Below are 54846 nucleotides of genomic sequence, written 5' to 3'. Positions count from 1 at the left end.
GTCGTAAGGAGAGGGTTCGATTTTGTGGCCCTCCAGATCGATCTTGAGCAGGTTGGCGGGGGTGACTTCGGTGTAGTTCAAGCCGAAAGGGTTAACCAAATAATGGTGTGCCGGCCCCGGCAGACGCGCCGAAATATGATTGAAAATGGTTTCAGTCCACCCCATGTAATCAATCAAGTGATAACAGTGAGCCAAGTCGCAACGCAGCGCCCATTCTTCTTCGCTGCAATGTGCGGGGCGCGTGCAGGCTTGCTGCAAGTGTGTGTCTGGGGAGTTCATGAGGGCTCCTGATACAGTGGGTTAGCGGCGCTGAGAGGTGCCGCGATAATGGGCCATGGCAATGACGTCGCGCGCCGTGGGCATGGGTAAATGAATGGCATCGGCTAATTCAAGGACGGCATCGCCGATAGCGGCAAGTTCCAGGGGATTTCCGTGCTCGTAGTCTTGCAGCATGGAGGTGCGCACGGCCCCCATGGCAATGGTTTCCTTGATGATGGTGTCAGGGTCAAGCGGAATCCGCGCGCCATGCGCGGCGGCCAAGGTCAGGCCCTCAAATAGTATCTTGCGCGTAATGGGCAGCAGGCGCGGATCACCGTACATGGTGTTCAGGGTGGCGCCGGTAATCACGGACAGCGGGTTGGTAGTAAGGTTGGCGATGATTTTCATCCAGAGCGGATCACGAATCTGTGCGCTGTGGCGGCTTTCGATACCCGAGGCGTTCAGCACGTCGACAATGTCTTGCACCCGTTGTGACTCGGTGTGGTCGATTTCACCCAAGATGAGCAGTGCCGGAGTATTGGAGACCACGCTGCCTGGGCCCACGCGTTCCGCCGTCATGAATTGCACGACGCCTACCACTTGTGCCGAAGGCAGCAAGGCACGTAGCCGACCTTCTGGGTCTACGGATTTGACCCGCCTGCCGTCTTGGCCCGGCAGGCGCTCAAAATACCACCACGGCACACCGTTAACCATGGGCACGATGAGTGTTTCCGGCCCTATCAAGGGGGTGGCGGCTTGGGCTAACCCCACCAAGTCGTGCGACTTGGCACACAGAAATACGATGTCTTGGGAGCCCAGGGTGTGGGCGTCATCGCTGACCGTAACGGGAACTTGATAGGTTTCTGCTTGACGCCGTAATTCGATACCTTGACTTTGAATGGCCTGCAGGGTGGAGCCTCGCGCGAGTAGGCTGACTGCTTGGCCGGCATGCGCCAATATGGCGGCCAGGGTGCAACCTATGGCACCCGCGCCCGCTACGGCTATGCGTGGGGAACTTTGCTTGTTTGAAAGGGGATCTTTGGACATGCTTACAATGGCTCATAAGGGTTAGCGACATTGCCATTTGCGACGCTAACATAGGGTGAAAAGGCGTGGTGTCGCTTGAATCAGACACTGGCGCTCAAGCACAATGCTGCGCGCTCACGCAAGGGCCGGGCCGATTGTGCCGGCCGCATTTGCATCCAGGCTGGGGTGCGCGCACAATAAAGACGGCCTATGTGTTTTAGAATTAAGCTAAGTTACTCAGCTTGCTGAGCAAATATTCTTAGGTGGGCGACGTCGCCAGACGACCATGCCCAGGAGACGAAATGGACAATCTTGATCTCGTCGTATTGCGTACTTTGCGCGATTGGCGCTCATCGGGAAAACGAGCCATCTTGACCACCATTGTGCGTACTTGGGGCTCTTCCCCCAGGCCGGTGGGGTCCATCATGGCCTTATGTGAAGACGGCTCCGTCGTGGGCTCCGTCTCGGGTGGTTGTATCGAAGACGACCTTATCCATCGTTACACGCAGGCCTACGCCAGCGGCGACGAAACCCGCATGCCTGCGGGGGCACCCCAATTACTCAAGTACGGCATAGAGGCCGATGATGCGCATCGTTTCGGCCTGCCTTGTGGCGGCACTTTACAGTTGCTGCTTGAGTTCGATCCTGATGCCGAATCCCTTGCCAACATCGTGACGCGTCTTGAGCAGGGGCAGTTGGTACGGCGTGTGGTGTCGCTTTCCGATGGCGAGGTGTGCCTAGAGCAAGCCGACAAGCCCGACGAGCTCGTCCTCAGCGAAGTGCAGTTGACCAACACCTTTGGGCCTGAATACCGCATGTTGCTGATTGGTGCAGGGCAACTGGCCGAGTATTTGGCCAGTATGGCGTTGTCTACGGGCTTCTCGGTGGTGGTTTGCGACCCTCGTGTCGAGTATCGCGGTGCATGGTCCGTTCCAGGAGCCAAGGTAGTGTCCGAAATGCCCGACGACGTTGTGCGTGAATTTCGCCCCGACCTTCGCACTTGCATTATTACGCTCACGCATGACCCCAAGCTAGACGACCTGGCGCTGCTGGAGGCCTTGGATACTCCAGCCTTTTACATAGGGGCCATTGGCTCCCGTTTGAACAATACTTTAAGGCGCGAGCGCCTTATCGAGCATTTCGAAGTCAAGGAAACTGCTTTGGCGCGTCTGCGTGCACCCGTAGGCATCTACATAGGCAGTAAAACCCCTGCCGAAATTGCCGTCAGCATCATGGCGGAAGTATTGGCCGTGAAAAACGGCGTGCCCTTGCCCGCCGACCTTGCCGTTGCCGCGGCCAAAGATCTACATGGCGTGCCGCCTGATGGCGGCAGTGTGAGTTGTGCGATATGACGACAGGTGAGTGGCTGGTGGCCGTGCTTTTTGGTGTCGGGCTGGTTTGCTCGTTGACGCTGTTGGTATGGCTGATGCGCTTGGTGCGCCGAGAGGGCGGCATTAGGCGCTCTCGGCAAAAGTAAGCACGGTTCTTAAAACAACAGAAACATGCCTGCTGACACCAAAGTAGGCACCGCCGCCGCGCCCAGCAGCTTGAGCGGCGAAATCGAACCGTCGGGGAATTGGCTTTTCAGGATGGCGAAGCCGGCTGGGTTGGGGGCGTTGGCAATCACCGTCAGGCCGCCGCCGGTAACCGCACCCGCCACCAACATATAGCGCCAGGCTTCGCTGGTGCCCTCTACCAAAGAGCCCAGATAGGTCAGGGCGGCATTGTCGGTAAGAGCAGTCAAGGCCGTGGCACCCCAAAATAGTACAGTGGGTGGCAGACCGCCCAGCAAGTCTTGCAACCACCATTGCTGCATGCCGCCCAGCACCACCAAGCCCGCCAGAAAGAATCCCACCATCAGGCCTTCTTTGATAAGCAGGCGGTTCTGGTAGTGCTTGTACGATTCTGCATAGCCTATGAACATCATGAGCGTGGCCAAAAAGACTACCGGGTGGTGTGCGGCCAGCACAATGGTTACAAGAAAGATCAGGTGTATGGCCATCACGCTAAGCGGTACCCGCGTTTGGGTGGTGTCCGCTTGAGCGTCTTCCTGGCTTAGCCCTACTTCGCCGCGCAACAGCAACTTACGGCAGATCAGTGTAACCAGTGCAGCATTGATGCAAACCGCCACGGCTGCACGCCAGCCAAAGTGCGTGAGCATGTAGGTGCTGTCCCAGCCAAATGTGTTCGCAACCATCAGCACGGGTGGTGCGGCATAGGCCGTCAGGACGCCGCCTATCGACACATTCACGAACAGTACGCCTAGCGTTAGGTACTTGAACCCGGCTTGGCCGCTACGTTGAAAATATTGTTTGCGCAGCATCAGTGCTGCGAGTGTCATCGCTGCAGGCTCAGTGATCAGTGAGCCTACAAGAGGAATCAGGGCCAGCGTCAGAAAATAGAGGGATAAGGCACGTGGTAGCGGGAGCAAGCGTGCCACGTGGCTGACCAAAGCTTGTACCAGCTCAAGAATGGGGCGGCTGGCCGCCACCACCATGATGGCAAAGACAAAGGCGGGTTCAGTGAAATTGCGCGTATCCAGGTACGAAATTGCTTTGTCCAGCCCGGTCAGCAAAGCCATACTGACGATAAGCACGAAGGCCCAGACGCCGAAGACGGCTTCGACCTCGGCCAACATATGCCACAGGCCAGCATGCGGGCCATGGCGATTGGCCAGGCGGGCAAAGAAAGGGACGGAAAAAGTATGAATAATGGCCAGCGCGAACAGCAGCGTGGCAACTAGCGAAACGGCATCAGGCATAGGAGTTTTAGACGAGTAAAGTGCCGACCAGGCAGGCGGCAATGAGCATGACGCCGGCGGCCATATTGGCACGGAATAACTGAAAATTCCGGTCGGGGCGCTGCAGGTTGAAGACGCTTACCTGCCAGATGAAATGCAGGCCGATCAGGATAAGCACAGCGTAGTAAGACCAGTGTAAACCCAGCAGCACGCCGGCCCAGACCCACAAAGCCCAAGTGGCGACGTAAAAGCCGCCTATCCACTGCTTGCCCTTGTCGCCAAACAGAATGGCGGTGGATTTCATGCCCATCTTGATGTCGTCGCGGATGTCGGCATAGGCATACAAAGAGTCATACCCGACTTGCCAGCACACGGCACCCAGCCAGAATAGCACCGCAGCCAGCGGCACAATATTCTGGGTGTCTGACCATGCCATCAACATTCCCCAATTGAAACCTATGCCCAGCACCACTTGAGGCCAGTGGGTAAAGCGTTTGCACAAGGGGTATATGGCCACGATGGGCAGCAAGGCCACCGCCAGCCAGCGGCTGTATTCGTTGATGGCAAACAGCAGCACGGCGCACAGCAGTAATTGACCTAGCAGAAAATATAAGGCGTTTTTCAGTGTTAGCTGACCGCTGGTCAAGGGACGAAAGCGGGTGCGCTCGACTTGGCTGTCAAGGTCGCGATCCCAAATGTCGTTGATGGTGCAGCCCACGCCGCGCATCAGCAGCGCACCCAGCGAAAAAATGAACAGACGCCAAAGCGTGGGCCATCCATCAGCCGCCAGTGCCAGTGCGGCCAGGCAAGGAAGCAGGGTGAGCCAAGTGCCCACCGGGCGATCAAGCCGGCATAAGCGTGCGTAGGGTTGCCACGCGCGCGGGAGCCAGCGATTCACCCAATCGTCGTGAGAAATGTCAGAAAGGTCGGGGTGGGAAGGCGTTTGCATGGCGCAAGAATACCGCAAGATGCGAGGACACTGCCATGTTTCCCCCTGTAAAAAACGCTAAAATGCCGGGTTGTTCAAGAAATAACCCGGGCTGAGCCCGGCGCTCGGCTTGGGGGTTGTGCCTGCCCCGGGGCGGTTTGGAAGGATTCGTACCATGCCTATCTACGCTTATCGTTGCAACGCATGCGGTCATGCGCAGGATGTACTTCAAAAGATGTCCGATCCCGTTTTGACGGACTGTCCCGAATGCGGGAAAAGTACCTTCGCCAAGCAGGTCACTGCTGCAGGCTTTCAACTGAAGGGTTCGGGATGGTATGTCACAGACTTCCGTAACGGCGGTGGTAGCGCCGGCGCATCGGGTGGTTCGGGTGAAAGTGCCTCAAGCACTGCCGCCCCGGCCGGCACGGCCAGTACTTCCAGCAGCGCCGGCACCGACGCTTGAACTTTTCACAAATATTGATACGGAGTATTCCTACATGCGTACCTGCTACACCGGTGAGGTTGGCCGCGAATATCTGGACCAGACCGTCACCCTGTTCGGCTGGGTGCATCGTCGTCGCGACCATGGCGGTGTGATTTTCATCGACCTGCGCGACCGTGCTGGTCTGGCCCAGGTCGTTGTCGACCCCGACAACGTCGAAGCCTTTGCCACCGCCGAGCGCATTCGTAACGAATACTGCTTGCGTATCACCGGCTTGGTGCGTTTGCGCCCCGAAGGCACGAATAATTCCGAGCTGGCTTCCGGTGAAATAGAAATCCTGTGCCGCGAGATCGAAATCCTGAATGCGTCGGTCACGCCGCCGTTCCAGCTCGATGACGACAATCTGTCCGAGACCACGCGCCTGACGCATCGTGTTCTCGACCTGCGTCGTCCGCAGATGCAGCGCAATCTTATGCTGCGCTATCGGGTTTCCATCGAAGTGCGCAAATACCTTGATAGCCTGGGCTTTATCGATATTGAAACGCCCATGCTGACCAAGAGCACGCCCGAAGGCGCACGCGACTACCTCGTGCCCTCGCGCGTCAACCCCGGCCAGTTCTTTGCGCTGCCCCAGTCGCCGCAGCTGTTCAAGCAGATGCTGATGGTGGCTGGCTTTGACCGCTACTATCAAATCACCAAGTGCTTCCGCGACGAAGACTTGCGCGCTGATCGCCAGCCTGAATTCACCCAGATCGACTGCGAAACCTCCTTCCTCAACGAAGAGCAGATTCGCGAGATCTTCGAAAACATGATGCGCCACGTGTTCCGCGAAGTGCAGGGTGTCGAACTGCCGGCGGCCTTCCCCGTCATGAGCTGGGACGAAGCCATGCGCCGTTTCGGTTCCGATAAACCCGATATGCGCGTCAACCTTGAGTTCATCGATGTAGACGATCTCATGAAAGACGTGGATTTCAAGGTGTTCTCGGCACCGGCCAACGACCCGGCTTGCCGTGTGGTGGCACTGCGCATACCGGGCGGCGGCAGCCTGCCGCGCAGCGAGATCGACGCCTACACCAAGTTCGTCGGTATCTACGGCGCCAAGGGCCTGGCCTATATCAAGGTCAATGATGCGGCCTCGGTGCCCGAAGGCTTGCAATCGCCCATCGTCAAAAATATTCACGAGCAGGCGCTTAAGCAATTGCTCGAACGCACCGGTGCGCAAAATGGCGACCTGATCTTCTTTGGCGCGGACAAAACCAAAGTGGTCAACGATGCCATGGGTGCTTTGCGCGTCAAGATCGGTCATAGCGATTTCGGTAAAGCCAATGGCTTGTTCGTTGCCGGCTGGCAACCTTTGTGGGTCATCGACTTCCCCATGTTCGAATACGACGAACAGGAAGGCCGTTATTTTGCTGCCCACCATCCCTTTACCAGCCCCAAAGACGGCCACGAGGAATTGCTCGAGAGCGATCCTTCCAAGGCTCAGGCCAAGGCCTACGACATTGTGCTCAACGGCTGGGAAGTCGGTGGCGGTTCGGTACGTATCCACCGTGCCGACGTGCAAAGCAAGGTGTTCCAGGCGCTCAATATCGGCGAAGAAGAAGCCCGCGAGAAATTCGGCTTTCTGCTTGATGCCTTGCAGTATGGCGCACCGCCCCATGGCGGTGTGGCGTTCGGCCTCGACCGTCTGGTAACCCTGATGGCCGGTGCAGATTCCATCCGCGATGTGATCGCCTTCCCCAAAACGCAGCGCGCGCAAGACTTGCTTACGCATGCTCCGTCGCCGGTAGACGAGAAACAGCTGCGTGAACTGCATATTCGTTTGCGTGCCATCGAAGGCCAGCAGTAAACACCGGAGGGTGGCGGCATGTCAGTGATTCGAGTCGTCAGCTACAACATCCACAAAGGGCGCTCAGCCATGGGCGCTCGAGAGTCACTGTCTGAGCTGCGCTTGGGCTTGTACGGATTGCGTCCCGACCTTCTGCTGCTGCAAGAGGTGCAGGGGCGCAACGAGCGCCAGAGCATGTTGCACGAGCAGCCCGCCTCTTTGGCGGCAGCGCTAGGCATGCAGTTTTGCTATGGACGCAATGCCGTGCACGACCTCACCGATCACGGCAATGCGCTGTTGTCGCGGTATACCATACTCGACTTCGAAAACGAAGACATCTCCGACCATAAGCTAGAGCAACGCGGCTTGCTGCACGCCACGCTGGATGTCAACGGCACTGCGGTGCATTGTTTGGTGGTGCATCTGGGGCTGTTTGCCGGTGGGCGCACACGCCAGATCTCGGCGCTGGTCGAGCGCATACGCCGGCTGGTGCCCGATGGTGCACCCATGATCATAGGAGGTGACTTCAACGACTGGACCAACCGCCTGGCACCCTTGTTCGTGCAGCAATTGGGGCTCTACGAGGTTTTCGCCGTGTCGCCTCAAGGGCTTAGCGCGCGCCAGTTGCCGCTGCGTCAAGGCATGCGTCATTTGCGTTACCGCCTCGAACGTTGGGCGCAGTCGCCCCAGCGTACGCCTCACCACCGTCCTGCCCACGAGTTAGGCATAGATGGTCTGGCTCGCTTAACGCCACCACCACGCACCTTTCCTGCCTCCTTCCCGTGGCTGCGTCTAGACCGCATCTACCAGCGGGGGTTTGCCGTGCGCAAGGCGCAAGTGTTGCACGGCATGCCTTGGCGGCAATTGTCGGATCACGCGCCTATCTTTGCCGAGCTGGAGCTACCCTGAATGCCCATGTTGTCCACCCGTCTTCCTTGGCGGGAAGGCAACCGGATCAGGCTGCTGCAAAACGGGGAAGCGTTCTTTCCCGCACTCTGTGAAGCCATAGACGGCGCCCTGCGCTACGTGCATCTGGAAACTTATATTTTCAACCTCGATGTGACCGGCCTCAAAGTGCTGGATCACCTGCACAGAGCCTGTGAGCGTGGAGTCAAGGTCAGGGTGGCATTGGACGGCTTTGGCTGCTTAGAGACGCAGGGAGTACTGCGCGAGCGCCTGGAGTACATGGGGGCTCAGGTGCGTGTATATAGGCCCGAACCCACAGGATGGCGCTGGTACCGATTCAGCCTGGGGCGCTTGCGCCGCCTGCATCGCAAGATGACCGTTGTGGACGGCAATATAGGCTTTGTGGGCGGCATCAACATACTTGATGATCACGTGGATGTGCCTAACGATGGCGGCGAACTTTCACCTCGCTTCGACTATGCGCTACGCATTGAGGGCCCGCTTTTGCAAGACCTGATCCGTACCCAAGACGAGCTGTGGATACGTATGGCCTGGCACCACAGCGTGCATTGGCGGCAGTGGTATGAACGCTTCAAGCAGTGGCAGAAAACGCGGGTGCAGCGCTTGGCCGAGCGCCTGCCGCGCTTTGTGCCCGGCGTGCGCGCCACGCTGCTGTTGCGTGACAACTTACGTTATCGGAAATCCATAGAAGACGTGTACGTAAAGGCACTGGCTAGCGCTCGCGAGCACGCAATTGTGGCCAACTCTTATTTCTTTCCCGGGCATCGCTTGCGGCAGGCCTTGAGGCAGGCGGCTCAGCGCGGTGTAAAGGTGCAACTGCTGCTACAGGGCAGAGCGGAATACCGTCTGCAGCATTGCGCCAGCCGTAGCTTGTACGGCGCCATACTGGCTGGTGGCATGGAGATCTACGAGTACATGCCCAGCTACTTGCATGCCAAGGTGGCCGTTATTGATGGATGCGCGATGGTGGGTTCTTCGAACATGGATCCCTTCAGCCTGCTGCTGGCACGCGAAGCAAACGTCTGGATTCAAGACGAGGCCTTCGCCGCCCAGTTGCGGACTTCACTGCAGTACGAGATGACGCACCATTGCCGGCATGTGACGCTGGATGAGCTGAAGCGGGTATCGAAGATGGTGCGTGCTTGGGACTGGATGGCGTATTGCCTGCTTCGCGTGGGCGTAGCGCTGACGGGTAAGGGCTCGGAGTACTAAAAAAACGGGGCGCCCAAATGAGGGCGCCCCGTTTACTAAGCTAAGTGCTTAGCGGGTCATATTAGGTAGACCCACCGCCAGCCAAGGTACCAGCAGAATAAAGCCCAGCATCGCGATTTCGATAATGATGAAAGGGATGACCGAAGCATAGATTTGCGTGAGCCGGATACTGGGTGGCGCCACACTTTGCATGACCATGCACAGTAAGCCGAATGGCGGTGTCAACAAGCCGATTTCCATGGCCAGCAGCATCATCACACCCAGCCAGATGGGGTCTACGCCGGCAGCGTTGGCCAAAGGCATGAAGAACGGCAGGGTGATCATCATCATGCTGATTTGGTCAATGACAGCGCCCAAAATCAGCAGAATCACCAACATGCCGATCACCAGCAACATGGGCGACAGATCGTACTGGCCAATGATGCGCAGCAAGCCCGTAGTAGCGCCCGAGAAGCTGAGCAGTTGCGAGAAGGTCGTCGATGCGATCAACACGAACAGGATGATGACGGATACCCGTGCCGTTGCCATCAATGACTGGTATAGCGCTGCCCAGGTGAATGAGCGATAGCAGATAGTGGCAATGACGGAGGCGACCGCACCGATAGCGGCGGATTCTGTAGGCGAAGCCAACCCGGCCAGCATACTGCCCACTACGGCAACGAAGATGCCGAACAAAGGCAAGACGTCGACGACGAAGGGGCGCCAGCGCTCCCAGCCCGAAGCAAACTGGCCTTCTTCATCTTGAGGGATGAGTTCGGGCGACAGCTTGCAGCGTATGACCACATAGGCCAAGAACAATACGGCTAGCAAGAAGCCGGGAATGACCCCACCGATAAGGAGCTGAGAGATGGAAATGCCGGCCAGGCTGCCCAGCATGACGGCCAGAGCCGACGGTGGTACCAGCATGGCAATGCCGCCAACGGCCATAATGGGACCCATGGCGATGCCGGGCGCGTAACCCCGCTTGAGCATCTCGGGCATTAGGGTACCGCCCATCATCGCCGTGTTGGCGATAGTAGAGCCGGACAGTGTGGCGAACACTGTGCCCCCCAGCACCGACACGATGGAAAGGCGACCGGGAACCTTGGCAATCATTTGTTCGACAGCAGCAATGGCCCGATAGGCCACGCCGGTGAAGAACAGAACTTCGCCCATCAATACGAACAGCGGAATTGGCGTCAGTGAAAAGCTGCTGACTGATTGGATGGAGTTGCGCACCAATTGGCCCAGGCCGGCTTCACCGCCCATGAAGAGCCAGGCGCCGACCAGGTTGACGCCCAGAAAAGCGAATGCAACCGGTACGCTTAACAGCATGAGTACAAACAGCGTGCCTAGCAGCACGCCAAAAGCCATATACCATTCCATCACGCGGCTCCTTCAGCGGTGGGGCTGCTGACAAATAGCCGGCGTATGAACTCGACCGACAGCAGAATGAAACTGATGGTGATGGGGATGGCTAGCCACCACTCAGGGAAGATCAAGACCTTGAACACCATGCTGCCTTGCTCGGCATTGCTGATCAGGCTTTTGATGCTTTCGTAGGCCAATATCAAACTGATGACCAGACAGATCAGATTGCCGATGACGTCTGCCGCCTTGCGACCGCAGGGGGGCAAGCCACGCACCAGAACGTCCACGCGGATGTGGTCGTTGGTGTAGGCCAGCCAAGGCGCTGCCAGGAATGCCGCGACCATAAGCATGTATTCGGTCATTTCAACCGACCAAGGAATGGAATGGTTGCTGAGGTTGCGCATGACGACGTCTAGACAGACGAGTAATGCCATAAGCCCGAACAGTACTGCGGCGACTACGCCGCAGGCTGTCACCAGGCAGTAATAAGCGCGGGCAGCAGGCGTTTTGGGCCGCTGAGCGCTTTCGGTTTCTTGTTGAGGAAGAGGTTCCATGCAAGTTCCTGCAAGGTTTGTGAAGATACCCGCTAAGCCACGTCAGGCAACGGTGTGCCCCGGATTTTAGTACGGAAAACTCATCTTCCGCAGATGTGTCTGACTAGCCCGGATCAGCCTTGCCTGCAAAATCGCCCGACGCAGAAAGTCTAGGGAAAACCCCGTCAATAAATGCCTTGTGCAGCCCGATTTCATTCCTTAGTATGGATATATATGCAAGTGCATATAAAAAATTGCGGTCCAGCGCTCTCCTGCGCTGAGCAGGTGTGAGCTTGCCTGAGCAATACGGCGCAGGCGGCTGGCGGGACAGGTCACCAGGTGGGCCGAATCTCGGTTTCCCAGGTGCAAATCACGGAGACGACACATGGAAATTGCAGTTTTGGGGGGTGGCCACGGGTGCTACGCAGCGGCAGCTGATTTGTCCGAACAAGGGCACAGCGTTAGGCTTTGGCGGCGCGATGCCCAAGCTTTCCTGCCAGTGCTGGAATCTTCCACCATCACCATCAAAGATGAAAAGGGTGAGCGCGCCATTCGCATTGCCCGACCCACCACTGATATCGGTGAAGCCGTGCGCGGCGCCGAACTCATCCTCATTCCTTCCCCCGCTACTGCTCAAGCCGATATCGCCCGTGCGATGGCACCGCATCTGCAAGACGGGCAGGTCGTGTTTCTGCCGCCCGGCACATTCGGTTCGTATGTGATGAGCGAAATTGTGCGCGAGCAGGGCAACCACGCCAAGGTCAGCTGGGCTGAAACCGGCACCTTGCCTTGGCTGACGCGCAAGCACGGCGCCAATACCATCGCCATCACCATGCGCGCCACGCGTTTGCCCACTGGGGTTTATCCCGCTTCTAATGCACAGCATGCCTATAAGGTCATATTGCAGGCCTTCCCCGTCATCGAGCCTTGCGAAGATGCCTTGTCGGGTGCTTTGATGAATGCCGGCCCCATCATTCACCCCCCGCTCATCCTCATGAATGCGGCGCCTTTGCAGCATTTCCCCGAATGGGATATTCACAACGAAGGCACCCAGCCGGCAGTGCGTGCCGTTACGTCCAAACTCGACAACGAGCGCATCGCCATCCGTGAAGCCATAGGTTATTCGGCGCCTCACTTCCCGCTGTCCGATCACTACGAGAACGACCAATGGATGTACGGCGATTCCCACAAAAAGCTGGTAGATAGCGGCGACTGGCGTGAGCATATCGATTTGCATACGCACCGCTACATGATGGAAGACACGGTAATGGGTCTGGCCTTCCTGGCTTCGGTAGCCGACTGGGCGCGATGCGATGCGCCCGTTGCCAAAGGCCTGTTGGCCATAGCCGGGGCCATTTTGGGGCGTGATCTACGCGAATCCGAGCGCACGCTGGGTGGCTTGGGGCTGGCGCAATTGTCGCCCGACGCCATGCAGGCGCTCATGCATAACGGGCGGCAGTCATGAATGCGGTGACGGCTAAGGTTGCCGCCTTAGGGGCGGGCCGTATGGGGCGCGGCATCGCCCTGGCCTATGCGCTCAGCGGGCAGGCAGTGACTGTCATTGATTTCAAAGCCAGAACCGACGAGGCTTGGCAAAAGCTGCAACAAGAAGCGCAGGCCGAGATGCTGCTTACGCTGCGGCAGCTGGCCGACCTGGACGCCTTGCCTGCCGAAGATGTGCAAGCCTGCCTGGAAAATATCCAGCTTTGTCGTTTGCAAGAGGCCGAACCGGTTCTGGCGGCAGCGCGACTCATATACGAAGCCGTGCCCGAAACGCTGGAAGCCAAGCGCGACGCATTGGGCCGTTTGGGGCAGTTGGCGGCGCCGGATGCCTTGGTGGCATCTACCACCTCCACCATGTTGGCTTCCGACTTGTCACCCATGATCACGCATCCCGAGCGGTTCATGAATGCGCATTGGTTGAACCCCGCCTACCTGATCCCCCTCGTGGAAATCAGCGCGCATCCGGGTACCAGCCCTGATGCCGTCAAGCGTTTGCGTGACGACCTGACCAGCATAGGCAAGGTGCCGGTAGAGTGTGCTTGCAGCCCGGGCTATATCGTGCCTCGACTGCAAACCCTGGTCATGAACGAGGCGGCGCGCATGGTGGAAGAGGGCGTCGCAACAGCCGAGCAAATAGACTTGGCAACGCGCTACGGACTGGGCTTTCGCTTCGCTGCCATAGGCGTACTGGAATTCATAGATTTCGGTGGCAACGATATCTTGTTCTACGCCAGCCGATACCTGGCCGACACGCTTGATCCGGCGCGGTTTTCCGCCCCCGAGATCGTTGAACGCTATATGCACGACGGGCGTAACGGCTTGCGCTCCCAGCAAGGGTTTCACTCATACGAAAACAAGGATTTGGAAGCTTATCGGCGCGACGTCCTGGCACGGGTTCTGGCGATGTCCAGACACTTTGGCCTGAGCCGCCGCGTTTCTGCCAACGCAGCACAAGGAGTCTAACAATGAAGACATGCAAGATGTGGTTGGTTGTGGCGGGAATGACAAGTCTGGCAGCGGTTGCCCAGGCGCAAGAAGTACCCACTTTGCGGGTAGGCTGGACGATACCCGCTGAAGAGGCGAAGTACCTCATGATGAAACGTCCCGAGCTCTTCCCTGATTTGGGTAAGACGTATCAGATCAAATGGACGCAGTTTCAAGGCACGTCGCCCATGGTTCAGGCCATGCGCGCCAATGTGCTCGATTGCGCCACCATGGCGCCGCTTTCCATGGCCCAGGGTTTCATCGAAAGCGGGCTCAAAAGCTACATCATTGCGCAGCACGCCCACGAAGAGCCGGGTTACTTTTCCCCCTATTGGGCAGTCAAGGCCGACAGCCCCATCAAGTCTGCGCAAGACCTGAAAGGCAAGGTCATAGGCACCAACGCCTATGGCTCGGGCGTGTACTTCCAGATGATACTTTGGCTGAAAAAGAACGGTCTTGACCCCGAAAAGGACGTCAAAATCGTAGAAACCGGCTTCCCGGCATCGGCTGATGCCATACGTTCGGGACGGGTCGATGCAGGCCCATTGGTGCAGCCGTTTGCGCTGTTGGCTGAAGAAAAAGGAGACGTGCGCAAGCTGTTTGCCCTCTCCGAGGTGCAGTCGCCCACGGTACAGATTTTCGATGCTTGCAACCAAAGCTATGCAGAGGAGCATCCGGAAGTCGTCAAGGCTTATGTCCGAGACCTCGAGCGCGCGATGGACTATCTGCTGAAAGATCCCAAGCTGGCTGTAACCGTTGCCTCCGAAGTGACCAAGGCGCCCGAAGCCTTGTTGGGACGCTATCTGTTTACCAAGGCTGACTTCGCTCACCCAGCCGGCATGAAACCCGATCTGGACGCCATTCAGAAGACGCTGGATTTACAACACGAAGGCGGGTTTCTTTCCAAACGCGTGGATGTCAAAGATTTTGTTCGAACCGACCTGATGGCACCGTTACCATGATCGTTATAGAGCAACTTGGAAAGACCTTCCTCACGGCGCGTGGCACCAGCCACACCGCTATAGAGAACGTTAGGCTGGAAGTCCCGGATGGGCAGTTCGTTTCCATTCTTGGTCCCAGCGGCTGCGGCAAGAGCACGCTGCTGTATATCGTCGGCGGTTTCGAGCAGGCGACGCAGGGCCAGGTCATTGTTGACGGCAAACCCATTGCCGGGCCCGGGCCAGACCGGGGCCCGGTTTTTCAGGAGTATGCGCTGTTTCCCTGGAAGACCGTGCTCAGCAACGTTGCCTATGGCTTACGCCAGCAGGGGATGGCCAAGAAGCCGGCCGAAGAAAAAGCTCGTGGTTGGCTTGAGAAAGTCAATCTGGGCAAATACGCCGACTTCTATCCCAAGGAGCTCTCAGGCGGTATGCGCCAGCGTGCGGCGATTGCTCGCACGCTGGCTTACGAGCCGCGTATATTGTTGATGGACGAACCTTTCGGTGCGCTGGATGCGCATACACGCCTGACGCTGCAGTCCGAATTGCTGTCTTTGTGGGAGCAACTGGGCAATACCGTGTTGTTCGTGACGCATGGTGTGGAAGAGGCGGTTTATCTTTCCGACCGTGTGGTGGTCATGGGAGGGACGCCCGGTACCGTCAAGCAGATCGTAGACATCGATTTGCCACGGCCCCGGGTGCGTGCCGACTTGCTGCGTAACCCTGTCTACCAGGATCTCATCATCCAGCTGGAAGACTCTCTTGTGGCGGAGCGAGTATGAGTCGCCCATCCTCATATCGAGTGGCCGTGCAAGTCTGTTGCGAGGCCTTTCAGCGGCCCCTCGCTGCGCTGGCCGCGGTCGTGGTGTTGCTGGGTGCGGCGTGGTCACTCGCCTCCAGTTGGTTGGGGTTCAGCTCTTTCCCAGGGCCCTGGGAGGCAATTCGCGAGCTGCCCGCCATTGTGTTGGACCCCTCCGCCTTGTGGGCCATTTTGCAGTCTTTGGCACGTATGTTTGCGGGCTATGCCTGGGCCTTGGTGTGTGCGGTGCCGCTGGGTTTGGCCATGGCGCGTAGTCGGCTTATTTACGATATTTTTTATCCGCTGGTGACGCTGGCTTACCCCATGCCCAAAGCCGCTCTCATGCCCATACTGATGTTGTGGTTCGGGCTGGGCAGCTTCTCCAAAATTCTGGTGATTGCCTTGGGTGTCAGTTTGCCGCTGCTGTATCACAGCTACCAAGGCGCGCATCGTGTCGAAGAAAAACTGGTGTGGGCGGCGCGTGCCATGGGTATGGGGCCTGTCGCCAGGCTGTTCAAGGTGGTATTGCCGGCCGCCTTGCCCGAGATTCTGATCGGTTGCCGCGTAGGCATCGTCATGGCCCTCATCATCATGGTGTCGTCCGAGATGATTGCTCGCCAAGAGGGGGTGGGCAATCTGCTCTTCACCTCTATGGACATGGCGCAGTACGCCACCGTCTATACGGTCATCCTGGTGCTGGCTGTGCTGGGTTTTGTACTGGATTGGCTGTTCGAGATCATCCGTCGTCTGCTGACGCATTGGTCTGATTCCGCAACGGCTTCTGATAAAGCGCTGGAGTAAGGCATGAGCCAAAATGCAAGCATAGTGACCCGGGCTCCGGGTGGGACCAGCCCGCTTCTGGGGGCAGGCTTTATCACCGGCATGCGTCGCTGTCTTTCCCCCATCATCGTGGTGTTGTGTTGGGAGCTGGTGTGCCGCCTGGGCTGGGTAGAGCCGCAGCTTCTGCCGGCCCCCAGCGCCATTGCGGCGCGCATGGTCGAACTGGCGCGCCAAAAAGAGTTCTGGTTTAACTTCGGTATCACGCTTTATCGTCTTCTGGCAGGGCTGGTCATAGCCGTCATTGCCGGCGTGGTGCTGGGGCTGTGCGCGCGCTTGTCTCGCGTAGCGGCCTCTTTGCTTAATGCTGCCGTGCGTTTGCTGGCGCCTATTCCCAAGATCGCTTTGTATCCCGCGCTCTTGCTGGTGCTGGGTTTTGAAAATGCCTCTAAAATCGCGCTCGTCGTGGCCGACGCCTTGTTTCCGGTGCTGATGGCGACCTGGGCGGCTACCTGCGCGGTTGATCGCAAACTGATCTGGTCTGCCCGCGCAGCGGGAACCAGCCGGACGGCTTGCTTGTGGAAAGTCGTGCTGCCTGCCAGTCTGCCTACTATCTTGGCGGGTGTGCGCGTGGCGGGGGTGATTGCCTGCGTCGTCGTGTTCCTGGCCGAAATGATAGGTTCCACAGACGGCCTGGGCCATATGCTGACGGTTGCGGCGCGGGCCTATCGTACACTCGACATGTTTGTGCCATTGGTATGGATATGTTTGCTCGGTTTGATGCTGAACTGTGCCGTCGGCTACGTGCAGCGCCTAACGGATCGGGCTGGCAGATAGTCTGTTGCACGCGGTACGTATGTCGTCACTGAAAGGTAAATCAAAAATGGGGAAGTCCTCCGCGCAGAAGCAGCCTTGGCTGCCAGACGCGCCGCCACCGTATCTGGGGCATGAAACCTTCATGCCGTACGTGCTGAATCAGGCAACGGCGGCGCTCAATGCCGACTTCCTGCCTGTGTTGCGCGATCACGGCATGACCTTGCTGCACTGGCGTGTGCTGGCCTTCCTATGTGAAAAAACGGATGGCCTTGGCGTCAGTGCATTGGCACGCATGACCGGTGCTGAGCAGGCCACACTGTCTCGTGCCCTGATGGTCATGGAAAAAGCCGGTTTTATCGTCAGGCAGCCGGGTCAGCACGACCAGCGTATGGTGGTGATTCATTTGCTAGAGGCCGGCAAGCGGCAGTTCCAAGCCGTATTGCCCCTGGCCTGGGGCATCTATGTGCGAGCCGTTGGTGGCCTGAGCCAAGAAGAGCAGCAAACGCTGCACTATATGCTTAACCGCATCAGGGATAATATGGAAAGCTCGGCCTGAAGCCGAGGGTCATTGCCTTTCCAACATGCTTCCCAATCTGATAGACACCCGTCTTCCCGACGTTAAACTCTTGGCGCCGCGTGTGTATGCCGATGCACGCGGCCATTTCATGGAGTCCGCCCGTCAAGCCTGGGGCGCCTTGCTGCCTGGCTTTAGCGGCGCCTTTGTGCAGTCCAATGTTTCCTTGTCGCACCAGCATGTACTGCGCGGCCTGCACTTTCAGCGTGCTCCCGCGCAGGGCAAGTTGCTGCATGTTCTGCAGGGCGAAATTTTCGATGTGGTGGTCGATGTGCGCCGCGCATCACCGCGTTTTGGGCAAATGGCCAGTTTTCAGCTATCCGCAAGCAAGCACGAGTTGCTTTGGGTGCCTCCTGGCTACGCACACGGGTTTCTGGTGCTTTCCGAGCAGGCTTTGGTCAGCTATCAATGTACGGCCTACTACTCCCCTGAAAGTGAAGTCTGCCTGCACTGGAACGATGCTGCGCTTGCTATCGCTTGGCCTGTTGCCACGCCCCTTGTTTCTGAGCGCGATGCCTGCGGCCAGAGTCTACAAGCCTTGCAAAAGGCCGGGCTATGCCTATGACACCCTGCCGTGTGCTGTTGACTGGCGCCCAAGGTCAGCTAGGGCGTAGCCTGCAAGCGCGGGCGCCTCGGCATTGGCATCTGCATGCCTGTGCTCATCACGAACTTGATGTGGGGGATGAGGCTGCGGTACAGGCTTATGTACTTAGGGTGCAGCCGAACCTTATCATTAATGCCGCTGCCTATAACGCCGTAGATGCGGCCCAAACGGATGAGGAGTGCTGGCGCGTCAATGCCTTGGGCCCTGGATATCTGGCGCGGGCTGCCAACTCGGTGGGGGCGCGGCTGCTGCATGTTTCCAGCGACTATGTCTTTGACGGTCTAGGCGAGCAGCCGTTTGATGAAGGCCATACCCCAAATCCTTTGAATCGTTACGGCGCATCCAAATTAGCGGGGGAGCTGGCGGTACTCGAACATGCACCCCAGGCCTTGGTTTTGCGCACTTCGTGGGTGTTCAGCGAGTTTGATGGAAACTTTGTCAGTGGCGTGTTGACGCGTGCTTGGCGAGGAGGTGAACTGCGCATGGCGGATTACCAATTTGGCGCACCTACCTATGCCGGCCATTTGGCCGCGGCAATCATCCGCTTGCTGCAGTTGCCTCAAGCACCGGGCGGCGTTTATCACTATCGTGACAGTCCGGCCATCAGTCGCTACGACTATGCGCACACTATCCTTGAGCTGGCTGCGCAGCCCCTGGAGGGTGTGCAAGTCAGTGGCCTGGCCGCTTTAATCCCAGCATCGGAAGCCGAGCAGCCTTCAGACGCGGCGCCTAGGCCACGATATACCGTGCTTGGGTGCGCGCGCCTGACGGCCTTGGGCATCGCCAGCCAATCATGGCTGCCCGCTTTACGGAGCGTGGTCCAGGCTCGTTATCGGCAGCGGTCGTCTGAAGGCCTGAGTGGTAGTCCATCATGAAGCTCTTGGTTACCGGGGGGGCCGGTTTTATTGGCTCTGCCTTTATTCAATATGTGCTTCAAACCCAGGCACAGGTTCATATCGTTAACGTCGATAAGCTCACCTACGCAGCCAATCACGCTTGGCTGTGCGAACTCGAACACGAGCCGCGTCATCAGCTAGAGAGGGTGGACGTCAGTGATGCCCCGGCGCTGGAGCGCGTGTTTGCCAGGCACCAGCCCGACGTGGTGCTGCATTTGGCGGCGGAATCCCACGTGGACCGTTCTATAGAGGGCCCTGCCGCCTTTGTGCAGACCAACCTGGTGGGAACGCATGTGCTGCTGGAAACCGTGCGTCATTATTGGATGCAGCTGCCACTGGCACGCAAGGCGGCATTCCGCTTGCATCATGTTTCTACCGACGAGGTGTATGGCGACTTGATGGATGCCGGTACGCCGGAGCCGGTACGGGAGGGGGCGGCGTACGCGCCCAGCTCGCCTTATTCCGCCAGCAAGGCGGGTGCGGATCATCTGGTGCTGGCGTGGCATCGCACCTATGGTTTGCCCGTGGTGCTCAGCCATGCCTGCAACAACTATGGGCCCAGGCAGTATCCCGAAAAACTGATCCCGGTCATGATTCAACAGGCCTTGCAAGGCTTGAAACTGCCGGTATATGGTGCAGGTACGCAAGTGCGCGATTGGCTGCATGTGGATGACCATGCTTGCGCCTTATGGGCCATACTGCAGCGTGGCCAAATCGGGCGCAGCTACCATGTCAGCGCGGGCCACAGGCTGGAAAACATCGCGCTGGTCAGACAGCTTTGCGCGCTGCTCGATGAGCTGCATCCGCAGGGCCGTCCCCTGGGTTTGGGCGGCAGGCCCGAATCGTATGCCAGTTTGATTCGCCACACGCCCGATAGGCCTGGGCATGACCGCTATTATGCTTTGGATGCCTCACGCCTGATGGCAGAACTGGCTTGGGTAGCGCAGCACAGTTTTGAACAAGGCCTGCGCGATACCGTGAAATGGTATTTGGCCAACCCTTGATGCCATGCGTGGCGGCCTGGATTAATACCTAACCGCCCAGCGCTGGCAAAGCTTGCGCAGGGCGTAATCCAGCAAGAAGCCCAGTATGCCTATCACGATCACCAGCGCCATCAGCTCTGAATACGCCATGCGGTCGCGGGTATCAAGAATGAAGTAACCCAGGCCGGCGGATACCCCCAGCATTTCGCAGGGTACCAGCACGATCCAGACTATGCCCACCGCCAGACGCGTACCGGTGAGTACATGGCCGACGATGCCGGGCAAGGTGACCCGCCACAGGGTTTCCCAGCGGGTGGCGGCCAGGCTGCTGGCCAGTTGTAGCCAAGCAGGGTCCAGCTGTCTTACACCGGCGCTGGTGTTAAGCACGATGGGCCAAACTGCGGCAAAGGTCAGCAGAAAATACACCGGTGCGTCGCCTACGCCCAGCACCATGACGGCAATGGGCATCCATGACAGCGGCGAAATCATGCGCAGAAACTGGAAGGACGGGCTGAGCGTGGCCTCGGCCTTGCGCCACAGCCCGATCAGCAAGCCCAGCGGCACGCCGATAAGCAGTGCCAGCACCAGGCCCACCAATACCCGTTTAAGACTGACGGCCACATGCCAGAACAGTTCGGGGTCGCGCACCATTTGCACCAGGCTTTGCAGGGCCTGTACGGGCGAGAACTGGCGCGCCAGGCTGTCGGGCGCAGGTAGCACCGCAGTTGCCAGCCACCACAGAACGAACAGGCCCGCCAAGCCTACCAGCCCCGCCAGAACGGCGCTTAAAGAGCCGGCTGGCTTGGCTGTCTGTACAGCGGAGGGTGGGCCGCTGACAGCGAGCTGCGCGCCTGACGTGCCGTGGGTGACTTCACTGCTCATGCGACGATCGTCTCCTGACGCGTATAACCGGCTGGAACACCAAATTGCTCTATGCCGCCTATCTTCTCGATGGCGCGCTTGACGAAGCGATCGTCAACCAAGTCACCGGCCACAAAGTCTGGGTCAAGCTGAGCCAGGAAGTTGTGATCGGCTTCGATGAGCGTGTCTTTGAGCATCTTGACGAGCTCGACGGTGTAGCTGGGGTAAGGATAGGGCTGGAAGTCGATACGCGCATCGTTCCATTCAGGGTGATGGATGATGCCCGATTGGGTGTAGGCTTCGCGATCTGAGGCGGGGGGTGCCAGCACTTTATCCAGGGCTTCAATGGTGTGAGGCGTATAGCGGTTTTTACCTTCACGCGACAGCAGCTGAGCCGTTTCGGCGCGATGGCCCAAAGACCACTGCTGCGCCTTGACGATGGCATCCACTACGCCCTGCGACCACTCCGGCCTTTGTTGTAAATCGCGCTCGTGCATGAAGATCACACAGCAAGCATGCTGACGCCAGACATCGCCGGTGAAGCGCAATATTTTGCCTATGCCACGTGTTTCCGCTGCGGCATTAAAGGGCTCGGCGACGATGAAACCGGAAATCTGTTTGCCGGCCAAAGCGGGCGGCATGTCGGAGGGGGCCAGCACGATAAGGTTGACCTCATCGGCGGCCGGCTTACCTTGCTTCAGCGAGACGGGTTTTAGGCCGTTGGCGCGCAGCAAGTACTGCAATACGGTGTTGTGTATGGAATACCAGAAGGGGATGGCAACAGTTGTGCCGCCCAGCTGACGGATATCGTTGATGTCGTTGGCAACCGTCAGCGCGGAGCCGCTCATGTGGTTCCAGGCCACCACCTTGGCGGGCGCGCGGCTGCCATAACGGCCCCAGATGGTCATTGGACTAAGCAGATGGACGACGTTGACCTGGCCCGAAATAAACGCTTCGATGATCTGTGCCCAGCTACGCAGTAGTACGGGTTTTTCCACTTTCAGGCCGGCTTCTTCAAAGTAGCCGTTGTTGTGTGCAACCAAAAGCGGGGTGGCATCGGTAATGGGAAGATAACCAATGCGTACGGGGTCGTCGGGGGCGGCGGTTTGCGCCTGAGCATTAAAGGCCGATAGCAGCGGTAGCGCGCCGCCTGCGGTGAACAGCGAGGCGAGCTTGAGTAACTCGCGTCGGGAAACGGAGAAATCTTCAGGCGACATAATGCGTACCTTATAAAGAGGGGATGGGTTGGCCGGTAAGCTGCGCTTGGCGCAGGGCACTGAGAATCTGGATGCGAATGGCGCCTTGTTCTGCGATGAAATCATCACGAGGATGGGGCAGGTCGATCAGCCACTCACCTAGGGTGTTGGCGGGCCGGCCCCCCAGCAGAATGATGCGATCGGCCACACGCAAAGCCTCATCGATATCGTGCGTGATCAAGAGCGCAGCGGCCTGGTAGTCGCGCACGACTTTCAGCAGCAGGTCTTGCATGGATTCGCGGGTGATTTCGTCGAGCGCGCCAAAAGGCTCATCCAAGAAAAGAATCTTGGGTTGGCGCGCCAGGCATCGCGCCAGCGCCGCGCGCTGTGCCATGCCACCCGAGAGCTCATGGGGCATCAGCCTGCGAGCCGCTCCCAAACCGACTTCTTCAATCGCTTGGTCGATACGCGCTTGGCGTTCGGTGCGGCTAAGTTCGGGCTGATGTTTGAAATCCAGACCGAAAGCCACATTCTTTTCCAGTGTTAGCCAGGGCAGCAAGGCAGGTGCTTGAAAAGCGACCGCCAATTGCGGGTGCGGGCGGCTAAGCGCCACCCCTTCGAGCTCGATTTGCCCCCTTGCGGGTTTGCGCAAGCCCGCCAGTACACGCAGCAAACTGGATTTACCCACGCCGCTAGGGCCAAGTACCGCCACGATTTCGCCACTGCGCAAGCTGATGTCGACATCCTGCAGTATGGCCAAACCGCTTTCGTAGGCCAAAGCCAAGCCTCGCGCCGCCAACAAGGGCTGAGCGTAAGGCTCGTTGGCGAGCGTTGCGGTTGAGGAATGTCGGAAGTCGCTTGCGCGATGGCTTGGGCTCATGCGGCGGGGGTCCTTGATGCGCGTTTGGACAGCTCGGTTTTGAGCTGAACCAGGCTGGGGGTAACAACGGGTATGAAGGCCGCTTCACCCCAACGGCGTGCGACGTCGGGCTGCATATTGCGCAGATAACCTGCACCACCCTTGGCCTGAACCTCCAGCGCCACGGCTTGCAGCGCAATGTCGCTTAGGGCAATGCGAGTCTCGAACATGGCGGCAGGCGACTGCAAGAACTCGCCGTCCCGGATGCCATTGATCAAGGCCAGCCAGCGCTGGGAAAGCTCGTCGCGCAAGGCCAGTGCTTCTTCTTCAAGAATGGCCCGTGCGGCGCCCCGGCAAGCCAGTGTTTCTTCTATGGCGCGTGCGGCCAGACCCAAGGCCATGCCACATTGGATGCCCAGGAACGCCGGACGCAAGGCAGGCAGAAATACATTGGCCTGCTTATGAATGAGCCATTCTTCGCCGATGGCGCAGTTTTCAAGACGCAATGCCGCTGTTTGGGTGCCTTGCATACCGACCAGGGAAAGGTCTTCGGTGCGAGTCAAGCCTTGGACCTGACTAGGCAGCGCCATGACGGCGGCACCGCCATCGGGCATCTGTACAGCAGATGCAACGTAGTATTCAGGCGCACGAAGATTGGTGACCCAAGGCAATATGCCGCTAACGCTCCAACCTTGAGGGGCTGGGCTGGCCTGCACTTGCAGCGCCTCGATACCCCCCAGAAACTTCATGGCGTTAGAGAGGCCGGAGGCCCCGGCAAACTGGCCTTCTAGCAGCCCGGGCAGCAGGCGCTGGGCCAAACCCTGGTTGGGGCTTTGGATCAGGTATTCGATGAAGGTGCGCTGGCTCCAGACGACGAAGGCGGCAGCCATGGAATAGCGGGCGACGCCCGCCACTGCGGCAATGGCATCAGCGATGTCGGTACCTTCGTGGCCACCTATGCCGGCATCGACGCCGTGACGGTAAATGCCGGCTTGGCCCATGCGGGGCATGAGCTCTTCGGCAACGACGGCGTCACCGGCATCAAGGGCCAATGCCGAGTCGGTGAGCCAAGAAGCCAGCGACTCGGGTAACGGCAAAGGCTGAGCGAGGGGGTGAGCCTGGGCTTGGCTCATTGTGCGTCCCATGCGTAGGCTTGCAGCTCGGGGTTTACAGGCGTTTGGGCCAGGTTGTTGGCGAAGTTGCAGATGGTTGCCAGGCCGACACCCGTGATGACTTCCATGACTTGGCCTTCGGTAAAGCCGGCATCAATAAAGTTGCGCAGTTGGGCTTCAGGCACGCGTGCGCGGGTGGCGATGACTTGGCTGGTGAAACGGGCCAAGGCCAACAGGCGTGGGTCTTCGATAACGTCGATGTTGCGGTCGCGCAGGGCTTGCAGCACAGGTTCGGCCATCTTGACCTTGTTGCGCGACAGAGCGGTGTGGCCGGCTACGCAGAAGGTGCAGCCATGGGTGGTGGCAGCTACCAATTGCACGACTTCGCGCTCTAGCGGCGTCAATGTGCCGCGCGCGGTAATGGCGCTGAGCGTTTGGTAGGCTTCGAGGGCGACCGGAGCGTTGGCCAGCACGGCCAGCAGATTAGGCAGAAAGCCAGAGTTCTTCTGGGCGGTTTCCAGGCCAGGACGGGACTCGACGGGTGCGGATTCCAGCGTTTGCAAGGTAATGCGGGCCATGAGGCTTTACTCCTGTTAAATGGATGGGCTATGGCTTTTATTGTCGGTCGCCTGGGCCTATGGGACAATGCGCGAGGCTCCACCATTTTGCCTTGGAAGTATCAACTTTGAGCTATGAGCAAATAAGCAATTGTTTGGATGCTTCGGCTGAGCAGCGCCTGGCACAGGACTTTCTGCTGGGCAGCCTAGAGGTGCGCGCCAGCCTTTTTCACCTGGGGCAGTATTGCGGCACCTGGGAGGCCAGTCTCAATGGTCATTTCCGACCGGGCTTTCACCTTTTGCTGGACGGCAGTTGCTGGTTGCATATGCCAGACCGGCCTTCCATGCAGTTGAAGGCCGGCGATGCGGTGTTTTTTCTCAGCGACCAACCCCATGTGCTAACACCGCGCCCGCAGGCGCCTGATTTCAATCGGCCCATACAGCGCCAAGATATGCTGCCGCTGACCGACGACGAAGCCGATGGCACCGCATTAGCCTGCGGTTTCTTCGATTTCCGGCCAGGTCTCAGTACGCTATTGCTGCAAAACCTGCCTGAAACCTTGCTGATGCGTTCCGGTGACCCGCGCTTCGAGTCTGCCCACATGCTGTTTCGCTTGTTGGTCGACGAGGCCCGTCAAAACGGCGGCGGCTCGTCTCCATTACTCTCCAGGTTGGTGGAGTTATTACTGTTTTACGCCATGCGCAGCGTCACGCTGGACGAGCCGCAGTTGCATGGCGTGCTGACCTTGGTGCGCGAGCCTGTCATGGCACGTGTGGTAGCGGCCATTGTTGAAGCACCCCAGCAGGCCTGGAGCACGGACGACATGGCGGCGGTGGCGCATATGTCGCGCGCGAATTTTCATCGCCGCTTTACCCTGTTGTCGGGCATGACACCGGCATCGCTTTTGCTGAACTTGCGGGTGCGCCTTGCCTGCGAACGCCTGCGGCAGGGCGAAAGCGTCGAGCAGGTGGCCGATGCCGTGGGTTATCAGTCTATCTCGGCTTTTACACGCGCCTTCAGTCGGGTCACCGGCTTGTCGCCGGCTGCTTGGAAGCGCGGTGCAGCCTAGCTTTATTGCCTGCTCGCGAATACGGCGCCGGCTTCCTCTGCTGCTTTGGCCTGCGAAACACGCATACGCCATTCCATGATGTTCTTGAGCAATACCGTAATCATGGCGATGGCCGCCAGCAGGGCTGCCGCTGTGAAGGCCGCGGCGGTCTTGTAATCGTTGTTCAGCTGATCTACCAGCAGTGAAAGCGTCAGGGTCTGGTTCATGATGGTGCCGGACACCACTGACACGGCACCGAACTCGCCCACGGCCCGAGCATTGGTGAGCACGACGCCATATAGCAAGCCCCACTTGATATTCGGTAGCGTGACATGGCGGAAGATTTGAAAGCCGCTGGCACCCAGACATAGGGCCGCTGCTTCTTCGTCGCTACCTTGTGCCTGCATAAGCGGGATCAGCACGCGCGCCACGTAGGGAACGGTGACAAAGATGGTCACCATTAGAATGCCGGGCCAGGCAAACATCAGCTGCAGGTTATGGGCAGAGAGCCACTGGCCGAAGCTGCTTTCCACCCCGTAAACCACCAAGTAGCATAAACCCGCCACGACGGGTGAAACCGCAAAGGGAATGTCGACGATAGTGGTCAGAAGGCGTTTGCCGCGAAAATCGTAATGCGTCACGCACCACGCCAGCAAAATGCCGAAAATCATGTTTATCGGCACGGTGAGCACGGCCACGAATAGCGTCAGGCCGATGGCGTGCAGCATGTAGTCTTCCTGCAGGTTCTGCACCAGCAGGCTCCACCCACCCTCTATCACTTTCGAAAAAATGAGCGCGAGCGGAATGACCAGCAGCAGGGTCGTCAGGAAGAGTGCCAGGGCGATAATTAGCCACTGGTGCCAGGAAGTAGGGCGGCGGGCGATCATTTCTTATTGCGTTGCCAACCCAACAGGTGGCTTTGGGCAAGTTGCAGCAGGAATAACAGGACAAGAGATGCCAAGAGTATCACTGAGGCGATGGCGGCGGCGGCGGGATAGTTGAACTCCTGCAGGCGCACAAAGATCATCAGTGAGGTGACTTCGGTTTTAAAGGGGATGTTGCCGGCGATCATGATAACCGCACCGAACTCGCCCAGGCTACGAATAAAGGCTTGCGAGGCCCCGGTTACCGTAGCGGGTATCAGTGAGGGCAGAATGACGCGCCAGAAAATCTGCCATTTGTTGGCGCCCAGGGTTTGCGCCGCCTCTTCGTATTCGGCGCCCAGGTCTTCCATGACGGGCTGCACAATACGAACCACAAAAGGCAGGCTGGTGAAGGTCATGGCCAGCACGATGCCAGGGTAGGCGTAGGAAATCTTCAGGCCTTCCGGGCCGAACCATTGGCCTATGAAGCCATCGCCGGCGAACCATTGCCCCAACCAGCCCCCCGGCACGAACAGCGTGGCCAGCGTAAGACCTGCCACCGAGGTGGGCAGGGCGAAGGGCAGGTCGACCAAGGCGTCAATGAGACGACGCCCCGGGAATTCGTAACGCGTAATGACCCAGGCCAACACAAAGCCCACGAAAGTGGCGGCGACCGTAGAGTAAAAAGCACCGCTGGCCGTCACCCAGTAACTTTGCACCACGCGTCTATCGGAGATGGCCTGCCAATATTGCGCCCAGCTCATGTCGCTGACATACAGCCACAAGGCTGAAATAGGCAACAGTATGATCAGCGACAGATAGAAGGTGCTGAACCCGAAACTCAGGCTGAAGCCTGGAATGACGGGTGTCTCGTTGAAGAAACGCAGAGTTTTGGTAGCCACGGTAAAACGCAGGGTAAAGAAGCGTATGAAGCCCGCCTTGATTACAGGCGGGCTCTTGAAATATGCCGGAGCTTAGCGGGCCAGCAGTTGATCCAGAACGCCGTTGGAGGCGAAGTGTTTCTCTTGGATGTCTTTCCAGCTACCCAGGACTTCGTTGGGGTTGATCAGACGCACATCCTTGAGTTTGCCCTTGTTGGCTTCGATCACTTCGGGGTGATGGACGCGATAGTTGAAGTTTGCCAGCAGCTCTTGGATTTCCTTGGAGTACAGATAGTTCAGGTAGGCCGTGGCTTCTTCACGGGTACCTTTCTGGTCGACGACTTTATCGACGACAGCCACGGGGAACTCGGCCAGTATGCTGACGGGGGGCACAACGACTTCCAGACCCAGATCTTTGAAGTCGCCGGTGTTGGCGATATTGATGACTTCAGTTTCGAAAGTCAGCAGCGCGTCGCCCTGATTGTTTTGTGCGAAAGCTACCGTAGCGCCGCGACCACCCGTGGGGAAGCTTTCTACGTTAGAGAGCAGTTTGCCTACGAATTTCTTGATTTTTTCTTCGTCGCCATTGAATTTTTCGTTGGCGTACAACCAGGCGGCCAGGTAGGTGTAGCGCGCGTTGCCGGAGGTCTTGGGGTTGGGGAACACCAGCTTCACGTCATCGCGTATCAGGTCGTCCCAGTTCTGGATGTTCTTGGGGTTGCCCTTGCGCACCAGGAAGCCCATGGTGCTGTAGTAAGGCGAGCTGTTGTTAGGGAACTGGCTTGCCCAATCTTTGCTCACCGCACCACGGTCGGCCAGGAACTCAATGTCGCTGACTTGGTTGAAGGTGACGGTATCGGCTTTTTTGCCTTGGATGATGTCTTGCGCCTGACGCGAGCTGCCGGCAAAGGACTGATCTATCTTGATGTCCTTGCCCGTGGTTTTTTTCCAGTGCTCGACGAACACGGGGTTGATGGCCGTGAAGGTTTCACGGGCAATATCGTACGAAGCATTGAGCAGCGAGCTTTGGGCTTGGGCCTGAGCACCGAAAAGAGTTGCCAGAACTGCGGCAGAGGCGAGAAGTTTCTTCAGCATGATGGTTCCTGCATAGCGGGCTGTCAGCCCAGAGACATGAGAATCGCAGTGTTGCGGATACGTCATTATCTCTAAGCGTCATAAGCATGCGAAGTAATATTTAACTATTCACTTATAACTAAAATGAATAATATGGTGTGTCAGCGCCTGAACCAATAGACCAGCCGGGCAAGTAGAAGACCCGCCAGCAGCAGGCCGTAGACCCAGACATCGGTAAAGTTGTTTTTGCCGGCGCGCATCCACCAGAAATGCAGCATGACCAACACCGCCCCGGCATAGACGGCCTTGTGCAGCGTTTGCCAGCGCTTGCCGCCCAGGCGGCGGATAAGGGCAGGAATCGAGCTGACTGCCAGTACCAGCAGGATCAGCCAAGCTAGCGTGCCGACCAGGATAAAAGGACGGGCGGGAATGTCTTGGATGATGGCTGACCAGTCGGCCCCCATGTCAAACACCACATAGGCCAGCCAGTGCAAGCTGGCGTAGAAAAAAACATATAAACCCAGCATGCGCCGATAACCGGCCAGCCAACGCCAGCCCAGCCAGGTGCGCAGCGGCGTGACGGCCAATGCCAGACACAGAAAGCGGATGGACCAATCACCCAGCGAGCGTAGCAGCGCCTCGGCTGGATTCGGCCCCAGGCCGTCAATGACGGCTAAATAGAACAGCCACAAGGCAGGCGCGCAGCACAGTAGATGCCAGGCCAGGCGTTGCAGCCTACGGCCAGTCAAGGGGGACACGGTCAATCAGTAATCCTTGCGCAGGTCCATGCCTGCGTATAGCTGACCGACTTGTTCTTCGTAGCCATTGAACAGCAGTGTCTTGCGGCGTTTGGCAAACAAACCGCCTTCGCCGATGCGGCGTTCGGTGGCCTGGCTCCAGCGAGGATGCGGCACGTCGGGGTTCACGTTGGAATAAAAGCCGTATTCGTTGCGGGCCGCCTTATTCCAGGCAGTGCCCGGCATGTTCTCGACCAAGCGGATGGTGACCAGGCTTTTAGCACTCTTGAAACCGTATTTCCAGGGTACGACGATGCGCACCGGGGCGCCGTTCTGTTTGGGCAGTTCGTGTCCGTACATACCCAGTGTCAACAGGGTCAGCGGATGCATGGCTTCGTCCAGGCGCAGCCCCTCGGTATAAGGCCAGTCCAACACGCCGCTACGCAGGCCTGGCATGACTTTGGCGTCAGCCAGCGTGACGAACTCCACGTATTTGGCGCTACCTAAAGGCTCGACTTGCGCCAGCAGCTTAGAGAGCGAATAGCCCAGCCAGGGGATCACCATGGACCAGCCCTCGACGCAGCGCAGGCGATAAATGCGCTCTTCAAGCGGGCTGAGCTTGAGTAGTTGCTCGATGTCGAAGGTGGCGGGCTTATTGACCAAGCCCTCTACCCTGATGGTCCACGGGTGTGTGGGCAGGCTGTGCGCATGGCGGGCCGGGTCGGCCTTATCCAGACCGAATTCGTAGAAATTGTTGTAGTGGGTGGCGTCTTCTTCGGGGGTGAGGGCTTCGCTACTGCGGGCGCCGGATACCTTGGAAGGGGAAAAGGCCAGGCCAGTGGCGGCTTTAGTGTCGCCTAGGGCCATGGCTGCGCCAAAGGGGCCGGCAAGTGACACCAGGCCGCTGGCGGCTGCCCATTTCAGGATTTCCCGGCGCTGTCGATAATGCGTTTCAGAGGTGATGTCGCTGCTATGCGGATGGACGAAACCTGAACGGCGGGTACGGACGAGCATGGCGGCTCCTGTCGCAAAATGAGGCAAAGTGCATCGGCGTGATGCGTGCTCTTTAAATAAGAGCTAAGTTGCCGAACAAAGTTTCATATTGCTCGGCGTAAGTGCGATCGGCAATAAGAGTAAAAAAACCCCGCAGTGCACACACACGGCGGGGTTTGGCGCTACAGCAGCAAAACGGGCAACAGCTTAGTTTTGGCCGCCCAACAGCTTGCGCAGTTCAGCACCATACTTGGGGCTGCCCTGGTCAATAGCCTGCCAAGCGCTTTCGGTCGCTTTAGCGGTGAAATCGGCAGCTTGCTCTGGGGTCAGCTCGATAAGCTCGATACCGCCGTCAATGACTTGCTTGAGCTCTTTTTCGGCCAGCGCCGCATCTTCAGCCATGGCAGCATCCTCCAGCAGGCGCACGCGCTCTTGCAAGAAATTGCGCTGCTCGTCGTTAAGTTTGTTCCAAGTGTTTTGGTTAACAAACAGGCTGACTTCTACGTTGTAAAAGCCGGGGTCAATGAGGTATTTGGTTTTTTCTTGCCAGCCCAAATCAAAAATCCCCACGCTGGGCCAGCCATAGCCGTCAACCACGCCGCGTTCCAGCGCCGTATAGACTTCGCCGGGAGGCACTTGCAGGGGGTTGGCGCCCAAGGATTGGAAGAAGGCGCGGTAAATTGGCACGCTGCGCAGCTTCATACCCGAGAAGGAGCCGTCCGTTGGCTTCTTGGTCGTCCAGATATGGTATTTGAGGCCTTCGGTCGTGCGGCCCAGCCAGACCATATTGCCTTTCTCGCGCAGAATCTTGTCCATGAGCTCGAAGCCGCCGTTGTCGCGGAGTTCTTTCATGCTCAGGGGCGTGAAGCTCAGTGCCAGGGCTTCGGGAACCATATTGGCGAAGAAAACGCCCGTGGTGTTGGCCATGTCGATGACGCCGGCGCGCACGGCGTTACCGACCTCGAACGGGGGCATGGATTCCGGGCCGCCCACAAAGTTGATTTGTACGATGCCTTTGCCGTTTTCGTTAACGTCTTTGACGAAGCGCTCGAATTTGCGATCAAAGAAAGAGTCTTTGGAGAAAGCGCTAGCGGCTTTCAGCGTGACTTCTTGAGCCTGTGCGGTGAGAGCAGCCAAGCCCAGAGCCAAGCCGAGGCCCAGTTTGGTAAGGTTGAACTTCATGAGGGGGGGACTCCTGGTTTGCAGCAAAGTGCATGGGTTGTAGCGACATATGCAAGTTTATGCATTGCGCACTATTTTACACTTCAAGCATATGTGGGGGATGGGGGTAAACCTTAGCAATATTAAGGCTGCCTTAGATGTTGTACCCAATACGTCGTCGAGGCGTCATGGGTGTCGCTGGCAGTGCTTTCTCCGCGTAGTGCCGCAGCGATGCCGTGAGCAAGGACTTTGCCGTATTCCACACCCCACTGATCAAAGGGGTTGATGCCCCACACTACGCCCTGAACAAAGACTTTATGTTCGTAAAGCGCAAGCAGGGCTCCCAAGGCATAAGGGGAAAGGCGCGGCAGGACAATAAGGGTGGAAGGCCGCCCGCCCGGATGCACACGATGATGGGCCTGTTCTTGGGCCTGCTCCAAAGATAGGCCTGCTTGCAGGCATTCGTTCAGGGCGGTCTCGTAGTCTTTACCCTGCATCAGGGCTTCACGCTGTGCCAGGCAGTTGGCTATCAGCATCAAATGGTGATCCGGCCAACGGTGGTGGGCGGTCTGGCAGATGATGAAGTCGACGGGCGCGCCGTCGCTACCTTGATGCAACCATTGAAAGAAAGTGTGCTGGGCATCGGTGCCGGGCATGCCCCACACCGCCGGGCCGGTGGGCACTTGCACCGGCCTACCGCTGTCGTCCACGGATTTCCCCAACGACTCCATTTCCAATTGCTGCAGATAGGGCACTAGGTTGGTGAGGCGAAAGTCGTAGGGGGCGATGTTCAGTGAGCCATAGCCCAGGACGCTGCGGTTGACCACGCCGGACAAGGCCATTTGTATGGGGACGTTGCGCTCGAAAGGCGTCTGCGCAAAATGCGTGTCCATGGCCGAAGCCCCCATTTGCATGCCGGCGACAATGTCGCTGCCCACCGTGAGAGCGGTGGTCAGGCTAACGGATGACCATAACGAGAAGCGCCCTCCGACCCAGTCCCAGAGCTTGAAGATTTGAGTGTCTGGCACCCCCCATTGGGCGGCCAGATCGGGGCGTGCCGTGACGGCAGCCACATTGGAGTAAGGGTCTTCTACGCCCGCACTGCGCAACCATTCAAGAGCGCGCTGGCCGTTTTCCAGGGTTTCTGCGGTAGTAAAAGACTTACTGGCCAACACGATCAGCGTGTCGTGGGGGTTCAAGCCCGAAAGCGCGCCCTCGATGGCGTGGCCGTCTATATTGGCGGCAAAGCGCACTTGGCGCCAGCTGCGGGCATAACCAAAACCTGCGACTGCCAGCCGCACCCCCCAGTCGCTGCCGCCTATCCCAATATGAACGATGTCGCGCCAGCGGCGCTCGGAGTCGGCTTTGCGCACGAAATCATTCACGCGCTGACGTTCCAGGGCAACCTCTTGCGAGGGTGCTACCGCACGCAGCATGGTGTGCCAGGCTGCGCGATTCTCGGTATGGTTGACGGCGGCGCCTGAAAACAGCTGTGCGCGTTTGTTGTCAAAGTCGCGCGCTTCAAGCAAGGCCTGCCCGGCTGCCTGCAGCTCGGCGGAATACACCTGCCCCGTAAGGTCTACGCTAAGCCCTGCAGCGGGAAGGATATGCGTTTCCGAGGCGTCCACCTTCGCGGCCTTGGCCGCTAGGACAAACTGCTGCCATTCGGATAACTGCTGTAGGGGGGGATTGGCAGAGTGCGTCATACGTGGTTGGGGCAGCTGGCGCGGCAGAAGTGAATTTGGCGGATTGTAGCGCTCTCGCAAGTCTAACGGCGTCCCCACAAGCTCTGGCGATCCAGCAGTTCGTGCACGATGTGCTGATTGGCATCTAGGCAGCGACGCAGTGCCTTGGGCAGGCTGCTGCGGGTTTTCTTACACAAGCCCGGTTGAGGCAGCATTTCGATATGCAGGCCGCGCACGGTGCGTACTTCGCCATCGCCGGCGCTGACCACTAGCCTGACGCCCAGTTGCTGGTAAATAAGATCAAGCACGCGCATCAAGTCTTCGTAAGAGTGGATGCGTTCGATACGCGCGATCAAGGCTTTTTCTTGCTGGGCGGTCAGCAGGCGTACGCGTGCGTCGGCCTCGGGCGCGTCCAGCAGTTCAAACTGGCAGTCGCAGGCGCCTGTGGGGCAAGGGGTACGAAAAGGTTGTCCGGGCAACAGCGTCATGGTTAACGAGCGACGGGTTGAAGAGCGATGATGGCCATGCCAGTCAGGGCGATAAGCGCGCCGGCGGCGTCCCAGCGTGTTAAGGCAATACCTTCTACAAAACGAAGCCACAGCAAGGCGACCGCAATATACATACCGCCGTAAGCAGCATAGGTGCGTGCCGCCGCCGATGGGTGTAGGGTTAGCAGCCAGGCAAACAAAGCCAGCGATGCCGCAGCCGGCAGCAGCAGCCATGGACTTTTGCCTTGGCGCAAGACCAGCCAGGGAAGATAGCAGCCGATAATTTCGGCGACAGCCGTTACGGCAAACAGTAAGAAGATGCGCAAGGCTTCCATGGGGGCATTCGGCATTTTTAAGAGCGTCAGCCCTAATCATATCGCGCCGCGATGGCCGCTTGCTTGGCAAGCCTGTATTAAGCAGGGTAGGCGAGCGTAGAATGCCAACGGTCTGCTAATAATGAAGAAGGAGAGAGCTGTGACTTATGACGCGGTCGTGATTGGGGCCGGCCACAATGGCTTGGCTGCAGCGGTGCATTTGGTCCACAAAGGTTGGAAAGTGGCCGTGGTCGAGGCAAATGAAGCACCGGGCGGGGCGGTCAAGACCCGCGAGCTGACGCTGCCGGGTTACCGTCACGATCTGTGCGCCATGAACTTGTCCATGTTCGCCGGCTCTGCATTTTTCAACCACTACAAGCAAGAACTGACGGCGCACGGCTTGGATTTCGTGCCTGCGCCACACTGCTTCGCCAGTGTTTTTCGCGACGATACTTTCTTGGGTGTAGGCACCGATGTAGAGCAAACGGTGGCGGGTATTGCGGCTTTGTCTCCGGCTGACGCCCAGGCCTGGCGCGAAATGCTTGCCGATTTTTCCCGGGTCGCACCGCACTTGTTTGGCGTTTTGGGGGCGCCTATGCCTTCACGCGCTTTGGCGCCTGTGCTTTGGCGCGCCTGGCGGCAGTTGGGCACCCAGGGCGTGTACGGCATGCTGCGACTGGTGCTGTCTTCGCCCCGTGATTTTCTAGATGCGCATTTCGAAAACGATAAGCTCAAGGCGATGATGGCGGCCTGGGGCCTGCACCTGGACTTTGCGCCCGATACCGCAGGCGGCGCCATGTTCCCTTACCTGGAATCCATGTCCAATCAAGCCTTCGGCATGGTCATAGGCAAAGGGGGCGCTGACACCATCATCAATGCCATGACGGGGCTGCTACGGGCCAAGGGGGGCGAGCTTATGCTCGGCACGCCGGTATCCGAAGTGAAGCTGCAGAACAAACATGCGCAAGGGGTGGTGCTGGCGGATGGTCGTTTTCTGGCAGCCAAGCGGGCCGTGATTGCCAACGTGAACCCACAATTGGTTTTTGGCAAGCTGGTGCCGCCCGGCACATGCCCACCTGTGTTCGAAAAAAATGTCCGCAAATTCCGGCCTGGTCCGGGCGCCATGATGATGCATTTGGCGCTCTCTGGCTTACCCGATTGGAAGGCTGGTGAGGCACTTAAGCAATATGCCTATGTGCACATAGCACCGGATATGGCCATGATGTCCAAGGTGATGACGCAGGCTTTGGATGGCCAACTGCCCGAAGAGCCGGCTTTGGTGGTGGGGCAACCCACGGCGATAGACCCTGGTCGTGCGCCCGACGGCCACCACGTGTTGTGGGTGCAGGTGCGGGTGGTGCCGGGTGAAATTCGTGGCGATGCGTTAGGCCAGATCACCGAGCGCGACTGGGCATCGGCCAAGCATGCTTACGCAGAGCGCGTGCTGGACATCATCGAACGCTATGCCCCCGGTCTGCGCGGCAAGATACTGGGGCAGGCTGTTTATTCGCCTGCCGACCTGGAAGCCGAGAACCCCAATTTGATCGGTGGCGACAGCTTGTCGGGCAGCCATCACCTGGATCAGAACTTCCTGTTCCGGCCCGTTGCAGGATATTCGCGCTACCAAACGCCGCTTAGCGCGCTTTATCTGTGCGGAGCATCAACCTGGCCTGGCGCCGGCACCGGCGCCGGTTCGGGCTTCATGCTGGCGAATATGCTGGCCAAGCGCTAGGCAGCAGCGGCGTCCAGCTTAGGCCAGCACGCGACGCAGGAAATCCGCAATGTCCTGGATTTCCTGCGCGCATACGGAGTGAGGCATGGGGTAGGTTTTCCAGGAAACGTCGTAACCGTTGTCTATTAGCTGCTTGCAGGAATCCAGGGCGCGTTGCAGCGGAACCACGGGGTCGTGCGTACCGTGCGCCAGAAAAATAGGGGTTTTCTGATTGGCGTGGTGTGCTTCGTCGGTAAGCGTTTCGGGCATGGGAAGGTAGCCCGATAGCCCCACCAGACCGGCCAGCGGCTCTTCCAGGCGCAGGCCCGATTGCAAGGTCATGGCGCAGCCCTGAGAAAACCCCGCCAGTACGATGTGGCGCGTTGCGATACCGCGAGCGTTCTCGCGTGCGATCAGGGCTTGAATCGCTTGTTGGGATTTGCGTATGCCTTGTGCGTCTTCGCGCTGAGCCAGGTCGGCGTTGCGAATGTCGTACCAGGCGCGCATGGCCATGCCGCCATTGATGGTGACAGGTTGAATCGGGGCGTGCGGGAACACAAAACGTATGGCGGGGCTGGCCGGCAGGCGCAGTTCGGGCACGATGGGGGCGAAATCATTGCCGTCGGCCCCTAAGCCATGCAGCCAGATGACGGCGCGCGTGGGATTGGGGGCGGTTTCCCTTTCCAGGGTCTCCAGCAATTGGGTCGTCATGTTGACTCCGGTTCGTCTATCAAAGTTTTCAAGGCTTGGAATAGGGCGCGATAGTGCTTGCGTTGTGGGCTTTGGCCTTGCAGCAACTGCGTGTTGGCTTTGGCTTCTTTGCGTGCTTCGCGTATCAGCGTGCGCAGGCGCGTAATGTCTGTGCTCGGGTAGTCGTTGAGCAGCTTGGTCAGCATCTCGTCATCGTCGATCAGGCGATCACGTATGGCTTCCAGGCGATGCATATGCGCGGTTTGCTGGCGCGAACCATGTGCCCAGGTTTCCAATTGCTGACGGATGGCCTCGGCATCGACGTCGCGCATCAGTTTGCCCACGTAATGCACCTGTCGGCGGCGCCCCTCGCGAGCGTTGGTACGCTGCGCCAATAAAATGGCGTCGTAGAGCCTGTCGCTAAGCGGTAGGCGCTTAAGCTGGTCGGTCGACAGGTCTATCAATTGCTTGCCCAAATCCAGCAGGGCATGCATGTCGCGCTTAAGCTGGGATTTACTGGGCGGCCGGGGCAGGTCGTCGTCGGGCGCGTCGTCGAAGTTGGGGTCGGACATCGGAGTCAAGGTGTGTCGGCACGGTGGTGCGGGTGGCAGTCAAACCCAAGCATTGCAACAATACAGCCGTGCTGGCTAGGGTAGGCTTTAATTTAGCGATATGATAACCGCCTCTACTATTACGATGTTCCCATGAACAAAACTGCACGCCCCTCTTATCTGCGCATCGAAGAAAACCAGCCGCTGTTTTGCGATTTGGCGCAACAGACCCTCAAGTATGCGAGCTCTCTGGGCGCATCCGATGCGGTCGCCGAAGTGTCGGAAAGCCGAGGCCTTTCAGTGTCCGTGCGTAATCTGGATGTCGAAACCGTCGAGCAAACCAATGATCGCGGCCTGACCGTCACGGTGTTCTCCGGTCTTAAGCGTGGCTCGGCCTCCACCTCTGATTTTTCCACCCAGGCTTTGCGCGACACTGTTGATGCGGCTTGGCACATTGCGCGTTACACCGCCGAAGATCCCTGCGCCGGTTTGCCCGACGCCGATACTCTGGCAACGGAATTTCCCGACCTGCAGTTGCATTGCCCCTGGGGTGTAAGCGCCGACGAAGCTGCCCGTATTGCCATGCAGACCGAACACGCAGCGCGCGCGGTCAGCCCTTTGATTACCAATACTGAGGGCGCCTCGGTCAGCTCCTTCGAGGGCCAGTTTATATTGGCCAATACCCGCGGTTTCATGGCGGGTTTTCCATATTCGCGCCACTCGGTATCGGTGGCGCCCATTGCCGGCAAAGGCGATGGCATGCAGCGTGACTACTGGTACACAGCCGAACGTGACCCTGCCAATCTGTCGCGCCCCGCTGCGGTAGGTCGTTACGCTTCCCAGCGTGCCTTGTCGCGTCTTAGCGCGCGCCGCATTAAAACAGGCCGCTACCCGGTGTTGTTCGAGGCGCCGCTGGCGGTAGGTTTGTTGGGGGCCTTGGTGCAGGCCACCAGCGGGGGCGCCCTGTATCGTAAATCCAGCTTCCTGGTCGACTCCTTGGGCAAGCCTGTCATGGCCGACCACATCGATGTGCTCGAAGACCCTTTCGTGCCTGGCGCCATGGGCAGCAGTTATTTCGACGACGAAGGCGTGCGCACCCAGCGTCGTCAGGTAGTGCACGGCGGAACCCTGCAAGGGTATTTTCTTTCCACTTACACCGGACGCAAGCTGGGCATGCCTACCACGGGCAATGCCGGCGGTTCGCACAATCTGTTTTTGAGCTCGCGGCTAACTCGCAAAAGCGACAACCTGCGCGCCATGCTCAAAAAAATGGGTACAGGCTTGCTGGTCACCGAGCTGATAGGTCAAGGCGTCAACTATTTAACGGGCGACTATTCTCGCGGAGCCTTTGGCTATTGGGTCGAAAATGGTGAAATCCAGCACGCTGTCGAAGAAATCACCATCGCTGGAAACCTGCAAGAGATGTTTCGCCAAATCGTGGCCGTGGGCAGCGATGCTATTACACGCGGCGCCAAAACCAGTGGTTCGGTGCTGATAGAGCAGATGGCGGTGGCCGGTCAGTAAAAGGGCTTGCCACAAAACGGGGGCGTCGGCCCCCGCCGCTTGCTTGCAGCTTGGCTGCGCCTGCCCCTTTGTGCTAAGATGGTGGGCTTTTCGTGGGTTTGGGGGCTTTACGCCTATTTTGGTCTAGCTGGTTTTTGGCGTACGCCAAGCCAAATACACCACCTAAAACACCTGCAAAAAGCTGTTCGGGTGTGCTTTAACGCTAGTCGTACAAAAGCAGCCTGCCAGGCCGAAGGCGTACGGGCGAAACATAACGCCCTGGCAAATCGGCAACTCATTTCATTCAATTTAGGAACACCATCATGAAGACCTTTGTGGCCAAGCCGCATGAAGTCAAGCGTGACTGGTACGTGATCGATGCCAAGGGCAAAGTGTTGGGTCGTGTGGCCAGCGAAGTCGCACGTCGCCTGCGTGGCAAGCACAAACCAGAATTCACGCCCCACGTTGATACCGGTGACTACATCGTCATCATCAACGCTGCAGAGATCGCCGTTACCGGCAACAAGGCTGAAGACAAACGTTACTACCGTCACTCGGGCTATCCCGGCGGTATTACGGAAACCAACTTCCTGAAGATGCAGCAACGCTTCCCCGGTCGTGCCTTGCAGAAGGCCGTCAAGGGTATGTTGCCCAAAGGCCCCCTGGGTTATGCCATGGCCAAGAAACTCAAGATTTACGCTGGCGCCGAGCATCCCCATGCCGCCCAACAGCCTAAATCGCTGGACATCTAAGGACAGGTCATGATCGGTAACTGGAATTACGGAACCGGCCGCCGCAAAACCTCGGTAGCGCGTGTGTTCCTGAAAAAAGGCTCTGGCAGCATCGTGGTCAACGGCAAGCCCGTTGATGAGTACTTCGCTCGCGAAACCGGCCGCATGGTCGTGCGCCAGCCTCTGGTGCTCACCAACCACCTCGAATCGTTTGATTTTCACATCAACGTGCACGGCGGCGGCGAAAGCGGCCAAGCCGGTGCGGTCCGCCACGGCATTACCCGTGCGCTGATCGACTACGACGAGACCCTCAAGCCCGCACTCAAGCAGGCTGGTCTGGTCACGCGCGATGCCCGTGAAGTCGAACGTAAGAAAGTCGGTTTCCACAAAGCACGTCGTCGCAAACAGTTCAGCAAGCGTTAATCCGCTTACTGCGTCTGCGCCAAGCGCACGCGTTACCTTTTTGGGGCGCGTGCGCTTTTGCTTTGGTGCGCTGAAATTGTCACGCCTTTTACCCGCTCGAAGCCCATTCGAGGGGCAGGTGTTGCATAATTCCATTTTTGGCCTTTTTGTTTTCAGGTGATGTCATGGCTGCTGCTTCGGCTCCTTTGATTCGTGTGGGTATTGTGGGCGGTACCGGTTATACCGGTGTCGAACTGCTGCGCCTGCTGTCGCGCCACCCCAACGTGAAGTTGCACGCCATCACTTCACGCAAAGAAGACGGCTTGCCTGTCGCCGAGATGTTCCCCAATCTGCGCGGCGCGGTCGACTTATGTTTTCAAACGCCCGAAAAAGCGGCCCTGGATCAATGCGATGTGGTGTTCTTTGCCACCCCCCACGGCGTGGCCATGGCGCAAGCGCGCGAACTCATCGCCCAAGGCGTGCGTGTCATCGACCTGGCGGCTGATTTCCGCCTGCAAGACATCGCCCAGTTCGAGCAGTGGTACAAAATGCCGCATGCCTGCCCCGATGTGCTGGCCAGCTCTGTGTATGGGCTGGTCGAACTGAATCGCGAACAGATCCCCGGCGCCAAAGTAATAGGCAACCCCGGTTGCTATCCCACAACGGTGATTCTGGGCTTGCTGCCCTTGCTGCAAGCCAAAAAACCCCTCATCGACCTGAGCGATATCGTTGCCGACGCCAAGTCGGGTGTGTCGGGTGCCGGGCGCAAGGCCGAAGTGGGTACTTTGTTTTCCGAAGCCAGCGACAGTTTCCGAGCTTACGGTGTGTCCGGCCATCGCCATCATCCCGAAATCGTCGAGCAATTGGACCGCATCGCTGGTCAGCCGGTGGGCCTGACCTTCGTGCCTCATTTGGTACCCATGATTCGAGGCATGTTCACCACGTTGCATCTGCGCATTCTGCCCGAAGCCCTCGATACCGACTTCCAAACCCTGTACGAACGGCACTACGCCACCGAGCCTTTCGTTGATGTCATGCCGCCCGGCAGCCTGCCCGATACGCGTTCCGTGCGTGCCTCGAATACGCTGCGTATTTCGGTGCATCGTCCCCAGGGCGGGCGTAAGCTGGTTGTGCTGGTGGTGCAAGACAATCTGGTCAAGGGCGCATCGGGTCAAGCCATTCAGAACATGAATCTCATGTTTGGCCTGCCCGAGGCCACCGGGCTAGAGCAAGTCGCCGTTTTGCCATAGTGCATTACGGAACTTGTTTACGTTTCAACGATCCAAGTTCCTATGGCAACTGAAGACGACGAACCCCTTCGCAGTGGGCCGCCTTCGCAGGGTGGCTCAACACCCCCAACTGTCTTGAGTTCGCCCGGGCGGGGGTGGTTGGCCCGGCATTGGGCGGCGCTGCTGTTGGGGCTTATAGTAGGGGCGGTAGCGGCTTATGTTTGGGGGCAGCAAGATCTCAGTGCGCGTGTCGAACTGGCTTTGGCTGACGCCAAACAAACCAGGCAAGTGCTGGAATCCGAGCTGCAGGCACAGCGCAACCGGACTGAAAACCTGCAAAGCCAGCTTTTGCTGGAACAGGGCACGCGTCAGGGGCTGGAAACCGCCCTTAAAACCGCGCAGGCCGAGTTGGGGCAAGCACGCGAAAAAGTCGCTTTCTTCGATCAGTTGCTGCCGTCTGGGCCCGGAGGTGCTGTCAGCGTTCGAGGTCTTGATATTGTGCCGCAAGGCGCCATATTGTCTTATAGGGTCTTGCTGACACGGCAGGCCCCATCCAGTGGTACGGTTTTCGAAGGTCGTTTGATGTTCGAAGCCAAAGGCAAACAAGGCGGCAAAGAGGTAGAGCTGCCACTAGAGTTCCTCGCTGATGCCAAGGCCACAGAAGGTTCTACCGAGCGGCCCGTATCTTTTGAATGGTTTTTACGCCAAGAAGGTTTCCTGAAACTGCCCCCTAACTTCGAACTCACCGGCTTGGTGCTGCGGGTGTACGAAGGTAAGGCACTCAGGTTGTCTCACACCCTCGATTTACCCTTGGCGTCGTAGTCCCGTAAAATAGGGGTGTATTTCTTTTTTGCCATGCAGCGCTGTGCTGCCGGAGTATTCATATGTCACTTGCTGAATCTGTCGATCTGCAAACGCCGCCTCCCGCATTGGTGTTCACCGATGCCGCCGCCGAGAAGGTCAAAGATCTTCTTGCCGAAGAAGGTAACCCCGACCTCAAACTGCGCGTTTTCGTTCAAGGGGGCGGGTGTTCCGGCTTTCAGTACGGTTTCACGTTCGATGAAAGCATCAACGAAGACGACACTACCGTCGACAAAGGTGGCGTTCAGTTGCTGATCGACCCCATGAGCTACCAGTATTTGTTCGGTGCCGAAATCGACTACAAAGACGATCTCGAAGGGGCTCAGTTCGTTATCCGTAACCCCAACGCAACGTCTACCTGCGGTTGCGGTTCGTCCTTCGCACCTTAAACAGTTTGGGCTGCGGGCCTAATGGGCCTGTAGCGCCATTGCTTAGGTAGTTAAAAAAGCCACCCCGGCTAGGCTTGGGTGGCTTTTGTTATATGCATACCCACAAAAAAATTGGGGCTTTGTGGGCGATTCAGGAAGGCATCAAGCGGGGTACAAGCAGCCCAATATGCGTGCGCCTTTTGCGCCTGTCACCGAAGGTAGGCTTGCCGCCAGCCCTTGCAGGTAGGCATGCGCCAGCCAAGCAAAGGCTGTGGCTTCCACCCATTGCGCAGGTAGGCCGCGCTCGTCAGTAGAGATGACTGGGCATGGCAAATGCATAGCCAGTGCAGCCATCAAACTGCTGTTGTAGGCGCCGCCGCCGCATACCAATACCTCGGATGCTTGCGGTGCATATTGCCGCACGGCCTGGGCAATAGTGCTTGCCGTAAGTGCCTGAAGCGTGGCTTGGATGTCTTGGGGGCGCAGACTATTTGCCTGGGCGGGGGCGCTAGGCAGGCGCTCCTCCAGCCAGGCCAGGCTGAAAAGATCCCGACCGGTGGATTTTGGAGGGGGTAGGTCAAACCAGGGCTCGGTACTTAGCAGGTGTGAAAGCAGATCTTTGCTGACCTGACCGCTCGCGGCCCAACAGCCATCTGTGTCGTAAGCCTGACCAGTGTGTTGCTGGCACCAAGCATCCATCAGCATATTGGCGGGGCCGGTGTCAAAACCGCAGGGAGGGCTATTGGCCGTCAGTATCGTGATATTGGCGATACCGCCCAGATTCAGCACTACGCGGCTGTCATCATCATGCTGAAACATGGCCTGGTGAAAAGGGGGCACCAAAGGTGCGCCTTGGCCGCCCGCTGCCACATCGCGTGAACGAAAATCGGCCACTACGGCAATGCCGGTAAGCTCTGCCAGCAAGGCCGGGGCATTCAACTGCAGGGTGTAACCCGCCTCGGGGCAATGCCGTATGGTCTGGCCGTGGGCGCCGATAGCGCGTACCGATTCTGCCGCTATGTTTGCGCAAGCCAGTGCCTGCTTGCTGGCTGTGGCGTACAGTCGCGCAAGTGCTTGGCTGGCCAGGGCGGAAAGATGAAGCTCGTTATGACTGGGAAGATGCAGGGCAAGCAAAGTCTGGCGCAGCGCAGTCGGGATATCGACGCTGGCGTGGGCCAGCAGCGCTGGGGCTTGCCCTGGGCGAAATTGAGCCAATACGGCATCCACAGCATCCAGGCTGGTGCCGCTCATGATTCCTATGAAGAAATCTGCCGGCGCTGCGGGGTTCGACGAAACGACCGGCATGCAATACCGCTTAAGCTTGGTTTAGCGCTGGGCCAGCAGGCTGCGGTTATCCTGCAAAGCCGCCAACATCTGAATGTGTTGCTGGTGGCCGCCTAAGGCAACCATGAAGGCTTGGCGTTCCTTGCCTTCCAGGGTTCGGGCCAGCGGCACATCCACCGACAAGGGATTGATGGGGGCGTTGTTGACGCGCACTTCGTAGTGCAAGTGCGGCCCTGTGGCCCAGCCCGTAGAGCCCACATAACCTATCAATTGGCCTTGCTGAACGCGGCTGCCTTTTCTAAGGCCGGCGGCAAAACGGCTTTGATGGGCGTAAACGCTGGAGTAACGGTTGTCGTGTTTGATATAGATGACATTGCCGTAGCCGCGTTGCTGGCCGATAAAAGTCACTTCGCCCTCGGCGGTGGCATGAATGGGCGTGCCATTGGGGGCAGCGTAATCCACGCCCTTATGGCCGCCCCAGTAACCATGTACCGGGTGCTTGCGCATGCCAAAGGTGGAGCTGACGCGACTGAATTTCAAAGCGCTGCGTAGGAACATGCCGCGCAAGCTTCGACCTTCAAAATCGAAATAGCCGCTGCTGCCATCGGGTGAGTCGAACCAGATGGCATTATGGACTTCGCCACTATTCTCGAACTCGACGGCCAGCACGCGGCCAGAGCTGACTGTTTGGCCCTGATGAGTATAGGTTTCGTAAACCACACGAAAACGGTCGCCCTTGCGCAGATCGCGACCGAAATCCACGCGGCTACCGAGAATATCTGCCATTTGCATGGTGATGTTGTCGGGAATGCCGGCTGCGTCGGTGGCGCCGAATAGCGAATTTTGAATGACGCCCTCGGCCAATTGGGTGTGGGTGCCTACGGCCTGGCTGTCTTCGACGGCCTTAAAGCCGTCTTCGGTAGGAGTGATTTCAAGCCAGCGCGAGAGTACCTGCCCACCCTGGCGATCGGCGGGGGTGTGGTGATAGCGCAGCCAAGCCAGTTTGCCTTCCGCATCGTGCGCGGCCTGTACCGAACGCCCTGGGTAAAGCTTATATATCGTGCGCGCAGAAGGGTCACGGGTTAAAAAGCCAAGTAAGCCTTTTTGTTCGATGCCCAGGCGCTGCAGGATGGCTGCCAGCGTGTCGCCGGGCTTAACGCGAGTCTCTTCTATATAGAAGCCGTTTTGTGCGGGTGGCGCTGTTGGGGTAAGGGCCGAAAGGGCTAAAGGCACCGAGGTTTCGGTTTGGCGCGGCAGAGCGCTGGCGTCGGGTTGCAGCAAAGCCAGTAAACCCGCAGTGGCTAACAAGCCGGCACTCAAGGTCAGCAAGCTGCGGCGAAGCAGCCGACGATGCCGGGGGCGGCCAGTATCTAGGGGGGTGTAGCGGGGGGTGGCGCGCGTATCCTCGGAAATCGGCATTGTCTTCGTACGTGGCTTGCGTATTAGGCGAAATAAGAGAGTCGAGGCGCTAGAACCGCCTGGCGGGCAGCGGGGACTCTGATAATATGGCTGCTGCGCAGCCCGTTTTAGAAGGGCGCGCGTCATGGGTATGCAGGTAACCTGTGGGGGTACCGCAACACTGCCGAGTATCCTAGTGCATTTCCCGTGACTTTTCTAGTTTTTTTACTACTTTATTTGATATAACGGTTCGTTCATGAAGTCGTCGCCCGAAGTTACCCTCAGCCCTGAAGTGCAAGCCGACCTGAGCGTCGCCAAACGGGGTAGCGACGAACTGCTCGTCGAATCCGAATTTGCTGCCAAATTGGCGCGTAGCCGCGCTACCGGCGTACCCCTGCGCATCAAGCTGGGCTTGGATCCCACCGCACCCGATATTCATTTGGGGCACACGGTGGTGCTCAATAAAATGCGCCAGCTGCAAGATCTCGGGCATACGGTCATTTTCCTGATCGGTGACTTTACCTCCCTGATCGGCGACCCTAGCGGGCGTAACGCTACGCGTCCCCCCTTAAGCGCCGAGCAAATCCGCGCCAACGCCGAAACCTACTACGCGCAAGCCAGCATGGTGCTCGACCCCGAGCGCACCGAAATACGCTACAACTCAGAATGGTGCGACCAGTTGGGTGCCCGAGGCATGATTCAATTGGCCTCGCGCTATACCGTGGCGCGCATGATGGAACGCGAAGACTTTACGCGACGCTTCAAGGGCGGTATCCCCATCTCGGTACACGAGTTTCTCTACCCGCTTATGCAGGGTTATGACTCCGTGGCGCTCAAGGCCGATCTCGAACTGGGCGGCACCGACCAAAAATTCAACCTGCTGGTGGGCCGCGAGCTGCAAAAAGAATACGGTCAAGAGCCCCAGTGCATTCTGACCATGCCCTTGCTGGAAGGCACGGACGGCGTCGAAAAGATGTCCAAGTCCAAAGGTAATTACATAGGCATCTCCGAACAGCCCGACTCTATGTTTGGTAAGTTGATGTCTATCTCCGATACCCTGATGTGGCGCTATTTTGAGTTGCTGTCCTTCCGGCCAGTAGCCGATATTCAAGCCATGCAAGCCCAGGTAGAGCAAGGCGCGAACCCGCGCGACATGAAAGTCGCGCTTGCGCAGGAAATCGTCGCGCGCTTTCATACCCAGCAAGACGCCCACGATGCGCTGGCGCGCTTCGAAGCGCGTTTCCGCGACGGCGCCATGCCCGAAGACATGCCCGAAGTGCAGCTCGCTGGTGCGCCGCTGGGTATCCTGAAAGTATTACGCGAGGCAGGTCTGGCGGCTTCGGCCTCCGAGGCGCAGCGTAACGTCGAGCAAGGCGGGGTGCGAATCGATGGTTCGCGCGTCGAAGACAAGTCTCTGCTGATGCAGCCCGGTACCTACGTGCTGCAAGTAGGTAAGCGCAAGTTTGCCAGGGTGACGCTCAACGCGGCGCCCTAAGCTTCATTCAAGGAGTCCGCATGAAACTGAGTAGCCGTTCCTTTACCGAACAACAGTTCATTCCCTCACGCTACGCTTTTTGCCGTATCGCCGAGACAGCGCACGTCGCGCTGGCCGAGAACGTCAATCCGCATCTGGCTTGGGAAGGGGCCCCCGAGGGGACGCGATCTTTCGTGGTCATTTGTCACGACCCCGACGTGCCCAGCAAACCAGACGATGTCAACCAAGAGGGGCGTGAAGTCCCTGCCGACTTGCCGCGCGTGGATTTCTACCACTGGGTGCTGGTCGACCTGGCCCCGACAGTCAACGAGATTGTCGAAGGCAGTTTCTCGCAAAACATTACCCCCCGTGGCAAGGGCGGCCCCTTGGCCCCCAACGACACGCGTCAAGGCATCAACGATTACACCCACTGGTTTGCTGCCGATCGCGACATGAGCGGCGACTATTTTGGCTACGATGGCCCATGCCCGCCTTGGAATGACGCCTTGGTGCATCGTTACGTTTTCACTGTCTATGCGCTTGACATCGACACTGTTCCCCTAGAAGGAAAATTGCCGGGCGCCGATGTGTTGGCCGCGATTCAAGGTCATGTGCTGGGCCAAGCCTCATTGACCGGGCGCTACACGCTTAACCCACGTTTAGCAGGCTGAACCTCCAATCGCGTTAAAATAAGCGGTTTCGTGCTTTTTGGGTGTGATATGCGCGGCGCCGGGCTTACACACCACCTATATTCAGGGATTTTCCATGTTTGACCGTTCCGTCACGCTTGACCAGGCCGACCCCGACGTCTGGGCAGCCATCCAGAAAGAAGACTTGCGTCAAGAGCAGCACATCGAGCTGATCGCCTCCGAGAACTACGCCAGCCCCGCCGTCATGCAGGCGCAGGGCACGCAACTGACCAACAAGTACGCGGAAGGCTACCCCGGCAAGCGCTACTACGGCGGTTGCGAGCATGTCGACGTCGTCGAACAACTGGCTATCGACCGTCTCAAGCAACTTTTCGGTGCCGAAGCCGCCAACGTGCAGCCTAACTCGGGTTCGCAGGCTAACCAGGGCGTTTATAACGCCATCCTTAAGCCGGGCGACATCGTCTTGGGCATGAGCCTGGCTGAAGGCGGCCACCTTACCCATGGCGCTTCGGTCAACCAATCGGGCAAGCTCTACAACTTCTTGCCTTACGGCCTGGATGCCGACGAAGTGCTCAACTATGCCCAGGTTGAAGAGCTGGCCAAAGCGCACAAACCCAAGCTGATCGTGGCGGGTGCTTCTGCCTATGCGCTCAAAATCGATTTCGAACGCATGGCCCGTATTGCGCACGACAACGGCGCGCTGTTCATGGTTGATATCGCCCATTACGCCGGCCTGGTTGCCGGTGGCGTGTACCCCAACCCCTTCCCGCACGCCGACTTCGTCACCTCGACCACGCACAAATCGCTGCGCGGCCCGCGCGGTGGCGTCATCATGATGAAGTCCGAATTCGAGAAAGCCGTTAATTCGGCCATCTTCCCAGGCATTCAGGGTGGCCCTCTGATGCACGTCATCGCTGCCAAGGCTGTAGCCTTCAAAGAGGCTTTGCAGCCTGAGTTCAGCGATTACGCCGCACAAGTCGTCAAGAACGCTCAGGTATTGGCTAACACCTTGGTCGAACGCGGTTTGCGTATCGTTTCCGGTCGTACCGAAAGCCACGTCATGCTGGTCGATCTGCGCGCCAAGGGCCTTACCGGCAAAGACGCTGAAGCCGCTTTGGGTCGTGCACATATCACGGTCAACAAAAACGCCATCCCCAACGATCCAGAAAAGCCTTTCGTCACCAGCGGTATCCGTCTGGGTACGCCGGCCATCACTACCCGGGGTTTCAAAGAAGGCGAAGCCGAACTCACGGCCCATCTTATTGCCGATGTGCTCGATCACGCCGACAACGAAACGGCCATCGCTGACGTGCGTGCGCGCGTCAACGAACTGACCGCGCGTTTGCCGGTCTACCGCTGATACCCCCGCCCCGGTTGCCCCGGGGCCGGCAAGCAAGCCATGAAATGTCCATTCTGCAGCTGTGTCGATACGCAGGTCATCGATTCCCGGGTCTCCGAGGAAGGCGATACCATTCGTCGCCGTAGACGTTGCCAGCAGTGTGACCGTCGCTTCACTACCTACGAACGGGTCGAGTTGACCATGCCGGCGGTGGTGAAACGCAATGGCTCGCGCGCCGAGTTTGATCTGGGCAAATTGCGCGGTAGCTTGAAACTGGCGCTGCGCAAACGCCCGGTCAGCATGGAGCAAATCGACGCTGCGGTGGCCCATATCGAAGAAAAGCTGCTTACCAGCGGCCAACGGGAAGTCAGTTCCGGCGAGCTGGGCGAGCTGGTGATGGCCGAATTGCGCAAGCTGGATCAAGTTGCTTTCGTACGCTTTGCTTCCGTCTACAAAAGCTTTGAAGACATAGGCGAATTTGTACGCACCATAGACGAAATCAAGGAAGCCCCGGATCGCCAGGGCCATTCCTAGCAAGGTGCGGCATGGATGATGCCAGCTGGATGCGCCAGGCCATCGCGCTAAGCCGCGAGTCTTTGTTTCTGACAACACCCAACCCGCGAGTGGCTTGTCTGATTGTGCGTGAGGGTAAGTTGCTGGCTAGCGGCGTCACCCAACGTGCTGGTCAGGCCCATGCCGAAGTCATGGCCCTGCGTGATGCTTCCCAGCAAGGGCTGGATGTCGCCGGAGCCACCTTTTACGTCACCCTGGAACCCTGCAATCACCATGGGCGCACGCCGCCGTGTGTAGATGCTTTATTGTCTGCCCGACCCGCGCGTGTGGTTGTGGCCATGCAAGACCCCAACCCTTTGGTGGCGGGAAAAGGGCTGGCGCGATTGCGAGCCGCCGGCATCCAAGTCGAGACCGGCGTTTGTGCCGAAGAGGCGCTGGCAGTGAATCCGGGCTTCATCGCCCGCATGACCCGGGGAACGCCTTGGGTATGGCTCAAGACAGCGGCTTCGCTAGACGGGCACACTGCGCTACATAACGGCGCCTCGAAATGGATCACCAGTTCGGCAGCGCGCCAAGACGGTCAGCATTGGCGGGCCCGCAGCTGTGTGGTGCTAACGGGGATAGGCACGGTGCTGGCAGACGACCCCCAGTTGAATGTGCGCGATATCGCCACACCCCGGCAACCCGTGCGTGCCGTCATAGACAGCCAACTGCGTATAAGCCCCACGGCACGCATGCTGGATGGCGAGCCCGTTTGGGTCTTCACCACGCGCAACGACCCGGACAAGGCCGCGCGTTTGGCCGAACGCAATGCGCAAGTCATTGTGCTGCCCGCACACAACCATCGCGTGCATTTGCCCGCCCTGATGCAGTGGTTAGGTCAGCACGATATCAACGAAGTGCACGTCGAAGCCGGCCCCATTCTTAATGGGGCCTTGCTGCAAGCCGGCTGTGCCGATGCTTTGCTGGTTTATTTGGCGCCTCTATTGCTTGGCGACGCTAGGCCCATGTTTGATTTGCCCGCGCTGAAGAGCCTGGGCGATGCTCATGCCTTTGAGTTTACCGACATGGCCCGCGTCGGCGCCGATCTGCGCGTGTGTGCGCAGAACAAAGAAAATTGGCAGGCGCTACTGGCTGCCGTGCAGCCGCGCCCATCTGTTTAAGGAGAGCAGGATGTTTACAGGAATCGTGCAGGCCGTCGGCCGCATCGTAAAGGTCGAGCCGTTGCAGCAGGGCGACGATGCGGGCGTGCGCCTGACAGTGGATGCTGCTGATTTTCCTTTAACGCGCACCCGCTTGGGCGACTCCATCGCCATTCAAGGCGCGTGCATGACCGTCATCGAGTTTTCCGAGCATCAATTCAAAGTCGATGTTTCGCGTGAGAGTCTGAATCGTACGGTAGGCCTTTCGGCTGCCGGCGAAGTCAATCTGGAACACGCCATGCGACTGGGGGATTCGCTGGATGGTCATATCGTCTCGGGCCACGTAGATGGCGTGGGCGAGGTTGCGCGTTTTGAACCTGTGGGCGAGTCTTTCCTGCTGCAAATCGCGGTGCCTGCCGAGTTGGCCCATTACATGGCCTATAAGGGTTCGGTAGCTGTCAACGGCGTCAGCCTGACAGTGAATGAAGTACGCGATACCGACAGCGGATGCGTCATTTCCATCAACCTGATCCCGCACACGGTTCAAGTGACAAGTCTCAAGTATTTGACGCAGGGCAAACCCGTCAATCTCGAAGTAGACACAATTGCCCGCTATGTCGATAGAATGCTTGCCAAGGGCGCGTACCAGCGTTCGTAAGGGGAAGAAGCATGTTTTTCGGCAACAACACGATCATGGTCGCCTTTGTGGTGGGCGTGGTGCTTATCTTTATTGGGGTAGGCTTTCGCGACCGAAACCCAGGCATGATATTGCTGGGCTTGGGGTTTCTGGCGGTGCTCTACGCCTTGGTACGCAAGGCGATAGAGATATTTGGCGGGGCTTGAAACCCCCAAAATTGCCCGGCCCAACGCTTGGCCCTTATATCTGCTAAAATGGCTGGCTTTGTTGCATTGCCAGCTGGAATTAGTCAAATTAGCATTTAAAATGCTTTTTGCTTTACGCGCAGCGCACAAATTAGGACAGGTGGCCGAGTGGTTGAAGGCGCACGCCTGGAAAGCGTGTATACGTGAATAGCGTATCGGGGGTTCGAATCCCCCTCTGTCCGCCAGGGATACATCTTAGGTAGTCTAAGAAACTCTAAAAGCCCCGTAGAATCAAATCTCTGCGGGGCTTTTTGTTGTCCGGGGTACGCCAAGCGCCTTCTCGGGAAAAGGAAATCCACAGCCTGTCATTGATAACTACATGACAGGCTGTGCGAGAGATCATGGCGGCCTGCTTTGTATCACTCCACACTATAGAGTTTAGCTCCCTGTTTAATGAACTCTACAGCCTTTTCCTGCATGCCCCGCTGTAGCGCGGCCTTCTCTCCCAGGCCATGTTTTTGCGCATATTCGCGTACGTCCTGCGTGATCTTCATGCTGCAGAAGTGCGGGCCGCACATGGAGCAGAAGTGCGCCACTTTCATGGAGTCCTTGGGCAGTGTCTCGTCGTGGAAGGCACGGGCAGTGTCCGGGTCCAGTCCGATGTTGAACTGGTCTTCCCAGCGGAACTCGAAGCGTGCCTTGGACATGGCGTGGTCCCGAAACGCCGCGCCAGGAAATCCCTTGGCCAAATCGGAGGCGTGCGCGGCGATCTTGTAGGTGATGATGCCGGTCTTGACGTCATCCTTGTTGGGTAGACCCAGGTGCTCCTTGGGGGTCACATAGCAAAGCATGGCCGTACCGTACCAGCCTATCTGCGCCGCGCCGATGCCGCTGGTAATGTGGTCGTAGCCCGGCGCGATGTCGGTGGTCAAGGGTCCGAGCGTGTAGAACGGCGCCTCATGGCAGTGTTCCAGTTGCAGGTCCATGTTCTCCTTGATCATCTGCATGGGCACATGGCCGGGGCCTTCGATCATGACCTGCACGTCGTGCTTCCAGGCGATTTGCGTCAGTTCACCCAGGGTTTTCAGTTCGGCAAACTGGGCTTCGTCATTGGCATCCCAGATGGAGCCGGGACGTAGGCCGTCGCCCAGCGAGAAGGCCACATCATAGGCCTTCATGATTTCGCAGATGTCCTCGAAATGCTCGTAGATGAAGCTCTCACGGTGGTGCGCCAAGCACCACTTGGCAATGATGGAGCCGCCACGCGAGACGATGCCGGTCATGCGATCAGCCGTCAGCGGCACGAATGGCAGGCGCACGCCAGCGTGAATGGTGAAGTAATCCACGCCTTGCTCGGCCTGCTCGATCAGCGTGTCGCGGAAAATTTCCCAGGTCAGTTCCTCGGCCTTGCCATCGACCTTTTCAAGCGCCTGGTAAAGTGGCACGGTGCCGATGGGGACGGGAGAGTTTCGCACGATCCATTCACGGGTTTCGTGGATGTGCTTGCCGGTGGAAAGATCCATCACCGTATCGCCGCCCCAGCGAATGGACCAGGTCATCTTCTCGACTTCCTCGGCGATACCCGAACTGACGGCGGAGTTGCCGATGTTGGCATTGACCTTGGTGAGGAAGTTGCGACCGATCGCCATCGGCTCGCTTTCGGGGTGGTTGATGTTGGCCGGGATGATGGCGCGCCCGCGCGCCACTTCGCTGCGCACGAACTCGGGTGTGATGACGTTTGGAATGGCCGCGCCAAAGGATTGGCCCGGGTGTTGACGCGTCATGCGCTCAGCCATCTTTGCGCCTTGCGGACCGCTGTTTTTCAGAGTCTCGATGTATTGCTCGCGGCGCAGGTTCTCGCGGATGGCGACGAACTCCATCTCTGGCGTGACGATGCCGCGGCGCGCATAGTGCATCTGGGTGACGTTGCGGCCGGCCTTGGCGCGCTGAGGAGGGCGCTGAAGTCCAAACCGCATCGCGATCAGCGCGGGGTCCTGCAAGCGTTCTTGACCGAAGGCGCTGCTGGGGCCATCGAGCCGGTCGGTGTCGCCGCGCTCTTCGATCCAAGCGGCCCGTAGCGCGGGTAACCCCTGGCGGATATCGATGTGGGCAGCCGGGTCGGTGTACGGCCCACTGGTGTCATAGACCGTAATCGGCGGGTTGACCTCTCCACCGAACATGGTGGGTGTCTCGGTCAACGTGATCTCGCGGAACGGCACGCGGATGTCGGGGCGCGAGCCGGTCTGGTAGACCTTGCGGGAAGACGGCAGCGGCGCGACGGCAGCGCTGTCCACAGTGGCGGACGCGGCCTCGAAGGCTGTCTTGGCTTGGCGGGAAACGGGTGAATTCATCGAAAGCTCCAAAAAGAAAAGGTTTGGAGCCGATACGGGGACATATACCAGCCGCATCTGGGCGCATGCGTCCCAAGCGGGTGGTACACGCGCTCCCAGCGTCGGCATTATCCGTACTGGTGCAAAGGGACTCTCTCAACCCACGAACTGACGATGAAACCAGTCCGCAAGTACCCCTGCGTGAAGTGACAAGTATAGCGTGTTGGGTTGATCAAGGCGTTGCAGGGCTTCGGCCTTGCCCTGCTGCAAATCGTCATGAAGCCCCGCCTCTGCTGCCAAGGAGGTATCTTAGGTAGTCTAAGAGACGCTAAAGCCTCGTAGAATCAAGTGGCTGCGGGGCTTTATATCGTTCAGAGCACGCTAAGCGAGGCTATGGGCGTACTCAGCTTCCTTTGGCATTGGGTAATGCCTAGGAGAGTAGCCAAGCCTCCATAAAGATGGCACCATCACTTCTCCGAAAAAAGCATGCGGTTTTCAAGGTTTTATCGACCTTGCCGATACTCTCATCCTTTGCGCTGATTCCAGGCTGTAATTCATGGACGCTTTGTTGGCACACGGATCTGTTTGGCTGTTAAGCGCCTGCCTGGCCTTGTTGGCTAGTGGCTTGTTGGCCGGGGTTTTGGCCGGGCTGCTCGGGATTGGGGGCGGAATTGTCATCGTTCCGATTCTCTACTATATCTTTCGTTTGCTCCATGTAGACCCCAGCGTTTTGATGCATGTAGTTGTGGGTACTTCTTTAGCGACGATTGTTCCCACTTCCATTATGAGTAGTCGGGCTCATAGGAAGAGTGGCAATTTGGACATGGCTGTTGTCAAGCGGCTGTTACCAGGCGTGCTGATCGGGGTTCTGATCGGGGCGCTGACTAGTCGATACTTGGCGGGGGAGTGGTTGACGGGCATTTTTGCCACGATGGCGATGCTAATTGCCATCAAGATGGCTTTTGATTTTAAAGCGGCCAATTTAGGTGCAACGCTGCCATCGCGTTTTGTTACGGGCCTCTTTGGATGCTTTATCGGTGGGGTATCGACTCTCATTGGCGTTGGCGGCGGCACCTTGAGCGTGCCCATCCTGTCCAGTTTCAACATTCCAATGCGTATTGCTGTGGGTACGAGCGCGTTGGTGGGGGTGTTCATCAGCATCCCTGGCACGCTGGCATTTATGATCAACGGCTGGGGTGCTAGCGCACTGCCACCATTAAGCGTGGGGTACGTCAATTTATTAAGCTGGATACTGATCGTACCTGCCAGTATGCTGAGTACCGCTTGGGGGGCAGCGTTGACAAGCCGAATCAACGCTCGCTACCTTCAATATGTGTTTGCTGCTTTTTTAGTGGCGACATCTATCCATATGTTCTATGGGCTGATCAAGTAAGCGCCGGGTGGCGATCAGCTCTGCTCATGCTCAAGACCTTCCTGACGATCTAGCGCTTAGATGTTAAGTCGATTTGACACACCTAAAAAAAGCGTGCATAATTTCGTTTCTCTGCTGCTGACACAGCAAAACGCCCACACGGCGCAGCGCAGTCAGCGGCAAGTAGTGAAAAGCAGTTGAATGAATTTTAGCAGTACCCTGTTCTTTAACAACGAAACAACCGATAAATGTGGGCGCTTGGAATGCGTGTCGCCATTGGGCAGCAATGCCCGAGCGAAGTAACCAAGTGCTCACAGTGAAGAAGCCAAGTTTTTATGTCAAGTAAAAGCTCTGGATTTTTCTTTGAGCATGCGACGTAGTCGCTGTCTACTTCGGTGGGCAGCTACTATGTATTAGTACTTATACAGAGATTGAACTGAAGAGTTTGATCCTGGCTCAGATTGAACGCTAGCGGGATGCTTTACACATGCAAGTCGAACGGCAGCACGAGAGAGCTTGCTCTCTTGG

At 58.2% G+C, this 54846-nt stretch carries 57 protein-coding genes, 1 tRNA gene and 1 rRNA gene (1 of these 59 only partly in view); 34 read left to right on the top strand and 25 right to left on the bottom strand.

Annotated elements, in window-relative coordinates; genetic code table 11:
• Both H0484_RS10355 and H0484_RS10350 read right to left on the bottom strand, forming a co-directional pair.
• A protein-coding gene (locus tag H0484_RS10355) for a class II aldolase/adducin family protein (RefSeq protein ID WP_226954552.1) crosses the window boundary here: on the bottom strand, positions 1-279 show its 5' portion. Its footprint begins 504 nt before the window's first position; 279 of the gene's 783 nt are visible here — the first part of the coding sequence; its start codon is at positions 277-279; its stop codon lies beyond the left edge, outside the window.
• Between the two features lie 21 nt (positions 280-300).
• On the bottom strand, positions 301-1305 hold the full coding sequence (locus tag H0484_RS10350; protein ID WP_226954551.1) for a ketopantoate reductase family protein: 1005 nt from the start codon (positions 1303-1305) through the stop codon (positions 301-303).
• Between the two features lie 281 nt (positions 1306-1586).
• Here H0484_RS10350 and H0484_RS10345 point away from each other — a divergent pair, with 281 nt between their 5' ends.
• On the top strand, positions 1587-2636 hold the full coding sequence (locus H0484_RS10345; RefSeq protein ID WP_226954550.1) for an XdhC family protein: 1050 nt from the start codon (positions 1587-1589) through the stop codon (positions 2634-2636).
• Positions 2633-2761, top strand: a complete 129-nt coding sequence (locus tag H0484_RS15175) for a hypothetical protein (protein ID WP_255644816.1) — start codon at positions 2633-2635, stop codon at positions 2759-2761. The genes H0484_RS10345 and H0484_RS15175 overlap by 4 nt, the downstream gene beginning before the upstream one ends.
• Before the next feature lie 9 nt (positions 2762-2770).
• On the opposite strand, the gene H0484_RS10340 is transcribed toward H0484_RS15175, so the two are convergent.
• Both H0484_RS10340 and ubiA read right to left on the bottom strand, forming a co-directional pair.
• A complete protein-coding gene (locus tag H0484_RS10340) occupies positions 2771-4045 on the bottom strand; it encodes a putative Na+/H+ antiporter (RefSeq protein ID WP_226954549.1) in 1275 nt (424 codons plus the stop codon).
• A gap of 7 nt (positions 4046-4052) precedes the next feature.
• Complete coding sequence (gene ubiA, locus H0484_RS10335) at positions 4053-4973, bottom strand: 4-hydroxybenzoate octaprenyltransferase (protein WP_226954546.1); 921 nt, start codon at positions 4971-4973, stop codon at positions 4053-4055.
• A 154-nt stretch (positions 4974-5127) separates the two neighbouring features.
• On the opposite strand from ubiA, the gene H0484_RS10330 reads away from it, so the two are divergent.
• From H0484_RS10330 to clsB, 4 genes are read left to right on the top strand one after another with little or no spacing between them, the layout of a single operon-like run.
• Positions 5128-5415: an FmdB family zinc ribbon protein gene (locus tag H0484_RS10330; RefSeq protein WP_226954545.1), complete on the top strand. Its 288-nt coding sequence runs from the start codon at positions 5128-5130 to the stop codon at positions 5413-5415.
• 34 nt (positions 5416-5449) lie between these two features.
• Positions 5450-7243, top strand: a complete 1794-nt coding sequence (gene aspS / locus H0484_RS10325; protein ID WP_226954544.1) for an aspartate--tRNA ligase — start codon at positions 5450-5452, stop codon at positions 7241-7243.
• 18 nt (positions 7244-7261) lie between these two features.
• Positions 7262-8131, top strand: coding sequence for an endonuclease/exonuclease/phosphatase family protein (locus H0484_RS10320; protein WP_226954543.1), 870 nt, complete (start codon positions 7262-7264; stop codon positions 8129-8131).
• A complete protein-coding gene (gene clsB / locus H0484_RS10315) occupies positions 8132-9361 on the top strand; it encodes a cardiolipin synthase ClsB (protein ID WP_226954541.1) in 1230 nt (409 codons plus the stop codon). It abuts the gene before it with no gap.
• Between the two features lie 48 nt (positions 9362-9409).
• Here clsB and H0484_RS10310 read toward each other — a convergent pair whose 3' ends face one another.
• Positions 9410-10726, bottom strand: coding sequence for a TRAP transporter large permease (locus tag H0484_RS10310; protein WP_226954539.1), 1317 nt, complete (start codon positions 10724-10726; stop codon positions 9410-9412).
• Positions 10726-11265 carry a TRAP transporter small permease gene (locus H0484_RS10305; RefSeq protein ID WP_226954538.1) on the bottom strand — a complete coding sequence of 180 codons (540 nt, stop codon included), beginning with the start codon at positions 11263-11265 and terminating at the stop codon, positions 10726-10728. The genes H0484_RS10310 and H0484_RS10305 overlap by 1 nt, the downstream gene beginning before the upstream one ends.
• 364 nt (positions 11266-11629) lie before the next feature.
• Here H0484_RS10305 and H0484_RS10300 point away from each other — a divergent pair, with 364 nt between their 5' ends.
• Genes H0484_RS10300 through rfbB form a run of 10 tightly spaced genes read left to right on the top strand, consistent with a single transcriptional unit; the run spans position 11630 to position 20139 of the window.
• Positions 11630-12709, top strand: a complete 1080-nt coding sequence (locus tag H0484_RS10300; RefSeq protein ID WP_226954533.1) for an NAD/NADP-dependent octopine/nopaline dehydrogenase family protein — start codon at positions 11630-11632, stop codon at positions 12707-12709.
• Positions 12706-13710 (top strand): 3-hydroxybutyryl-CoA dehydrogenase, encoded by a 1005-nt coding sequence (locus tag H0484_RS10295; RefSeq protein ID WP_226954529.1) that lies wholly within the window; start codon positions 12706-12708, stop codon positions 13708-13710. The genes H0484_RS10300 and H0484_RS10295 overlap by 4 nt, the downstream gene beginning before the upstream one ends.
• Before the next feature lie 2 nt (positions 13711-13712).
• Complete coding sequence (locus H0484_RS10290) at positions 13713-14693, top strand: ABC transporter substrate-binding protein (RefSeq protein ID WP_226954527.1); 981 nt, start codon at positions 13713-13715, stop codon at positions 14691-14693.
• Positions 14690-15451: an ABC transporter ATP-binding protein gene (locus tag H0484_RS10285; protein WP_226954524.1), complete on the top strand. Its 762-nt coding sequence runs from the start codon at positions 14690-14692 to the stop codon at positions 15449-15451. Before H0484_RS10290 ends, H0484_RS10285 begins: the two co-directional genes overlap by 4 nt.
• Entirely contained in the window at positions 15448-16269 is an 822-nt protein-coding gene (locus tag H0484_RS10280; protein WP_226954521.1) for an ABC transporter permease, read from the top strand. The genes H0484_RS10285 and H0484_RS10280 overlap by 4 nt, the downstream gene beginning before the upstream one ends.
• A gap of 3 nt (positions 16270-16272) precedes the next feature.
• On the top strand, positions 16273-17082 hold the full coding sequence (locus H0484_RS10275; RefSeq protein WP_226954518.1) for an ABC transporter permease: 810 nt from the start codon (positions 16273-16275) through the stop codon (positions 17080-17082).
• A 46-nt stretch (positions 17083-17128) separates the two neighbouring features.
• Positions 17129-17617 (top strand): MarR family winged helix-turn-helix transcriptional regulator, encoded by a 489-nt coding sequence (locus tag H0484_RS10270; protein ID WP_226954516.1) that lies wholly within the window; start codon positions 17129-17131, stop codon positions 17615-17617.
• Positions 17618-17642: 25 nt separating this feature from the next.
• A complete protein-coding gene (gene rfbC, locus H0484_RS10265) occupies positions 17643-18200 on the top strand; it encodes a dTDP-4-dehydrorhamnose 3,5-epimerase (protein WP_226954513.1) in 558 nt (185 codons plus the stop codon).
• Entirely contained in the window at positions 18197-19114 is a 918-nt protein-coding gene (rfbD, locus tag H0484_RS10260) for a dTDP-4-dehydrorhamnose reductase (RefSeq protein WP_226954511.1), read from the top strand. Before rfbC ends, rfbD begins: the two co-directional genes overlap by 4 nt.
• Positions 19111-20139 carry a dTDP-glucose 4,6-dehydratase gene (gene rfbB / locus H0484_RS10255; protein WP_226954509.1) on the top strand — a complete coding sequence of 343 codons (1029 nt, stop codon included), beginning with the start codon at positions 19111-19113 and terminating at the stop codon, positions 20137-20139. Before rfbD ends, rfbB begins: the two co-directional genes overlap by 4 nt.
• Before the next feature lie 21 nt (positions 20140-20160).
• Here rfbB and H0484_RS10250 read toward each other — a convergent pair whose 3' ends face one another.
• The 5 genes from H0484_RS10250 to H0484_RS10230 are packed head-to-tail and all read right to left on the bottom strand — an operon-like array spanning position 20161 to position 24724.
• A complete protein-coding gene (locus H0484_RS10250; protein WP_226954508.1) occupies positions 20161-21000 on the bottom strand; it encodes an ABC transporter permease in 840 nt (279 codons plus the stop codon).
• Positions 20997-22196: an ABC transporter substrate-binding protein gene (locus tag H0484_RS10245; RefSeq protein ID WP_226954507.1), complete on the bottom strand. Its 1200-nt coding sequence runs from the start codon at positions 22194-22196 to the stop codon at positions 20997-20999. The genes H0484_RS10250 and H0484_RS10245 overlap by 4 nt, the downstream gene beginning before the upstream one ends.
• A gap of 10 nt (positions 22197-22206) precedes the next feature.
• The gene (locus H0484_RS10240; RefSeq protein WP_226954506.1) at positions 22207-23055 is read right to left on the bottom strand and encodes an ABC transporter ATP-binding protein; all 849 of its coding nucleotides are present in this window, start codon (positions 23053-23055) and stop codon (positions 22207-22209) included.
• On the bottom strand, positions 23052-24179 hold the full coding sequence (locus H0484_RS10235) for an acyl-CoA dehydrogenase family protein (protein ID WP_226954504.1): 1128 nt from the start codon (positions 24177-24179) through the stop codon (positions 23052-23054). Before H0484_RS10235 ends, H0484_RS10240 begins: the two co-directional genes overlap by 4 nt.
• A complete protein-coding gene (locus H0484_RS10230) occupies positions 24164-24724 on the bottom strand; it encodes a carboxymuconolactone decarboxylase family protein (protein WP_226954503.1) in 561 nt (186 codons plus the stop codon). Before H0484_RS10230 ends, H0484_RS10235 begins: the two co-directional genes overlap by 16 nt.
• Positions 24725-24816: 92 nt before the next feature.
• Here H0484_RS10230 and H0484_RS10225 point away from each other — a divergent pair, with 92 nt between their 5' ends.
• Positions 24817-25773: an AraC family transcriptional regulator gene (locus H0484_RS10225; RefSeq protein ID WP_226954502.1), complete on the top strand. Its 957-nt coding sequence runs from the start codon at positions 24817-24819 to the stop codon at positions 25771-25773.
• Positions 25774-25775: 2 nt separating this feature from the next.
• Here the strand turns inward: H0484_RS10225 and cysW are convergent, their stop codons facing one another.
• The 9 genes from cysW to H0484_RS10180 all read right to left on the bottom strand — a co-directional run bounded on the left by cysW (position 25776) and on the right by H0484_RS10180 (position 33969).
• Positions 25776-26639, bottom strand: coding sequence for a sulfate ABC transporter permease subunit CysW (cysW, locus tag H0484_RS10220; RefSeq protein ID WP_226954501.1), 864 nt, complete (start codon positions 26637-26639; stop codon positions 25776-25778).
• Positions 26636-27517 (bottom strand): sulfate ABC transporter permease subunit CysT, encoded by an 882-nt coding sequence (cysT, locus tag H0484_RS10215; protein ID WP_226954499.1) that lies wholly within the window; start codon positions 27515-27517, stop codon positions 26636-26638. Before cysT ends, cysW begins: the two co-directional genes overlap by 4 nt.
• A gap of 72 nt (positions 27518-27589) precedes the next feature.
• The gene (gene cysP, locus H0484_RS10210) at positions 27590-28591 is read right to left on the bottom strand and encodes a thiosulfate ABC transporter substrate-binding protein CysP (RefSeq protein WP_226954497.1); all 1002 of its coding nucleotides are present in this window, start codon (positions 28589-28591) and stop codon (positions 27590-27592) included.
• A 140-nt stretch (positions 28592-28731) separates the two neighbouring features.
• Positions 28732-29328 (bottom strand): protein-methionine-sulfoxide reductase heme-binding subunit MsrQ, encoded by a 597-nt coding sequence (locus H0484_RS10205; protein ID WP_390624830.1) that lies wholly within the window; start codon positions 29326-29328, stop codon positions 28732-28734.
• A 6-nt stretch (positions 29329-29334) separates the two neighbouring features.
• Positions 29335-30321, bottom strand: a complete 987-nt coding sequence (gene msrP / locus H0484_RS10200; protein WP_226954495.1) for a protein-methionine-sulfoxide reductase catalytic subunit MsrP — start codon at positions 30319-30321, stop codon at positions 29335-29337.
• A gap of 186 nt (positions 30322-30507) precedes the next feature.
• Positions 30508-31482, bottom strand: coding sequence for a TRAP transporter substrate-binding protein DctP (gene dctP, locus H0484_RS10195; protein ID WP_226954494.1), 975 nt, complete (start codon positions 31480-31482; stop codon positions 30508-30510).
• A gap of 122 nt (positions 31483-31604) precedes the next feature.
• Positions 31605-33167, bottom strand: a complete 1563-nt coding sequence (gene pgi / locus H0484_RS10190) for a glucose-6-phosphate isomerase (protein WP_226954493.1) — start codon at positions 33165-33167, stop codon at positions 31605-31607.
• A gap of 62 nt (positions 33168-33229) precedes the next feature.
• Entirely contained in the window at positions 33230-33634 is a 405-nt protein-coding gene (locus H0484_RS10185) for a hypothetical protein (RefSeq protein ID WP_226954491.1), read from the bottom strand.
• Between the two features lie 2 nt (positions 33635-33636).
• Entirely contained in the window at positions 33637-33969 is a 333-nt protein-coding gene (locus tag H0484_RS10180) for a YnfA family protein (protein WP_226954489.1), read from the bottom strand.
• Positions 33970-34108: 139 nt separating this feature from the next.
• Here H0484_RS10180 and H0484_RS10175 point away from each other — a divergent pair, with 139 nt between their 5' ends.
• Entirely contained in the window at positions 34109-35680 is a 1572-nt protein-coding gene (locus tag H0484_RS10175; RefSeq protein ID WP_226954487.1) for a phytoene desaturase family protein, read from the top strand.
• A gap of 18 nt (positions 35681-35698) precedes the next feature.
• On the opposite strand, the gene H0484_RS10170 is transcribed toward H0484_RS10175, so the two are convergent.
• Positions 35699-36370, bottom strand: a complete 672-nt coding sequence (locus H0484_RS10170) for an alpha/beta hydrolase (protein ID WP_226954485.1) — start codon at positions 36368-36370, stop codon at positions 35699-35701.
• The gene (gene yjgA, locus H0484_RS10165) at positions 36367-36921 is read right to left on the bottom strand and encodes a ribosome biogenesis factor YjgA (RefSeq protein ID WP_226954815.1); all 555 of its coding nucleotides are present in this window, start codon (positions 36919-36921) and stop codon (positions 36367-36369) included. The genes H0484_RS10170 and yjgA overlap by 4 nt, the downstream gene beginning before the upstream one ends.
• A 132-nt stretch (positions 36922-37053) precedes the next feature.
• Here yjgA and pmbA point away from each other — a divergent pair, with 132 nt between their 5' ends.
• The 6 genes from pmbA to erpA all read left to right on the top strand — a co-directional run bounded on the left by pmbA (position 37054) and on the right by erpA (position 42015).
• Positions 37054-38424, top strand: coding sequence for a metalloprotease PmbA (gene pmbA, locus H0484_RS10160; protein ID WP_226954483.1), 1371 nt, complete (start codon positions 37054-37056; stop codon positions 38422-38424).
• 302 nt (positions 38425-38726) lie between these two features.
• Complete coding sequence (gene rplM / locus H0484_RS10155) at positions 38727-39155, top strand: 50S ribosomal protein L13 (protein ID WP_226954482.1); 429 nt, start codon at positions 38727-38729, stop codon at positions 39153-39155.
• A 9-nt stretch (positions 39156-39164) separates the two neighbouring features.
• Positions 39165-39557 (top strand): 30S ribosomal protein S9, encoded by a 393-nt coding sequence (gene rpsI, locus H0484_RS10150; RefSeq protein WP_226954480.1) that lies wholly within the window; start codon positions 39165-39167, stop codon positions 39555-39557.
• Positions 39558-39721: 164 nt separating this feature from the next.
• Positions 39722-40786, top strand: coding sequence for an N-acetyl-gamma-glutamyl-phosphate reductase (argC, locus tag H0484_RS10145; RefSeq protein ID WP_226954478.1), 1065 nt, complete (start codon positions 39722-39724; stop codon positions 40784-40786).
• 42 nt (positions 40787-40828) lie between these two features.
• Positions 40829-41587, top strand: a complete 759-nt coding sequence (locus H0484_RS10140; protein WP_226954476.1) for an HlyD family secretion protein — start codon at positions 40829-40831, stop codon at positions 41585-41587.
• A gap of 62 nt (positions 41588-41649) precedes the next feature.
• Positions 41650-42015 (top strand): iron-sulfur cluster insertion protein ErpA, encoded by a 366-nt coding sequence (gene erpA / locus H0484_RS10135; protein ID WP_226954474.1) that lies wholly within the window; start codon positions 41650-41652, stop codon positions 42013-42015.
• Between the two features lie 141 nt (positions 42016-42156).
• Here erpA and H0484_RS10130 read toward each other — a convergent pair whose 3' ends face one another.
• Together H0484_RS10130 and H0484_RS10125 are read right to left on the bottom strand one after the other, a co-directional pair.
• Entirely contained in the window at positions 42157-43299 is a 1143-nt protein-coding gene (locus H0484_RS10130) for an anhydro-N-acetylmuramic acid kinase (protein ID WP_226954473.1), read from the bottom strand.
• Positions 43300-43320: 21 nt separating this feature from the next.
• Complete coding sequence (locus tag H0484_RS10125; RefSeq protein ID WP_226954471.1) at positions 43321-44697, bottom strand: M23 family metallopeptidase; 1377 nt, start codon at positions 44695-44697, stop codon at positions 43321-43323.
• Between the two features lie 235 nt (positions 44698-44932).
• Between H0484_RS10125 and tyrS the strand changes: the two genes are divergently transcribed.
• The 8 genes from tyrS (at position 44933) to H0484_RS10085 (ending at position 50861) form a co-directional block, all read left to right on the top strand.
• Complete coding sequence (gene tyrS, locus H0484_RS10120) at positions 44933-46171, top strand: tyrosine--tRNA ligase (protein WP_226954470.1); 1239 nt, start codon at positions 44933-44935, stop codon at positions 46169-46171.
• Between the two features lie 20 nt (positions 46172-46191).
• Positions 46192-46821 (top strand): YbhB/YbcL family Raf kinase inhibitor-like protein, encoded by a 630-nt coding sequence (locus H0484_RS10115; RefSeq protein WP_226954469.1) that lies wholly within the window; start codon positions 46192-46194, stop codon positions 46819-46821.
• A gap of 94 nt (positions 46822-46915) precedes the next feature.
• Positions 46916-48160: a serine hydroxymethyltransferase gene (glyA, locus tag H0484_RS10110; protein ID WP_226954468.1), complete on the top strand. Its 1245-nt coding sequence runs from the start codon at positions 46916-46918 to the stop codon at positions 48158-48160.
• 39 nt (positions 48161-48199) lie between these two features.
• Positions 48200-48673 carry a transcriptional regulator NrdR gene (gene nrdR / locus H0484_RS10105; protein WP_226954467.1) on the top strand — a complete coding sequence of 158 codons (474 nt, stop codon included), beginning with the start codon at positions 48200-48202 and terminating at the stop codon, positions 48671-48673.
• 11 nt (positions 48674-48684) lie between these two features.
• Complete coding sequence (ribD, locus tag H0484_RS10100; RefSeq protein WP_226954465.1) at positions 48685-49815, top strand: bifunctional diaminohydroxyphosphoribosylaminopyrimidine deaminase/5-amino-6-(5-phosphoribosylamino)uracil reductase RibD; 1131 nt, start codon at positions 48685-48687, stop codon at positions 49813-49815.
• Between the two features lie 10 nt (positions 49816-49825).
• Positions 49826-50452 (top strand): riboflavin synthase, encoded by a 627-nt coding sequence (locus H0484_RS10095; protein ID WP_226954463.1) that lies wholly within the window; start codon positions 49826-49828, stop codon positions 50450-50452.
• 11 nt (positions 50453-50463) lie between these two features.
• Positions 50464-50637, top strand: coding sequence for a hypothetical protein (locus H0484_RS10090; protein WP_226954462.1), 174 nt, complete (start codon positions 50464-50466; stop codon positions 50635-50637).
• 133 nt (positions 50638-50770) lie between these two features.
• Positions 50771-50861, top strand: a tRNA-Ser gene (locus tag H0484_RS10085).
• Between the two features lie 174 nt (positions 50862-51035).
• Here the strand turns inward: H0484_RS10085 and thiC are convergent.
• Positions 51036-52967, bottom strand: a complete 1932-nt coding sequence (gene thiC, locus H0484_RS10080; protein WP_226954461.1) for a phosphomethylpyrimidine synthase ThiC — start codon at positions 52965-52967, stop codon at positions 51036-51038.
• Positions 52968-53502: 535 nt separating this feature from the next.
• Here thiC and H0484_RS10075 point away from each other — a divergent pair.
• A complete protein-coding gene (locus H0484_RS10075) occupies positions 53503-54339 on the top strand; it encodes a sulfite exporter TauE/SafE family protein (protein WP_226954460.1) in 837 nt (278 codons plus the stop codon).
• A 412-nt stretch (positions 54340-54751) separates the two neighbouring features.
• Positions 54752-54846, top strand: a 16S ribosomal RNA gene (locus H0484_RS10070); the annotation flags it as partial.

This window comes from Mesopusillimonas faecipullorum (genome assembly GCF_020539505.1).
Taxonomy (GTDB): Bacteria; Pseudomonadota; Gammaproteobacteria; order Burkholderiales; family Burkholderiaceae_B; genus Mesopusillimonas; species Mesopusillimonas faecipullorum.
Note: the sequence above shows the minus strand (reverse complement) of the source record. Positions and strands in the feature narration are given on the sequence as shown.

Excerpts from the sequence above, each read along its gene's own strand:
- H0484_RS10350 (WP_226954551.1), bottom strand. The coding sequence starts at position 1,305 with ATGTCCAAAGATCCCCTTTCAAACAAGCAAAGTTCCCCACGCATAGCC.
- H0484_RS10345 (WP_226954550.1), top strand. The coding sequence starts at position 1,587 with ATGGACAATCTTGATCTCGTCGTATTGCGTACTTTGCGCGATTGGCGC.
- H0484_RS15175 (WP_255644816.1), top strand. The coding sequence starts at position 2,633 with ATGACGACAGGTGAGTGGCTGGTGGCCGTGCTTTTTGGTGTCGGGCTG.
- H0484_RS10340 (WP_226954549.1), bottom strand. The coding sequence starts at position 4,045 with ATGCCTGATGCCGTTTCGCTAGTTGCCACGCTGCTGTTCGCGCTGGCC.
- ubiA (WP_226954546.1), bottom strand. The coding sequence starts at position 4,973 with ATGCAAACGCCTTCCCACCCCGACCTTTCTGACATTTCTCACGACGAT.
- H0484_RS10330 (WP_226954545.1), top strand. The coding sequence starts at position 5,128 with ATGCCTATCTACGCTTATCGTTGCAACGCATGCGGTCATGCGCAGGAT.
- aspS (WP_226954544.1), top strand. The coding sequence starts at position 5,450 with ATGCGTACCTGCTACACCGGTGAGGTTGGCCGCGAATATCTGGACCAG.
- H0484_RS10320 (WP_226954543.1), top strand. The coding sequence starts at position 7,262 with ATGTCAGTGATTCGAGTCGTCAGCTACAACATCCACAAAGGGCGCTCA.
- clsB (WP_226954541.1), top strand. The coding sequence starts at position 8,132 with ATGCCCATGTTGTCCACCCGTCTTCCTTGGCGGGAAGGCAACCGGATC.
- H0484_RS10310 (WP_226954539.1), bottom strand. The coding sequence starts at position 10,726 with ATGGAATGGTATATGGCTTTTGGCGTGCTGCTAGGCACGCTGTTTGTA.
- H0484_RS10305 (WP_226954538.1), bottom strand. The coding sequence starts at position 11,265 with ATGGAACCTCTTCCTCAACAAGAAACCGAAAGCGCTCAGCGGCCCAAA.
- H0484_RS10300 (WP_226954533.1), top strand. The coding sequence starts at position 11,630 with ATGGAAATTGCAGTTTTGGGGGGTGGCCACGGGTGCTACGCAGCGGCA.
- H0484_RS10295 (WP_226954529.1), top strand. The coding sequence starts at position 12,706 with ATGAATGCGGTGACGGCTAAGGTTGCCGCCTTAGGGGCGGGCCGTATG.
- H0484_RS10290 (WP_226954527.1), top strand. The coding sequence starts at position 13,713 with ATGAAGACATGCAAGATGTGGTTGGTTGTGGCGGGAATGACAAGTCTG.
- H0484_RS10285 (WP_226954524.1), top strand. The coding sequence starts at position 14,690 with ATGATCGTTATAGAGCAACTTGGAAAGACCTTCCTCACGGCGCGTGGC.
- H0484_RS10280 (WP_226954521.1), top strand. The coding sequence starts at position 15,448 with ATGAGTCGCCCATCCTCATATCGAGTGGCCGTGCAAGTCTGTTGCGAG.
- H0484_RS10275 (WP_226954518.1), top strand. The coding sequence starts at position 16,273 with ATGAGCCAAAATGCAAGCATAGTGACCCGGGCTCCGGGTGGGACCAGC.
- H0484_RS10270 (WP_226954516.1), top strand. The coding sequence starts at position 17,129 with ATGGGGAAGTCCTCCGCGCAGAAGCAGCCTTGGCTGCCAGACGCGCCG.
- rfbC (WP_226954513.1), top strand. The coding sequence starts at position 17,643 with ATGCTTCCCAATCTGATAGACACCCGTCTTCCCGACGTTAAACTCTTG.
- rfbD (WP_226954511.1), top strand. The coding sequence starts at position 18,197 with ATGACACCCTGCCGTGTGCTGTTGACTGGCGCCCAAGGTCAGCTAGGG.
- rfbB (WP_226954509.1), top strand. The coding sequence starts at position 19,111 with ATGAAGCTCTTGGTTACCGGGGGGGCCGGTTTTATTGGCTCTGCCTTT.
- H0484_RS10250 (WP_226954508.1), bottom strand. The coding sequence starts at position 21,000 with ATGAGCAGTGAAGTCACCCACGGCACGTCAGGCGCGCAGCTCGCTGTC.
- H0484_RS10245 (WP_226954507.1), bottom strand. The coding sequence starts at position 22,196 with ATGTCGCCTGAAGATTTCTCCGTTTCCCGACGCGAGTTACTCAAGCTC.
- H0484_RS10240 (WP_226954506.1), bottom strand. The coding sequence starts at position 23,055 with ATGAGCCCAAGCCATCGCGCAAGCGACTTCCGACATTCCTCAACCGCA.
- H0484_RS10235 (WP_226954504.1), bottom strand. The coding sequence starts at position 24,179 with ATGGGACGCACAATGAGCCAAGCCCAGGCTCACCCCCTCGCTCAGCCT.
- H0484_RS10230 (WP_226954503.1), bottom strand. The coding sequence starts at position 24,724 with ATGGCCCGCATTACCTTGCAAACGCTGGAATCCGCACCCGTCGAGTCC.
- cysW (WP_226954501.1), bottom strand. The coding sequence starts at position 26,639 with ATGATCGCCCGCCGCCCTACTTCCTGGCACCAGTGGCTAATTATCGCC.
- cysP (WP_226954497.1), bottom strand. The coding sequence starts at position 28,591 with ATGCTGAAGAAACTTCTCGCCTCTGCCGCAGTTCTGGCAACTCTTTTC.
- msrP (WP_226954495.1), bottom strand. The coding sequence starts at position 30,321 with ATGCTCGTCCGTACCCGCCGTTCAGGTTTCGTCCATCCGCATAGCAGC.
- dctP (WP_226954494.1), bottom strand. The coding sequence starts at position 31,482 with ATGAAGTTCAACCTTACCAAACTGGGCCTCGGCTTGGCTCTGGGCTTG.
- pgi (WP_226954493.1), bottom strand. The coding sequence starts at position 33,167 with ATGACGCACTCTGCCAATCCCCCCCTACAGCAGTTATCCGAATGGCAG.
- H0484_RS10185 (WP_226954491.1), bottom strand. The coding sequence starts at position 33,634 with ATGACGCTGTTGCCCGGACAACCTTTTCGTACCCCTTGCCCCACAGGC.
- H0484_RS10180 (WP_226954489.1), bottom strand. The coding sequence starts at position 33,969 with ATGGAAGCCTTGCGCATCTTCTTACTGTTTGCCGTAACGGCTGTCGCC.
- H0484_RS10170 (WP_226954485.1), bottom strand. The coding sequence starts at position 36,370 with ATGACGACCCAATTGCTGGAGACCCTGGAAAGGGAAACCGCCCCCAAT.
- yjgA (WP_226954815.1), bottom strand. The coding sequence starts at position 36,921 with ATGTCCGACCCCAACTTCGACGACGCGCCCGACGACGACCTGCCCCGG.
- pmbA (WP_226954483.1), top strand. The coding sequence starts at position 37,054 with ATGAACAAAACTGCACGCCCCTCTTATCTGCGCATCGAAGAAAACCAG.
- rplM (WP_226954482.1), top strand. The coding sequence starts at position 38,727 with ATGAAGACCTTTGTGGCCAAGCCGCATGAAGTCAAGCGTGACTGGTAC.
- rpsI (WP_226954480.1), top strand. The coding sequence starts at position 39,165 with ATGATCGGTAACTGGAATTACGGAACCGGCCGCCGCAAAACCTCGGTA.
- argC (WP_226954478.1), top strand. The coding sequence starts at position 39,722 with ATGGCTGCTGCTTCGGCTCCTTTGATTCGTGTGGGTATTGTGGGCGGT.
- H0484_RS10140 (WP_226954476.1), top strand. The coding sequence starts at position 40,829 with ATGGCAACTGAAGACGACGAACCCCTTCGCAGTGGGCCGCCTTCGCAG.
- erpA (WP_226954474.1), top strand. The coding sequence starts at position 41,650 with ATGTCACTTGCTGAATCTGTCGATCTGCAAACGCCGCCTCCCGCATTG.
- H0484_RS10130 (WP_226954473.1), bottom strand. The coding sequence starts at position 43,299 with ATGCCGGTCGTTTCGTCGAACCCCGCAGCGCCGGCAGATTTCTTCATA.
- H0484_RS10125 (WP_226954471.1), bottom strand. The coding sequence starts at position 44,697 with ATGCCGATTTCCGAGGATACGCGCGCCACCCCCCGCTACACCCCCCTA.
- tyrS (WP_226954470.1), top strand. The coding sequence starts at position 44,933 with ATGAAGTCGTCGCCCGAAGTTACCCTCAGCCCTGAAGTGCAAGCCGAC.
- H0484_RS10115 (WP_226954469.1), top strand. The coding sequence starts at position 46,192 with ATGAAACTGAGTAGCCGTTCCTTTACCGAACAACAGTTCATTCCCTCA.
- glyA (WP_226954468.1), top strand. The coding sequence starts at position 46,916 with ATGTTTGACCGTTCCGTCACGCTTGACCAGGCCGACCCCGACGTCTGG.
- nrdR (WP_226954467.1), top strand. The coding sequence starts at position 48,200 with ATGAAATGTCCATTCTGCAGCTGTGTCGATACGCAGGTCATCGATTCC.
- ribD (WP_226954465.1), top strand. The coding sequence starts at position 48,685 with ATGGATGATGCCAGCTGGATGCGCCAGGCCATCGCGCTAAGCCGCGAG.
- H0484_RS10095 (WP_226954463.1), top strand. The coding sequence starts at position 49,826 with ATGTTTACAGGAATCGTGCAGGCCGTCGGCCGCATCGTAAAGGTCGAG.
- H0484_RS10090 (WP_226954462.1), top strand. The coding sequence starts at position 50,464 with ATGTTTTTCGGCAACAACACGATCATGGTCGCCTTTGTGGTGGGCGTG.
- thiC (WP_226954461.1), bottom strand. The coding sequence starts at position 52,967 with ATGAATTCACCCGTTTCCCGCCAAGCCAAGACAGCCTTCGAGGCCGCG.
- H0484_RS10075 (WP_226954460.1), top strand. The coding sequence starts at position 53,503 with ATGGACGCTTTGTTGGCACACGGATCTGTTTGGCTGTTAAGCGCCTGC.